The 57671-nt window shown below is 65.3% G+C and carries 46 protein-coding genes (2 of these 46 cut by a window edge); 17 read left to right on the forward strand and 29 right to left on the reverse strand.

Annotated elements, in window-relative coordinates; genetic code table 11:
• Together VN634_03755 and VN634_03760 are read left to right on the forward strand one after the other, a co-directional pair.
• Nucleotides 1–1928 carry the 3' portion of a PEP/pyruvate-binding domain-containing protein gene (locus VN634_03755; GenBank protein HXC49973.1) on the forward strand. 1123 nt of this gene lie to the left of the window's left edge, so only the last 1928 of its 3051 coding nucleotides appear in the window; its start codon lies off the left edge, out of view; its stop codon occupies nt 1926–1928.
• A gap of 14 nt (nt 1929–1942) precedes the next feature.
• Nucleotides 1943–3601, forward strand: a complete 1659-nt coding sequence (locus tag VN634_03760; protein ID HXC49974.1) for a hypothetical protein — start codon at nt 1943–1945, stop codon at nt 3599–3601.
• Nucleotides 3602–3670: 69 nt separating this feature from the next.
• Here the strand turns inward: VN634_03760 and VN634_03765 are convergent, their stop codons facing one another.
• From VN634_03765 to VN634_03775, 3 genes are all read right to left on the reverse strand, one after another.
• Nucleotides 3671–5383 (reverse strand): hypothetical protein, encoded by a 1713-nt coding sequence (locus VN634_03765; protein ID HXC49975.1) that lies wholly within the window; start codon nt 5381–5383, stop codon nt 3671–3673.
• Nucleotides 5384–5671: 288 nt separating this feature from the next.
• Nucleotides 5672–6751: a M15 family metallopeptidase gene (locus VN634_03770; protein HXC49976.1), complete on the reverse strand. Its 1080-nt coding sequence runs from the start codon at nt 6749–6751 to the stop codon at nt 5672–5674.
• Nucleotides 6751–8931 carry a glycoside hydrolase family 3 C-terminal domain-containing protein gene (locus tag VN634_03775; protein HXC49977.1) on the reverse strand — a complete coding sequence of 727 codons (2181 nt, stop codon included), beginning with the start codon at nt 8929–8931 and terminating at the stop codon, nt 6751–6753. The genes VN634_03770 and VN634_03775 overlap by 1 nt, the downstream gene beginning before the upstream one ends.
• A gap of 140 nt (nt 8932–9071) precedes the next feature.
• On the opposite strand from VN634_03775, the gene VN634_03780 reads away from it, so the two are divergent.
• Nucleotides 9072–9536 carry a hypothetical protein gene (locus VN634_03780; protein HXC49978.1) on the forward strand — a complete coding sequence of 155 codons (465 nt, stop codon included), beginning with the start codon at nt 9072–9074 and terminating at the stop codon, nt 9534–9536.
• On the opposite strand, the gene VN634_03785 is transcribed toward VN634_03780, so the two are convergent.
• Nucleotides 9502–10218: an alpha/beta fold hydrolase gene (locus VN634_03785; protein HXC49979.1), complete on the reverse strand. Its 717-nt coding sequence runs from the start codon at nt 10216–10218 to the stop codon at nt 9502–9504. The genes VN634_03780 and VN634_03785 overlap by 35 nt on opposite strands.
• Before the next feature lie 294 nt (nt 10219–10512).
• On the opposite strand from VN634_03785, the gene VN634_03790 reads away from it, so the two are divergent.
• On the forward strand, nt 10513–11307 hold the full coding sequence (locus tag VN634_03790) for a hypothetical protein (GenBank protein HXC49980.1): 795 nt from the start codon (nt 10513–10515) through the stop codon (nt 11305–11307).
• Nucleotides 11308–11335: 28 nt separating this feature from the next.
• On the opposite strand, the gene VN634_03795 is transcribed toward VN634_03790, so the two are convergent.
• On the reverse strand, nt 11336–12073 hold the full coding sequence (locus tag VN634_03795) for a 2OG-Fe(II) oxygenase (protein HXC49981.1): 738 nt from the start codon (nt 12071–12073) through the stop codon (nt 11336–11338).
• Nucleotides 12070–13206 (reverse strand): methylated-DNA--[protein]-cysteine S-methyltransferase, encoded by a 1137-nt coding sequence (locus tag VN634_03800; protein HXC49982.1) that lies wholly within the window; start codon nt 13204–13206, stop codon nt 12070–12072. The genes VN634_03795 and VN634_03800 overlap by 4 nt, the downstream gene beginning before the upstream one ends.
• A gap of 179 nt (nt 13207–13385) precedes the next feature.
• Here VN634_03800 and VN634_03805 point away from each other — a divergent pair, with 179 nt between their 5' ends.
• The gene (locus VN634_03805) at nt 13386–14045 is read left to right on the forward strand and encodes a thrombospondin type 3 repeat-containing protein (GenBank protein ID HXC49983.1); all 660 of its coding nucleotides are present in this window, start codon (nt 13386–13388) and stop codon (nt 14043–14045) included.
• A 131-nt stretch (nt 14046–14176) separates the two neighbouring features.
• Here VN634_03805 and VN634_03810 read toward each other — a convergent pair whose 3' ends face one another.
• On the reverse strand, nt 14177–14569 hold the full coding sequence (locus tag VN634_03810) for a hypothetical protein (protein HXC49984.1): 393 nt from the start codon (nt 14567–14569) through the stop codon (nt 14177–14179).
• Between the two features lie 502 nt (nt 14570–15071).
• Between VN634_03810 and VN634_03815 the strand changes: the two genes are divergently transcribed.
• On the forward strand, nt 15072–15461 hold the full coding sequence (locus VN634_03815; GenBank protein HXC49985.1) for a hypothetical protein: 390 nt from the start codon (nt 15072–15074) through the stop codon (nt 15459–15461).
• Here the strand turns inward: VN634_03815 and VN634_03820 are convergent.
• Nucleotides 15440–17110, reverse strand: coding sequence for a glycosyltransferase family 39 protein (locus tag VN634_03820; protein ID HXC49986.1), 1671 nt, complete (start codon nt 17108–17110; stop codon nt 15440–15442). The two genes, VN634_03815 and VN634_03820, sit on opposite strands and share 22 nt — an antisense overlap.
• Nucleotides 17111–17399: 289 nt before the next feature.
• On the opposite strand from VN634_03820, the gene VN634_03825 reads away from it, so the two are divergent.
• The 5 genes from VN634_03825 (at nt 17400) to VN634_03845 (ending at nt 23913) form a co-directional block, all read left to right on the forward strand.
• Nucleotides 17400–18548, forward strand: coding sequence for a hypothetical protein (locus tag VN634_03825; protein ID HXC49987.1), 1149 nt, complete (start codon nt 17400–17402; stop codon nt 18546–18548).
• A 104-nt stretch (nt 18549–18652) separates the two neighbouring features.
• On the forward strand, nt 18653–20170 hold the full coding sequence (locus VN634_03830) for a hypothetical protein (protein ID HXC49988.1): 1518 nt from the start codon (nt 18653–18655) through the stop codon (nt 20168–20170).
• Between the two features lie 167 nt (nt 20171–20337).
• Nucleotides 20338–21780 carry an MBOAT family O-acyltransferase gene (locus tag VN634_03835; GenBank protein HXC49989.1) on the forward strand — a complete coding sequence of 481 codons (1443 nt, stop codon included), beginning with the start codon at nt 20338–20340 and terminating at the stop codon, nt 21778–21780.
• A gap of 31 nt (nt 21781–21811) precedes the next feature.
• A complete protein-coding gene (locus VN634_03840; GenBank protein ID HXC49990.1) occupies nt 21812–22819 on the forward strand; it encodes a hypothetical protein in 1008 nt (335 codons plus the stop codon).
• Between the two features lie 167 nt (nt 22820–22986).
• Nucleotides 22987–23913, forward strand: coding sequence for a hypothetical protein (locus VN634_03845; GenBank protein HXC49991.1), 927 nt, complete (start codon nt 22987–22989; stop codon nt 23911–23913).
• A gap of 1301 nt (nt 23914–25214) precedes the next feature.
• Here the strand turns inward: VN634_03845 and VN634_03850 are convergent.
• From VN634_03850 to VN634_03880, 7 genes are all read right to left on the reverse strand, one after another.
• Entirely contained in the window at nt 25215–26972 is a 1758-nt protein-coding gene (locus VN634_03850; GenBank protein HXC49992.1) for a pentapeptide repeat-containing protein, read from the reverse strand.
• On the reverse strand, nt 26969–28339 hold the full coding sequence (locus tag VN634_03855) for a class II fumarate hydratase (GenBank protein ID HXC49993.1): 1371 nt from the start codon (nt 28337–28339) through the stop codon (nt 26969–26971). Before VN634_03855 ends, VN634_03850 begins: the two co-directional genes overlap by 4 nt.
• A gap of 60 nt (nt 28340–28399) precedes the next feature.
• Nucleotides 28400–28774: a hypothetical protein gene (locus VN634_03860; protein ID HXC49994.1), complete on the reverse strand. Its 375-nt coding sequence runs from the start codon at nt 28772–28774 to the stop codon at nt 28400–28402.
• A gap of 392 nt (nt 28775–29166) precedes the next feature.
• On the reverse strand, nt 29167–30486 hold the full coding sequence (locus VN634_03865) for an NAD(P)/FAD-dependent oxidoreductase (protein HXC49995.1): 1320 nt from the start codon (nt 30484–30486) through the stop codon (nt 29167–29169).
• Nucleotides 30487–30520: 34 nt separating this feature from the next.
• On the reverse strand, nt 30521–31144 hold the full coding sequence (locus tag VN634_03870) for a hypothetical protein (protein HXC49996.1): 624 nt from the start codon (nt 31142–31144) through the stop codon (nt 30521–30523).
• A 108-nt stretch (nt 31145–31252) separates the two neighbouring features.
• On the reverse strand, nt 31253–32209 hold the full coding sequence (locus VN634_03875) for a hypothetical protein (GenBank protein HXC49997.1): 957 nt from the start codon (nt 32207–32209) through the stop codon (nt 31253–31255).
• Between the two features lie 95 nt (nt 32210–32304).
• Nucleotides 32305–34677, reverse strand: a complete 2373-nt coding sequence (locus VN634_03880) for a transglycosylase domain-containing protein (GenBank protein HXC49998.1) — start codon at nt 34675–34677, stop codon at nt 32305–32307.
• A 417-nt stretch (nt 34678–35094) separates the two neighbouring features.
• Between VN634_03880 and VN634_03885 the strand changes: the two genes are divergently transcribed.
• Entirely contained in the window at nt 35095–36093 is a 999-nt protein-coding gene (locus VN634_03885) for a hypothetical protein (protein HXC49999.1), read from the forward strand.
• On the opposite strand, the gene VN634_03890 is transcribed toward VN634_03885, so the two are convergent.
• Complete coding sequence (locus VN634_03890; protein HXC50000.1) at nt 36090–36650, reverse strand: DUF2306 domain-containing protein; 561 nt, start codon at nt 36648–36650, stop codon at nt 36090–36092. The two genes, VN634_03885 and VN634_03890, sit on opposite strands and share 4 nt — an antisense overlap.
• Nucleotides 36651–36759: 109 nt before the next feature.
• On the opposite strand from VN634_03890, the gene VN634_03895 reads away from it, so the two are divergent.
• Nucleotides 36760–37335 carry a PadR family transcriptional regulator gene (locus VN634_03895; protein HXC50001.1) on the forward strand — a complete coding sequence of 192 codons (576 nt, stop codon included), beginning with the start codon at nt 36760–36762 and terminating at the stop codon, nt 37333–37335.
• 2 nt (nt 37336–37337) lie between these two features.
• On the opposite strand, the gene VN634_03900 is transcribed toward VN634_03895, so the two are convergent.
• The 4 genes from VN634_03900 to VN634_03915 form a co-directional block, all read right to left on the reverse strand.
• Nucleotides 37338–38858, reverse strand: coding sequence for a PQQ-dependent sugar dehydrogenase (locus VN634_03900; GenBank protein HXC50002.1), 1521 nt, complete (start codon nt 38856–38858; stop codon nt 37338–37340).
• Nucleotides 38859–38901: 43 nt separating this feature from the next.
• Nucleotides 38902–39150: a hypothetical protein gene (locus VN634_03905; protein ID HXC50003.1), complete on the reverse strand. Its 249-nt coding sequence runs from the start codon at nt 39148–39150 to the stop codon at nt 38902–38904.
• Nucleotides 39151–39298: 148 nt separating this feature from the next.
• On the reverse strand, nt 39299–39784 hold the full coding sequence (locus VN634_03910; GenBank protein HXC50004.1) for a nitroreductase family deazaflavin-dependent oxidoreductase: 486 nt from the start codon (nt 39782–39784) through the stop codon (nt 39299–39301).
• A gap of 76 nt (nt 39785–39860) precedes the next feature.
• The gene (locus VN634_03915; GenBank protein ID HXC50005.1) at nt 39861–40262 is read right to left on the reverse strand and encodes a hypothetical protein; all 402 of its coding nucleotides are present in this window, start codon (nt 40260–40262) and stop codon (nt 39861–39863) included.
• A gap of 212 nt (nt 40263–40474) precedes the next feature.
• Here VN634_03915 and VN634_03920 point away from each other — a divergent pair, with 212 nt between their 5' ends.
• Nucleotides 40475–41554, forward strand: a complete 1080-nt coding sequence (locus VN634_03920; GenBank protein HXC50006.1) for a PA0069 family radical SAM protein — start codon at nt 40475–40477, stop codon at nt 41552–41554.
• A 548-nt stretch (nt 41555–42102) separates the two neighbouring features.
• On the forward strand, nt 42103–42420 hold the full coding sequence (locus VN634_03925) for a LuxR C-terminal-related transcriptional regulator (protein HXC50007.1): 318 nt from the start codon (nt 42103–42105) through the stop codon (nt 42418–42420).
• Nucleotides 42421–42550: 130 nt separating this feature from the next.
• Here the strand turns inward: VN634_03925 and VN634_03930 are convergent, their stop codons facing one another.
• Nucleotides 42551–43156, reverse strand: a complete 606-nt coding sequence (locus tag VN634_03930) for a hypothetical protein (GenBank protein ID HXC50008.1) — start codon at nt 43154–43156, stop codon at nt 42551–42553.
• Nucleotides 43157–43523: 367 nt separating this feature from the next.
• On the opposite strand from VN634_03930, the gene VN634_03935 reads away from it, so the two are divergent.
• Nucleotides 43524–44786, forward strand: coding sequence for a L,D-transpeptidase family protein (locus VN634_03935; GenBank protein ID HXC50009.1), 1263 nt, complete (start codon nt 43524–43526; stop codon nt 44784–44786).
• A 16-nt stretch (nt 44787–44802) separates the two neighbouring features.
• On the opposite strand, the gene VN634_03940 is transcribed toward VN634_03935, so the two are convergent.
• The 7 genes from VN634_03940 to VN634_03970 form a co-directional block, all read right to left on the reverse strand.
• On the reverse strand, nt 44803–45837 hold the full coding sequence (locus VN634_03940; GenBank protein ID HXC50010.1) for a M23 family metallopeptidase: 1035 nt from the start codon (nt 45835–45837) through the stop codon (nt 44803–44805).
• Nucleotides 45838–45977: 140 nt separating this feature from the next.
• Entirely contained in the window at nt 45978–47213 is a 1236-nt protein-coding gene (locus VN634_03945; GenBank protein HXC50011.1) for a DEAD/DEAH box helicase, read from the reverse strand.
• A gap of 203 nt (nt 47214–47416) precedes the next feature.
• Entirely contained in the window at nt 47417–50167 is a 2751-nt protein-coding gene (locus VN634_03950) for a PBP1A family penicillin-binding protein (protein HXC50012.1), read from the reverse strand.
• A gap of 126 nt (nt 50168–50293) precedes the next feature.
• Nucleotides 50294–51352 carry a radical SAM protein gene (locus VN634_03955; GenBank protein HXC50013.1) on the reverse strand — a complete coding sequence of 353 codons (1059 nt, stop codon included), beginning with the start codon at nt 51350–51352 and terminating at the stop codon, nt 50294–50296.
• Nucleotides 51349–52968, reverse strand: a complete 1620-nt coding sequence (locus VN634_03960) for an ABC-F family ATP-binding cassette domain-containing protein (GenBank protein HXC50014.1) — start codon at nt 52966–52968, stop codon at nt 51349–51351. The genes VN634_03955 and VN634_03960 overlap by 4 nt, the downstream gene beginning before the upstream one ends.
• A gap of 93 nt (nt 52969–53061) precedes the next feature.
• Nucleotides 53062–53748 (reverse strand): hemerythrin domain-containing protein, encoded by a 687-nt coding sequence (locus tag VN634_03965; protein ID HXC50015.1) that lies wholly within the window; start codon nt 53746–53748, stop codon nt 53062–53064.
• Nucleotides 53706–54986 (reverse strand): hypothetical protein, encoded by a 1281-nt coding sequence (locus VN634_03970; protein HXC50016.1) that lies wholly within the window; start codon nt 54984–54986, stop codon nt 53706–53708. The genes VN634_03965 and VN634_03970 overlap by 43 nt, the downstream gene beginning before the upstream one ends.
• A 206-nt stretch (nt 54987–55192) precedes the next feature.
• Between VN634_03970 and VN634_03975 the strand changes: the two genes are divergently transcribed.
• The gene (locus VN634_03975; GenBank protein HXC50017.1) at nt 55193–57151 is read left to right on the forward strand and encodes a hypothetical protein; all 1959 of its coding nucleotides are present in this window, start codon (nt 55193–55195) and stop codon (nt 57149–57151) included.
• On the opposite strand, the gene VN634_03980 is transcribed toward VN634_03975, so the two are convergent.
• A protein-coding gene (locus VN634_03980) for a PAS domain S-box protein (protein ID HXC50018.1) crosses the window boundary here: on the reverse strand, nt 57148–57671 show its 3' end. The gene runs 1045 nt beyond the window's last position; only the last 524 of its 1569 coding nucleotides appear in the window; its start codon lies off the right edge, out of view — the gene reads right to left on this strand; it ends in the stop codon at nt 57148–57150. The two genes, VN634_03975 and VN634_03980, sit on opposite strands and share 4 nt — an antisense overlap.

Genomic DNA, 57671 nt, shown 5'->3' on the forward strand with positions numbered 1-57671 from the left:
ACGGCGCCGGCCTGCTCGTGGAGCGCGAGCACGAGTCCGCCCAGAAGACACTTGCGGACCTGATGGCGAACGACCATCCGTCGCGCGAAGAATTCGCACAGGGCGTGCGCCAGACCGGGCGCATCGTCGAATGGGCGCAGGCCAACGCGACGCTGCCGTATGCCGAGGTCTGGGCGCAGTGGACGCTGCTGATGCCGCAGGTTGCGGGAATCGGCGACGACATCCTGCGCGGCTCGCCGCTGTTGCTGTTCGCGAAGGTCTACGGGCAGCTCGACGACTACGCTGCCGGCGCCGGCGCCAAGCGCCACGAGGTCTTCGGCAGCGAGATCACCGGGGATGTGCGCGTGCTCAATCCGGGTCTCGCCGTCGGCAAGCTGCGCGTCGCGCCGAAGGACGACGCCTATGCACGCAACGAAATCGTCGCGCTTGCCGAGACGCCGGCCGATCTCGAGCCGGCTGCCGGCATCCTGACTGCCGGCGAAGGCAACGTGCTTTCGCACGTGCAGCTGCTGGCGCGCTCGCTCGGGATTCCCAACACGGTGCTCGGTCCGGACGCCTTCGAACGCGCCAAGCCCCACGACGGTCATCTGGTGTTCTACGCGGCGACTCCCGGAGGACGCGCGATCCTCAAGGAAATGTCGGACATGACCACGGCCGAGAAGGGCGCGTGGGCCGAATACACCGGCAACGACAAGCGAACCGGCGAGGGGTTCGGGGCAGGCGCGCCGAAGCTGCACATCGACACCGACAAGATCGATCTTTCGAAAAAGCTGCCGATCGACCTCGCCGAGATCCGCCGCAGCGATTCGGGCAAGATCTGTGGGCCGAAGGGCGCCTTTCTCGGCGAGCTCAAGCACCTGTTCCCCGACAAGGTCGCGCGCGGCATCGTGGTTCCGTTCGGAGCGTACCGCGACCATTACGACCACGCGCTGGTGTCGATCCCTCCGTCGCAGCGGGCCGCGAACGTGGCGACGGCCGGCGAGCATCTGTCGGCGTACGTCGAGCGCACGTTCAAGGAATTCTTCGATACCATGATCCCGTCGGTCAAGGATCCGCACCAGCTCTCGCAGTGGATCGCGCCGCGTCTCGAAGTGATCCGCTATTCGATCGAGCAGTCGCCGCTGTCGCCCGAGCTTCGCGCGGCGATCAAGGACGGGCTCGACAAGAACGGCCTGCTTCGCGGCCCGGGAAACAACGACACCACCGGCTGCTTCGTGCGAAGCGACACCAACGTCGAGGATCTCGACAGCTTCAACGGCGCAGGGCTCAACCTGACGATCTTCAACATGGGCTCGCTCGACGACATCTACAGCGGGCTTCGCGAGGTGTGGGCGTCGCCGTTCGAGCTGCGTTCGTTCTCGTGGCGCCAGACGCTGATCGACCAGCCGCTGTGGGTGCTGCCGTCGGTCGTGATCCTCCAGTCGGTGCCGTCCGACAAGTCCGGTGTGCTCGTGACGTGCGACATCGAGAACGGCGACCGCACGAAGATGGTCATCGCGACGTCCGAAGGCGTCGGCGGCGCGGTCGACGGCACCTCGGCCGAAACCCTGCGCTGGTCGCCGACGAAGGTCGACGTGCTGACGCTCTACAAGTCCGCATGGAAGAATGCGCTGCTTCCGAACGGCGGCACCCGGATCGTTCCGTCGAGCGGCAAGGACGAGGTGCTCTCGCCAAAAGAAGTCGAAGAGATCGTCGCTGCCGGAAAAGCCATCGACCAGAAGCTCGAGCCGGCAAGGGATTCCCAGGGCCGCCCGCGTCCGTGGGACATCGAGTTCGGATTCTCGCAGGGAAAGCTCTGGCTGTTCCAGTCGCGCCCGTTCATCGGTAATGAAAGCGTCAAGAACGTTCCGGCCCTCGCGGTGCTCGACGGCGGGGCCGTGACGGCCTCGGCGAAAGACCGTCTTTCGCTGTCCGACGTTCCGAGATGACCTGGAGATCGACGATGACTGTCCGTACTTCCGGTGTTCCCCGCATGCTTCGTATCGTTCGCTGCGGCCTCCTGCTGGCGTCGTGCTGCGGCATGCTCTTTCTTCCTGTCGGCGCGCGCGCGGCCCTCGATGCCGGTGAGACGGCGTGGGACGGAAGCCAGCCGCCGCAGGGCGTGTATTTCCACTGGTACGAGCCGTCGTTCTACACCGGCTTCGCACCGCGCACGCAGGATCCTTCGCGGCTTCACATCGAGCTCGGGCGCGGCAACCAGGTGCGCGTGACGGTCGTCCTCGGCGACGCCGAGCTCGACAACTATCTCGGCGACCTCGACGCGCGGCACAAGACCTACCAGGAGCTGATCGACCGCAAGATCATGGTGCTGACGACCAACCGCGAGTACGAGCGCTTCGTCAAGGGCCTCGAGGATCAGGGTGTGGCAGCGGCCGCGCGCGGCGGAGACGCGAGTCGAAAGAAGGCGATCGACGTGATGAGCGCGCTCAACCCCGAGCGTGTGTTCCGCGTGCATCTTCCGGTCGCGACGCTCGCGGCAGCGTGGCATTCCGTGCTGACGTCGCTCGACGAGAGCTCGGACGTCGCAAAGCTCGACGCGGCCAACGCGGTGCTGCCCGGTCGCGTGAACCTGACGGCGCTGACTCCGGAGATCTCGGCGGCGCTTTCGCGAGCCTCTGCTGCAGCACGCTCCGGCGGAGCGGATTCGTCCGCATTCCGCTCCGAAGTCGAAGCGTTCATCACCGCTGCGACTGCCGGGCACTATCGCGCGACGGGCGGGGCCGTCGACGCCGTGGAGTTCACGACGATCTATCCGGCCGGAACGGTCGAAGGCACGACCAGCTACAAGGGCGAGAAGCTTCCGGACTTCGGTGTCACGGGAATCTGGCCGCTGATGCGCCGCGACCAGGGCAGGGGACAGACGGGCATGGTCGACTACCTGTCGACGAATCCGGGATACGGGTTCATTCCGCTGCTTGCCTACCAGCATGCCGGCGGCATCACGTACAACGCGTTCCACAACGCGGGCGTGCGCTGCCAGCTCGACTCGACACCGTTCCTTCCGCCGGCGTGGCGGAAGGCGACGAGCGAGCGCGACGGCAAGGCGATGCAGAACCTGTGGGTGGTCGGCCGCGGGCCGACGTCGCACGGCTGCACGCGGCTTCCCTCGGGACACATGAGCGAGCTGCGCCAGATCGTCCCGAGCGAGTCCGACACGCTGACCAGGGTTCCGACGTTCCGCGACCTTCCGCAGTGCTACGACGTGTTCGACATCGACGCCGACGGCAAACCGGAGGCGATGGGCGTGCAGTTCTACCTTGCGTACCGCAGCAACGAGCACACGCCGGTCAAGACGTGGATCTCGAACAAGCGCGAGCCGTTCTACAAGTGGCTCTACGGCAACAACATCGAGATCGGGCCGGTCGGAAAGTCGCAGCTGCGCAGCGTTCCGGTCTGCCGCTTTGCCGGGCGCAAGGCCCAGGAGGCGAAGCTGCTCAGCGATGTGCCGCTGCACGAAGCGTCGTACGTTCCCGAAGCGATCCAGTTCTACACGATCAAGCCGGTGTCGTTCGAAAGCGGCGCGGGCTTCAACTTCAACCGCGAGCTGCGCAAGGTCGGAGCCGGCCACACGACCGACCGCAAGATGCTGCTGCTGAACTGACTGGTATCGCCCGCGGAGGCGATTCGGGGACAGACACCGATTTACGGAAATCGGTGTCTGTCCCCGATTTTATTTGTGGCGGACCGACAGTGGCGCCGACTTCGTCACTCCGAGATAGCTTCCCAAGATCGTGACACTCGACGGCTTCTTGGTCGCCTTCGTAGTGACCGTGAATGAATTGGTGGTCGCTCCTGCTGCAACGACGACTGCCGGCGGTACCGTCGCGAGCGACGTGTTCGAGCTTGCGAGCGAAATCGATGCGCCGCCGGAGGGCGCCGCTGCGGTCAGCGTGACGGTTCCCGTGACCGAGCCGCCGCCGATCACGGACGTCGGTGACAGTGCAAGCGAAGAGAGTGCCGCGGCCGGCGGAGGCGGGACGGGATTGATCGTAAGCGTCACCGATTTGCTCACCGAGTTGTAGGTGGCGGAGATGCTTCCGGTCGTGCTGGTCGAAACTGCCGACGTGGCAATCGGGAACGACGCCGCCACGCTGCCGGCCGCGACGAGCACGCTGCCCGGTATTGCCAGGTTGGGGCTCGCGGTGAACAGCGCAACGCTCGCGCCGCCGGCCGGAGCCACCGCCGTCAGCGTGACCGTTCCGGTCGAAGAGTTTCCGCCGACCACCGGATTCGGGCTGGCGGCGATCGTGCTCAGCGCTGCCGGGCCGGTCGGCGGATTCCAGCCGCGCTCGATCACGTCGAAGTCGCTTGCCGACAGCAGCGAGAACGCAGGATTGAGGATGTCGCTGTTCCAGCGCGTGTCGAACGTGCCGGTCACGTACATGTCGGTGCCGTTGTCGGCGACGATCAGGCCGTACTTCTGCATGGCCCGGAAGATCCGGCGCAGGTTCGGATCGGCTGTGCGAAGCGCGGGATCGCTGCCGCCGACGCTGGTCTTCAGGCGCAGACGCGCGCCCATCGGCAGCGCGCCGCTGGTCGTGCCGGCGCGGTGCGAAGCCGGGTATACGTAGCCGTTGGTCGCGCGCACGGTGACGCGGAACGCGTGACGGATCTCGGCGCTGAGGTCGGGATGGAACGCTTCGTCGTAGCGCACGAGCCCCGGGAAGATCGCGAGCCCCGCCGCGTCGGCCGACGTCCAGCCATCGGGGCGACGGTCGCTCGTGTTCATGTCGAAGAATGCGCCGGAGCCCGCGTACCATTTCGACTGCGTGGCGTTGTAGTAGACGTTGTAGAGCTCGTAGAGATGGCGGTTGACGCAGTCGATCATCAGCAGGTGGCGGTCGCTCGAGCTGCGCTGGTCGACGTTGGCCGGCGAGCCGCCTTCGACCCAGTGCGCCTGCGTGATCGCCTGCGCCGGGATCGGATAGAACGGCACGCCCTGGCCGGTTGTCATGTCGACCCCGTCGCTCTCGTCCCAGTACTGGAACGTGACGGCCTGCGGCGCCTGCGTGTCGCTGACGATCGCGTACGGCATGCCGTAGATCGCCGTGCTTCCGGGCGAGACTTCTCCACCGAAGTCGGGATGGAGCTTCCTGGTCCCGCCGTTGTTGATGAACGCGATGAACGCCGCCGAGCTCGCATCGACCGGAGCCGCACTGATGTCGAGGTTCCACCAGTTGTCGGCCGGGAAGACCGGTTGCGGCGGCGGCGCGCCCTGGACCGGCAGCGAGACCGGGCACTGCGCGAACGCAGTCGCGGCCGCGGTCACGACCAGCGTCGCGGCCATGGCCAGACGGCGCAGCGCGGCCGGCAGCGTGATTACAACAGGGCGAACCCCGGCGTCGCGAGCGCAGCGCGCGCGCCGGGAAACAGAAATAGCCATCGTGGTGTCCCTCCCAGGCACCGCGAATAAACAAGAAACATGCCGGAGCTGCGTTTTGCGACGAGCGCTGACTTGCGTCCGGCTCGCAGGCCTCGCGCGAGCACCGAACAGCGCTGGGAATGCTGTTTGCGCATCGTCGCGTGCGACGGCGCGCCGGCTGATGACGCGCTCGCGCATCGCCGATGGCTGTCCGTTCGATCGTGCATGGTCGCACGGGTGCGGCCAACCGTCGCAGCAGTGCGATGTTCTGTGCGTGAGGGAAGTGCGCGTAAAGCGCGTGAAACTGAATCAGCGCTCCCGCAAGTCCTTCGAATCGAGCGGCACGTCGAGAACCGGCCAATCCTTCCAGCCCGCATAGTCGAAGTGCCACCACTCGTTTTCGTAGACTGTAAAACCTTCGGCCTCCATCAGTGTGCGAAGAAGGTCACGGGCCTTTCTCTCGGCAGCAGTGCCGCCTGCGTATGCGGGATGTGCGCGCTCGCTGAAGTCGTCGTAAGCGCTCGGCATGGGCACTTCACGGCCACTCGCGAGGTCGAACAGCGTAAGGTCGACGGCGCAGCCGCGATTGTGCCGCGAACCCGCGAGCGGATCGGCAAGATACGCGCGGTGCATCGGATAGCGGTCCCAGAACATCCGCGTAACCGACCACGGACGATACGCATCGAGGACGAGCAGTCCGTACCCGGCGTCATGCGCGCGCCGGTCGGCGCGGCGCAGCGCTTCGGCTGCCGGCTTCTGCATCATCGCACGGGCGACGGCGTAAACGGGCTTTCCGGTGAAGTTGTTCGCCGTCGCGTAGCGGATGTCGAAATGAAGATCGGGATCGACCGACGCGAGCTCGACGAGCTCGGACGTACGGCTTCCGCCGAGACCGGCGGGCATGGCAGGAGGATCGGTTTTCACGACGGCAGGTTTTCCTTGAGCGCCCATGAATACGACGAGGATGCGAACCGGCTCGGGGCCGAGATTGACCGCGTTGTGTGCGACGTTCATCGATTCCATCAGGCTGTCGCCTGCCTTGAGCACGCGCCGGCCGGTGGTCGCATATTCGACCTCGAGCGTTCCCGAAAGGATGTGGCCGAACGTCGGCACGCCGTGACGATGCCAGCCGGTCGACTGTCCCGGCTCGAGCACGATCGTCTGGGCGACCACCTGCGGCAGCGGGCTCGACGGATACCGGATCGCTTCGTCGGTGATGGTGCGGCCGGTGTCGAGAAGGGGCGAGATACCGGGCTCGCCGAGCGAGCGCGTATCGGCGAGCGCAGCGGTTCGGGGCGCTTCCTCCGAACCAGGTTGTCCGTGCTGCAGCGTGCACGACGATGCGGCCGCGACCGCAGCGGCCAGCAGCGCGGCGAGCCGCGAGCGCATCACTCCGGCACCTCGAGCTCGATCGCGTGCGCATCGCCGGCATGCTGCGCAACGACGATTCGTCCAGGGTCACCGGCCGGCGCGCGCACGGTGCTTCGCGCACCGGCGTCGAGCCGTACCTTGCGAAACGCAAACAGTCTGCGACGCGACAGGCCGTCGATGCGAAAGAAGAACACGACGGTCGAGCCGCTGGTGCTGCCGGTGTTCGCGACCTGCACGACGATCTCGGGCGGCGCGTGCGATTGGCGGCCCCCGGATTCGACGGCCGCGGATTCGATCGAAAAACGCGAATAGGAGAGTCCGAAACCGAACGGGAAGCGCGCGGCATGTCCGTCGCGATCGAGAAGCCACTGGCCGTGCCAGCCGTCATAACGGATCTCGCTCGCATCCGGATCGAAGTGCGGAAGATGGGATTCGTCGGTCGGGACCGCGAACGGCAGCCGGCCGCACGGGTTGACGGCACCGGTCAGCACATCGGCGATCGCATGTCCGCCTTCCATGCCCGGGTACCAGACCTGAAGTGCCGCGGCGACGTTCTCGATCCACGGCTCGACGAGGACGGCGCTGCCGCCCATCACGAGCACGATCGTGCGCGGCTGTAGCGCGGCGATACGGAGGATCAGCTCTTCGTCTTCGCTTCGAAGACGCAGCGAGTCGCGGTCGCCGCCGGGAGCCATCGCGAGCTTCTGCTGGCCCGCTTCGCCAAGCTTGGTCCACGCGCTTTCGTCGGGCGGAGGCGGCATCAGCGCGGCGAGCTCGGAAGAGAATCCGCCGGTGAACTCGCCTTCGTCGTCGCAGGTGAAACCGACGACCACTATGGCGAGGTCCGCGACGTCGGCTCCCGCCGCATCGCCGGTCCATTCGACGTGCGGGAGCGCTGCGCGCAGCCCGGCGAGCGGCGTGACCACCGAAGGCGGATGCACGTTGCTCGATCCGCCGTCGCCGAGGTTCGCGACGTCGGCGAGGCGGCCGAAGACAGCGATGCGCCGGAGCGATGCGGCACGCAGCGGAAGCACCGGCTCGGCGTCGACGCTCTCGTTGCGCAGCAGCACGATGGCCTCAGCGGCAACCCGGCGCGCGAGCGCGCGATGCGCGTCGCCGGCGAGAAGCGCCGGATCCGGCGCCGCGTCCGGCGTCGCGGCGTCGAAGCGCAGCACGGTGCGCACGATCCGGATGGCGGCCGCGTCGACGTCCTCGATGCGAAGCCGCCCGTCGGCGAGCGCCGCGGGAAGCGCGCGCACACGCTGCTGGCGAAACGGCATCTCGATGTCGAGGCCTGCGCCAACGCTGCCGATCGGGTCGCGAAGACCGTAGATGAAGTCGCTGACGACGAAGCCCGCAAACTTCCAGCGCTCGCGCAGCGTGGCGGCGATCAGCGCCGGGCTGTCGCCGCACCACTGGCCGTTCAGCGCGTTGTACGCGGTCATCACGGAGGCCACGCCTTCGCCGACGATGCGCCGGAAGTGCGCGAGGTACACGTCGTCGAGCACGTCGGCGTCGGCAATCACGTTCACCTTGAAGCGCGCGTTCTCGATCGAGTTGCACGCAAAGTGTTTCACGCAAGCCATCGCGTGACGCTGCACTCCGCGCACCAGCGCGGCGCCCATTTCGCCGAGATGGCAGGGATCTTCGCCGTAAGTCTCCTGCGCGCGGCCCCAGCGCGGATGCCGCAGCAGGTTGACGCAGACTCCGCCGTAGAACGTGGCGCCGTGGATGCGCGCTTCGATTCCGATGGCCTCTCCGACTCGCTCCTCGAGCTCGACGTCGAACGTGGCGCCGCGCGCCATCGTGACCGGGAAACACGTCGAACGGCCGACGACGATCCCGCGCGGACCGTCCGTGAAGACCAGGCCGGGGAATCCGAGGCGCGCTACTTCGGCCGCCGGGAACGGATGCAGGTAGTAGCCGCCGCCGGCCATGTCGATGATGCCCGGCCAGAAATCGGTGTCGCCGTCGAGGCAGCCGAGCTTTTCGCCGGTGGTCATCTGCCCGACGAGCCGGCGCGCCTCGATGTCGGGATCGGCGCCGCCACGCACGCGCGCTTTGGCTTCGGCATAGGCGTTCGCCGGTTCGCCAGCGGCCGACGCACGCTCCGCGTCGGCGTCTGGCGATTCAGTGCGGGCGGATGCCGAATCAGCGGCGGCGGATGCCGAATCGGAAGATGATTTGTCGATCGTCACGGGCTGTGTTCCGCTGGCGTCTGCGCGATCCTCGTGTGCGCCGCCGGCGAGGTGCCGGCGATAGCGCCAACGACGGTTCGGTACAAAGGGGCACGACGATGACCGATTCCTCGCCCGCGGACATGCCTTACGCTTCTCGCATGCCTCCGAACGATGCCTTCCGCGACGGCAGCGGCCGCCTTCCGGATCCGTCGCTGGTCACCTACACGCATGCGATCTACGCGCTTCATGCGCTGTCGGTGCTGATCGGAATTTCGGGGCCCGCCACCATCATCGGCAGTTTCGTGTTCGGGCTTCCGTCGATCCTTGCGGTCGTCATGAACTATGCGCGCCAGCCGGAAGTGGAGGGCACGTGGCTGCAGTACCATTTCCGCTGGCAGATCCGCACGTTCTGGTACGCGCTGCTGTGGATGATCATTGCCGGGACGATCTCGCTTCCGCTCATCCTCCTGTTCGGGCTCGGGTTCGTCACGTTCTTTCTGGCTGCGGTGGTCGTCGGTGCGTGGGTGATCTATCGCGTGCTGCGCGGATGGCTCGCGCTGAGGAGCGGCCGCATCCCGGGCGGTACCGCTACGAACCTGCGAGTCGAAGGATCGTTTTCGTAAGCAGATCCGGCTGCGAGAAGTAGGCCGAATGTCCGGCCGCCAGCGATTCCACGCGCTCGACCTCCGTTTCGCCGAGAAGCCGGTCCTGCAGTGCGGGGGAAACCGCACGATCGTCGGTAAGCCGGATATACGCCCTCGGTACGCGGCCGTACCGGTCGTCGGTCAGACGCAGGCGTGAAAGCGCAGGCCGCACGGGCTCGCGCACGAGCAGGCTCGACGCAAGCGCGACATCGTCGTCCGTGCAGTCGGCGTAGAGTGCCTCGCGATACGCGCTCGGTTTCAGCCAGTCCCACATCGCGAGCCGGCTCACGACGACGTTGGCCGGCATCATCGAGTCGTGATCGGGGACGTAGTCCAGCACGCGCTTTCCCGACGCGAGCAGGAACGACGCAAGATAGATCGTGCGCTCGATCCGCTCGGGCGCGCGTTCGGCGAGCGCCGACGCGACGATTCCGTAACGGCTGTGCACGACGACGGTAGTCTTTGCGCCGGCCGGAAGCGCGCGCTCGCACGCGCGCACCATCGCGCCGAGGCCGACCAGCGGCGCTGGCGCCGGTGCGCGTCCGCGTCCGGGCAGGTCGATGGCAATCGCGCGATGGCCTTCGGACTCGAGTCGGGGAACGATCTTGTGCCAGCACCATGCGCCGTGCCAGCTTCCGTGAAGAAGCAGAAATGTTGCCATCGGGATCCTCCGTTCGTTTCTGCGAAGGATGCCGCACGTTGCTGCGGAGCGCTCTCCGTTTCCTGCCGCGGAATTGACCTTTGCCGCTGGTGTTTTTTGTCGGAAGCCAAGGCAGGGTGCGCCATGGGCGAAACGTGATAAATTACACATCGCGAGCTTGTTCACATTTATCGCCGTGGAACCTTGTGTTGCCTCGGGCAAACCGGCACAGGAGCAAGGACAGGAGTTGAGGAAAGGGAAGCAATTTTTCCACCCCTCGATGCCTGGACAGTTTAGCCAAAAAGGGGTTTGAGAATGTTTCACCGCTCGATCCGTGCATCGTTCACCATGCTGGCCGCCACCTGCCTCATTTCCGGCTGTATGCCGATGGGACCGACAGAGCCGCCAGCACCGAACTACGTTCCCAAGTTCGATTTCGTTCCACCAAGTCAGGCCGCGACCGGCTCCGCCAAGGTCGCGTTCGCGGTGGTGGACCCGCAGTTCCCGGCAACCGCTGAAAGCGGGTTCGGCCACTCGCGCCCGCCAGTGCTCGCCAAATTCCAGAAGTCGATGGGCGAGGATTTCCAGGAAGTCCTCAATGCGCACGGTTTTACGACTCGGGGCCCGTTCGTGACGTTCGACGAGATGACGTTCCCGGACAAGCAGGATACCGATCTGATCATCGACGCGGAGATCGACCTGTCGTTCGACGATCTGGGAACGGCACAGGCGTGCAGCATTTTTGTGTTTCCGGCGTCCTGCAGCAGCAGCGGCTCGGTTCAGGTCGGAGCGCGAATGAATCTGATTGTTTCCGAGAGCCTGACTCACGAGAAGATGTGGACCAAGCGCATCGAGCTCGACGGTCGACAGGTGAGCTGGCGCGGAACGACGCGACGACCGATGCTGCAGTCACCCAACGGTTTCGTCGAGCCGCCCAAGCCGGCGTTCTCCGCAAACTTTTCGGATCCGGGTTTTACAAACGCCGTCGGTCCGCTTCTCGAGAACTATTACGGAACCATCATGGACTCCGCCTGGAAATACCTGAATCCGGACGAGATGGCGTCCATCAAGGCGAAGTCGAAAGTCATCCGGACGAGGAAGGTCTACTAGCAGGCGCTCCCGGCGGACGGCGAGATGCTCAGCGCGCGTCGTGAAAGATGATGCCCGCGGTCAGCCGTCCGCCGCTGCGCACCACGCTGACGCCGTGGCGAAGCACCGCAGTGGAAAGGCCGCGCGCTCCCTGCACCGGACGATCGCGCACCGCGAACACGACGGCATCGCCCTGATCCAGAGGAACGACCATCGGCCGCGACTGCATGCGGGCGCGCTGCTCGGTCATGACGAACTCGCCGCCGGTAAAATCGATCTCCGGCTTCGACAGCAGGATCGTGACCTGCAGCGGAAACACCTCGTCACCGTAAAGATCCTGGTGCAGGCGGTTGTAGTCGCCTGCGCCGTATCGCAGCAGCAGCGGAGTCGGCCTTGCCTGCCCGGCCGCATGACAGCGGGCGACGTAGTCCCGATGGTCGTCAGGAAACGGAGCGCGGCCTCTGGCCGCGCTCCATGCGGTCGCGATCGCAGCAAGCCGCGCGTACAGCAGCTCGCGAAGACCGGCCACGAGCTCCGGAAGCGGATACGCGAAGTACTGGTACTCGCCGCGTCCGTAGCCGTGCCGCTCCATGACGACGCGACTGCGGAACAACTCGCTTGCCCGATACATGTCCGCGAGGTGCGCGGTCTCTTCGACGTCGAGCAATCGCCGCAGAATCGAGTGTCCTTGCGAGTCGAGGTCGGCGGCGACGCTCGCCCACGGCACCGCCGCAACTCGCGCGGCGAGCGATTCGCTCGCGGGAGCACGGCCGGATGCGGCCTTCACGATTCGGCTCGAGACTCGCGCTCGAGCAGTCGGCGCTTGCGCTCGACGCCCCAGCGATAGCCCGACAACGAACCGTCGAGCCGGACCACGCGATGACACGGAATGGCCACTGCGATTGAGTTCGCTGCGCACGCCTGTGCGACGGCGCGCGCGGCTTTCGGTGCGCCGATCGCGCGCGCGATCTCGGCATACGTCGCCGTCGATCCGGCTGGAATCCCGCGCAGCGCCTGCCAGACGCGCTGCTGGAAGACGGTCCCGCGGATATCCAGGGGCAGCTCGTCGGATTGGCGCGGCAGGTCGTGCAGTCCATGCGAACCCTCGCCCGGCGATCGCGCGCACCAGCTCGAAGGCCGCGGATGCTCGACGTGGCCGACCACCGTGGCCACGAGCCGCTCGAAGTCCGCATCGGCGCCGATGATCGTCGCTTTTGGAAAACGCCGCTCGAGATCGTGCGCCAGCTCTTCCGGATCGTCGCCGAGGAGTATCGCGCACACGCCGATGCTCGTTGCCGCCACGAGAATCGCACCAAGAGAACACTGCCCGATCGCGAACCGGATCTCGGTGCGGTCGCCGCCGGCGCGAAAGCGGGTCGGCGTCATGCCGAGAAGCTCGTCCGAGCGTTCGTAGAATCGGCCGTTCGAGTTGTAACCCGATTCGTAGATGGCATCGGTTACCGTCGGTGAAGTGCGCAGCTCGCGTCGAACGCGCGCGGCGCGATGCGCGCTCGCGTACGCTTTCGGCGTAATTCCCGTAACCGACTTGAAGAGCCGGTGTACGTGCGACTCGCTCATCGACGCGCGGCGTGCAAGCTCTTCGAGCGACGGTGCGTGGTCTTCGCATTCGATCATGCGGCAGAGCTCGGCAACGAGGGCAGCGTTGCGCTCGGCGAGCGGCGGATCGCACGGCCGGCATCGCCTGCAGGGCCGAAAGCCCGCGGCCTCGGCCTCCGCAGTGCTTCGGTGAAACGCGACGTTGCCGGGTCGCGGCGGCCGCGCGCCGCATGACGGACGGCAATACACGCCGGTGGTTCGCACCGAGTAATAAAAGCGGCCGTCGGACGCGGCATCGCGCGCGAGCACGGCGGCCCAACGCGGATCCGACTCGACGGCGGTAGCTGTTTCGCTGGCGTTCATGGCGCGAATCTACTGCTCGAGCGCGACCGGAACACTCCGAATGCTGCTCCCGAATCCGAAAGCTTCGCGGACTGTCTCTGACGGGTCCCCGGCCAATTGACAGGTCCGGCAGCGGGGAGTTTAGGTTGGGTCCTGGACCGTTCCCAGGCGGGTCTCCAGGCGGGTCTCAAGGAGGCGCCATGTCATTACGCAATTCTCGTCCGGCTGGTCTTCTGGTGATGGCAGTTCTGCTCGTGGCCGGCCTGTCGCAGGCCGACGAAGCCACCGTACCGAGGCGAAAGATGCTGCGCGCCGAGGTCGCACGTCTTCGCGGCGAAGTCGCGCGACTGTCGACGGCCGTCGAGTTCCTGCAGCGCGGCTCGGATCAGTCTGCGCCGGGTGGAGTGATCTATCCGGGCCATTCTCTCTGCGAAGATCCCTGCGCAACCGATTCGGACGGCGACGGGATTGGAGACTGCACGGATTCATGTCCATGCGATCCCGATACCGCCGACTCCGACGGCGACGGCTGGGCGGACTGCGCCGATCCTTGTCCCGACGATCTCCAGAACGCCTGCCTCGATCCGTGCAACAACGATTCGGATGGAGACGGCGCGGGTGACTGCATCGATCCGTGTCCATGGGACCCGGCTGCCGCCGTCGACAGCGATGGAGACGGCACCGCCGATTGCCAGGACCCGTGTCCCAACGACATTGCGAATGCGTGCACGGACTGGTGTCAGACCGATCAGGACGGTGACGGTATTCCCGACTGCAAGGACGATTGCCCGTGGGCGGTTCCGGTTCCGGGCGAAACCTATCCCGACCACTGCTGGCCGGTGCCTGTGGCCGCGCCCTGACGAGCGGGCACGAACCGCCGATCGCAAAAGAAAAGGGCCGCCCGAGGGCGGCCCTTTTTTCGTGGCAGCGCTTTTCGTCCAGACGCGACGGGCGTCACGAGCTGGAAGCGCAAGCGAACGGAACCGTGCGATCAGAGGCGCTCGGTGTCGAATCCCGCCGCGGCCATCGCGCGATCGAGCGATGCGCGGAATGCGTTGCTGGTCTCGGGGAATCCGCACGCACCGTTCGATCCAGGTGAAACACAGGCTTCGCCTTCGGTCGCTGCGGGAGCAGTGCCGCTCGGCGCGCCCGGCTCAGTCGTGAGTGCCGCCGGGCTCGGAGTGGAAGGCATCACAGACGGCATCGCCTGGCGGAGAGCCGGGTGCTGCAGGGCGAGCAGGCCGCGAAGAATCGCGACGTCGTTCGGATTCGGCGGAGTGACGCGATCGTTGGAGTCGGCGGCCTGAGCGGCGCCGGCGAAAAGTACGGTGGCGAGAGCCAGTGTGGAGACGAAGCCGAGCTTGCGAGTTGTAAAAGTTGTCATTGACGTTCCTCCCAGTCCTTTTTTCTTTCGAGCGTTATGAGCTGCGTCCCTTGCGGAATCGGTCCCTCTGCTCAGCCTCAAAGTTACTCACCTGAACTTTTAGTTCCAGAGTTTTTAGATCAATAAGTGCACGCTTCGACAAATATATTTTTAGCTTGCTATAAAACAGAAAAACGCCGTAACTAGCGGAAGTGGCTGTGAATTCTACTTATTTGCAGCAAAACACAGCGAAAATCGCTGTGCACGTACGCGGGTCGCCGACACAAAAACATCGTGCATGTTTGCAAGGTGGACCAGGGCGCCGACCGCAACGCGTCATCGGCTGCCGGTCATCGGCAGCGTGATGACGGGGAGAGGGGACGCGATGGTCGCGGATTCGGTCGACGCATCGGCCGGAAATGCGGCCATCGAGGGCTGGCGCGCCAGGCAGTAAACTTCGGCTGTTGCGTAAGGGCCGATCCTCGCGGAAACAGGTCATGGAAACCGGACCCCTGGAGATGCCGTGAAATCGAGAAGTCGTCCCGATCCTTCCGTCCTGATCAGCCTGTTCACGTGCCTCGTCACCTGTACGGCGTTCGCGTCGCCGGCAGCGCGAGCGTTCGCGGCAGTGCGGGTTGCTGCGGACGCCCCGACGACCGGTATAGCGGAGGGCAACCTCCAGCTTGCCGGCCGGAGGGCAGCCAAAGAGGGAAAGGCGCCCGAGCGCGGCAGCAGCGCCAGCCTGTATGGCGGGACCAGCGCCGATCGGTACGGCGGCAACAGCGCCGACCGCGGCGGCATCGCCGGCGAGCGCGACAGCCGTGTGTATCGCAAGCCCGCCAGGCATGACGAGGACAACGCCCCCAGGCGAAAGGTCGAAGACGACCAGGATCAGGACAAGGAAGAAGAGTAGCCGAGCGACGCGGCCCGCGTCGTCGCTTCGGGAGTCGTGCCTGGAGACGCTGCCGGGCCAGGAGGGGCGGGAACGAGGCTCGCGCTGCCGTCGATCCTCAGCCAGAGCCGGTAGCCGCCGGGCAGGCCGGGGCCGGCACGAAACAATCCGCCGCCCGCCCGTTCATGACCCGCCTCGAACTCGCGCGCGTACGGACCGCGCACGAGCACGGCGCCGACGCGCACCCCGGCCTGCTCGGTCCCGGCGAGCTCCGGCCACTGTCCGGAAAAGCGCACCGACGGCAGGTCCGAATACCAGGCAACGTTCCAGCTCGCATCGCTCGCAACGACTGCGCCGGCCGGCACGAGCTGTCGCAGCGACGCGAACGGTTCCGGTGGTGGAAATGACCGTGATGCGGGCAGCGGCGGAAGCGTGAACGCCATGGCAGCGAACGCGAAGGCCGCGATCGCCGGCTCCGCCGTTCGTGCACGAGATGAAATACGGCGCAGCAACGTGATTGCGGCTCCGACCGCAAGCACGATCAGCAGCGGCGTGAACGACGCATAGAAACGCAGCTCGTTGTGCATCAGGGACAGCAGCAGTGCGCGAGCGGCGAGTGCTCCCGCTGCAAAGAGCCACGCCGTCGCGGCGGCCCGCGAGCGCGATACGATAGGAAGCGCTGCGGCCGCCAGCGCAGCGCAGGTTGCAAAGCGGCCGCCGAACATCTCGCCGGCGTGCTCGCCGATCCACGTCGCCCCCGTTACGAGCTTGGCGGACAACGCCGGAAGATTTTCCAGCGCGACCTGCCATGCGCTCAGCGTCTGCGGCGCCATGTAGACATCGCCGGGCACGATTCCGCCGAGAAGATTGCGATCGACTGAAGTCGAACCCAGCAGCGTGCCGATCGTGAGCAGATTGCGAACGAGCCATGGTCCGGCCGCGAGAACGAATCCCGCCGTGCACCAGAGCATACTGGGTGAACGCTGGTCTTCGCGGCGCACCACGAGAAGCACGGCAGCCACTGGCGCGAGCGCAAGCAGGTCGTAGCGCTGCAGGAATGCGAGCCCGAGAAGAATCCCGAGCAGGCTCGCGCTGCGACTTCGTGCGGATTCGGTGGATGCGACCAGCGCAAGAGCGGCGAGCACGATGAAAAGGCCGCTGCCGGTTTCAAGCAGACCCGAGCGGCTTAGCCGCAGCTGCTCGGCTTCGGCCGCGACCGCGAGAGCCGCCAGCACGCCGGCGCTGATGCCGAACAGACGCCCGGCCAGCAGGAAGACCGCGACGACTGTCGCGACCAGAAGCGCGCCGCCGGCGACGAGGATGCCGCGATCGTCCGGTCCGACGACGGCGAACGCCGCCGCTTCCTCGACGGCGATCAGCGGGAAGCGCGTGGTGTCGGGCCACGGCGGCTCAGTGGCGACCCCATGCGCGGAAAGAAAGTGCAGCACGTACGGAAACGTCTGCTGCATCGTGAACCCCTGGCCGCGGTACAGCTGCCGGGCCATCTGCGCATAGTCGAACGAGTCGACGTCGAATGCGGGAGAGGAGAGGCCGCCGTGCGCGAGCCAGCTCCACGCGGCAAAGACTGCGACGGCGACCGCCAGAAGCGCTCTCCGCGTGTCGTCCGATGCCGGCCGGATGACCTGCCGAGAAGCCGAGTCTGGAACCATCGGCGTTTTTGTACGAGGCACCCTGCCGCGTGGCAATCGCAGCGTCGCTGACGCCGCACGCGAGCCTCCACGATGTGCAAGGAAAATCGCGGCAGCGCCGCGTTAGTGCGTGTCGAACCTGAAGAAACTACCTTGTAACGAGGGTCTGCCTCCGATAAGAAAACCGGACGGATTTCGATGATTCCCCGCAGGCGTCTGCCGGGATCGCTCGCAGAATCGGCCGCAAGATCGCCCGAGAACCAAAGCTCAATCTCCGTCCACTCCAAGGCATGGCATTACCGATCCGTTCATGAACCGGAGCCGCAAAAACTGGGTGCTTCCCGCTGCTACGGCCGGTTTCGGGCTGCTGATCGCGCTCGTGCTGGTGGAAACCATCCCGCGGCTCGTCCCGGGGCTGATGCCGAAAAAGCTCCAGGCCGTCCAGCGCATCTACGACGCCCGCAATACGTGGGAAGACATGATGCAGGGCGACAAGGACGTCGGCTTCGTGCTGAAGCCGGGCCTCGAGCTGACCTTTCCGTCCGAGAGCGGCAACATCGACATCCGCACGACCGACGTCGGCGTCGGAGGCCTCGGGCAGCGCGACATCGGAACGCAGCCCCCCTATGACGCCATCGCCCTGGGCGACTCGTTTACGTTCTGTGACGATTCGACGGTCGCCAATTGCTGGGTGCGTCTGCTTGCCAGCCGAACCGGCCTTTCGATCGCCGACCTCGGCGTCAACGGCTACTCGAACATGGCCGAAGCGCGCGTGCTCGACAAAGTCGGCAAGACGCTTCGTCCAAAGCTCATCCTGGTCGGGTTTTTCCCAAACGACTTCAAGGACAACGTTCACTTCAACAACTGGTCGAAAAGCGGGACCGACGATTACTGGACGTGGATGCGCCGCCAGCGCCGCAGCGATTCGTCGGACTGGCTCGCCGGCAACTCCATCCTGTACCGGCTCATCGATGCCGCGCGGCGTTACGGCGCGCGCGATACGTTCGAGTACAAGGAAGGAAATCTCAACTTCGTTTTCCGTGACGACGACTGGTGGCAGGGCGTCGTGGAACAGGCTGGCGTGACCAACACTTACGAAATCACCCAGGAAGCGCTGTCGGGCATGGCGGCTGCAGCAAAGCAGCTCGACGCCAGGCTCGTCGTGCTGCTGTTCCCGTTCAAGGAACAGGTGTACTGGGATGTAGCCCGGAAATACCAGGCGCGCGGCGACGCCATCGACGAAGCGAAGATCGACGCGCCGCTGCGGCGCATCGGTGAATATCTGGGCCGCCAGCAGATCGACTATTGCGATCTGACCGGCGACCTGCGCAGTCATGCGCATGAAGAACAGCTTTATCTGAAGACAAGCGCGCACTGGACTGCGGCGGGAAACCGGGTGGCCGCCGATTCCATCGTCCGCTGCCTCGAGCGCAAGGCGATCGTGACGGCTCGTTCATGACACGGCGGGACTTTCGGGAAACAGCGGGGGAGCATCGAATGGGAACGACATTGACGGAAAATCGAAATTGTTTGCGCGGCCTTCGAGCTGCGGCACCGCGTGGCGTGGCACTTGGCGCCGCGATCATCGGCCTCGCGGCGACGCAGGCCGCGGCCGCGCCGTCCAACATCGTGATGCGCCAGCTCACGAACATCACGACCGGGACAATCGAGAGCCCGAAGCTGCAGCTCCAGGACGGCCGCGACATCGCGTTTGCTTCCAACGGTGACGTGCTCGGGCCCGGTACCCAGACGGCGAACCGTCAGATTTACCTGTGGCACGAAAACGAGTTCACCGGCGCCGGGACGATTACGAAGCTGACGAACGGCGTCGGCTGCGACAGCTACGATCCCGCGCGACCGACCGACACGATTCCAACCGACCGGCCGAAGCTCATCGCGTTCGTCTCCACCTGCAATTTCGACCCGACGGTCGGCAACGTCGACGGCAATCCGGAAATTTTCTTCTACGGCCTCGAGAGTCAGCACATCTGGCAGATCACCAAAACCGTCGCGCCGGTCGTCAATGCCGATCCTTTCACGAGCGACAGCGGGCGATGCCTCGTCTTCACGTCGAACGCGGACCTCGACAACAACAACCCGTCGAATCCGCACTACGATTCCAACCGTCCCGGGCCGGGTCATACGAACCCCGACTCGAGCAACGAAGTCTTCCTGTACGGCCTGCTCGACGGAACGTTCGAGTTTCCGTTCAATGGAACCTTCACGCAGCTCAGCAACGGCCCGAGCGGCACGACGAGCAACAAGCCGGTCGTTGGCGGCTACATTTTCAGCCGCCAGTGCCAGACGGCCGCTTTCCAGTCCGATTACGACCAGAGCGGCACCGGCCTGACCGGCCAGATCGTGTTCGTCTACAACGCCCCGGACTCCAGCATCGAAGTGATGAACTCCGAGGAGATCGCCGCGCACGGACTTCCGTCGGGCATGTACCAGAACCCGGCGATCTCCGAGGCAAGCCCGTTCGCCCGCGGGCCGAACCTCGTCTTCGAGAGCAGCGCCGACGTGTGGAACAACGGCTCGACCGGAAACGAGGTCTACAACTTCCGCCTGTTCCATCCGCGCGTCTCGCAGTACACGAACGTCGGCTCTCCGTTCGAGGCGAAGTTTCCGCAGGTCTCCGATGGCGGCGGTGTCGTCACGTTCCAGTCCAACGGCGAGCTGCTGACGCAGAAGCGCGAGGCGAAGGACGGCAGCATGCCTCCGTTCAATGCCGACGGGAACTACGAGATCTTCCGCCTCAAGGGCCGCAAGACGATCACGCAGATCACGCGCACGACCGGCTGCACCAACTCGTCGAGCACGCTCATGGACGATGGCAACCGCGTCGGGTTCGTGTCGGACTGCGACATCGTTCCGGGCGAGAACGCGGGCCATCGCACCCAGGTCTTCCTGTACGCCCGCGAGCGCGGCGACGCGGGCATCCTGACCTCGGGCAACTGCACGCAGGCCAACGGCTGCTGCTACGTGACGCACGACGGCTCGACCTGCTACTCGGACCTGACCAGCGCCAAGCCGGACATCTCGCGGCCGAACTGCCTGGACCGCGACAGCTGTATCGACTGATCCGCCGGGGACGATCGAGCTTCGGCCGGCCGGCTTCGCCGCTGCCCGGCCGGAGCCTCCGGCGAATGCTCGCGGGCGGGCGGCCTGCTACTGTGTCCGCCGCGCCTCCGTTACCGATCCGATGAAACTCTCGAGACTTAAGGCCGTCGGCCGCACGTCGGGGCAGCGTGCTCTTTAACTCGCTTCATTTCGCGATCTTCTTTCCGATCGTCGTCGCGCTGTATTTCGCGCTCGCGCACGAGAAGCGCTGGATGCTGCTGCTGGCGGCCAGCCTCTACTTCTACATGGCGTGGAATCCCGCCTACGTGGTGCTGCTGCTGACCGCGACTGCGATCAACTTCTGGGCAGGAGCCCGCATCGGAGCGTCGAGCGATCCGCGCGCGCGCAAGCTGTATCTCGTCACCGGAGTCTCGACGAGCCTGGCGATCCTGTTCTTCTACAAGTACTTCAATCTCTTCAACGAGACGTTGCGCAGCGGGTTCACGTGGGCGGGGCTGCCGTATCCAGTGTCGTCGCTCCACTTCCTGCTTCCGGTCGGAATCTCGTTCTACACGTTCCATACGCTGACCTACACGATCGACGTCTACCGCGGGATCCAGAAGCCGGAGAACCGTTTCGGGATCTTCGCACTGTTCGTCTCGTTCTTCCCGCAGCTCGTCGCCGGGCCGATCGCGCGCTCGTCGATGCTGATGCCGCAGTTCGACGAGAGGCACGACTTCGACTACCGGCTGGCGGCCAGCGGCCTCAAGCTGATGGCGTGGGGCTTCTTCAAGAAGCTCGTCATCGCCGATCACCTGACGGCCTACGTCGACCAGGTCTACGGCGCGCCGCAGGACTTCAGCGGGCCGGTTCTGGTCATGGCCACGGTGTTCTTCGCGTTCCAGATCTATTGCGATTTTTCCGGGTACACCGATATCGCGATCGGGTCGGCGCGCATCATGGGTTTCCGGTTGATGCTCAACTTCAACCATCCGTACGTGTCCAAGAACGTCCGCGAATTCTGGCGGCGCTGGCACATCTCGCTGTCGACGTGGTTTCGCGACTATTTCTACGTCTCGCTCGGCGGAAACCGCGTGCCCGTCCCGCGCTGGTACCTCAACCTGTTCCTGACGTTCCTCGTCAGCGGGCTGTGGCACGGCGCCAGCTGGACGTTCGTCGCGTGGGGTGCGCTGCACGGCCTCTACGTCGTGGTCGGCACGGCCACCGAGCCGCTGCGGCGAAGGATTGCCGAGGCGACGGGCCTTGCCCGCATGCCCCGGCTCCATCACACGCTGCAGCTCCTGATCACGTTCTCGCTGGTCACGCTGGCATGGGTGTTTTTCCGCGCGCGCAGTCTCGGCGAGGCCATGACGGTGCTCGCGCGGCTGCCGGTCGGAATGTCGAGCTTTCACGACCTCTACCTGGACCTCGGTGCGTACAGCTTCTGGGTATCGATCGCGTCGATCGTGGTGCTCGAGGCCGTGCAGTACTGGCAGCGAAACGGCGACGTCGTCGAATGGGTTTCCGAGCGGCCGGTGCTCGTGCGCTGGGGGCTTTACTACGCGCTGATCGTCGCGATCCTCGTCTTCGGGGAGTTCGGCGGCCAGGACTTCGTGTACTTCCAGTTCTGAAACCATGCGCGCGCTGATTCAAAGATGCCTCGTGATGGTTGCGCTCGTGGCCGTGTCGGCCGCGATCGCGCAGATCGTCATTCCTCCCGACTACGACGACTATCTCGCGATCATCGGAACCAAGGTCCACAACCTCGAGACCACGCCTTCGCCGCGCATCGTTTTTGTCGGCGGCTCCAACCTCGCGTTCGGCGTCGACAGTCCGGAAGTCGAGCGAAAGCTCGGCTACCACGTGGTCAACATGGGCATGGGGTTCAACATGGGGCTGCGCTTCATGCTGGATCTGATCGAGCCGCGCATCCGCAAGGGCGACGTCGTGGTGCTGGTGCCCGAGTACAACCTGTTCTTCGGCCTGCTCGACGGCGACGAGCGGCTGCTCGACGTGCTCGAGCTCTACCCCGACGGGTGGCAGTACATTCACTCGCGGCGCCAGATGCTCAATCTCGGCAACAACCTGTTCCGACACGTCAAGTTCAAGGTGAACCGCGTGCTGCAGCAGATCGGGCACAAGAGCGATCCCGAGTGCATTTACTGCCCGCGTGCGTTCAACCAGTACGGAGACATCGTCGCGCATCTCGGAAAGCCGTCGAAGGACGTCACGCGGATGTCGTTTCTGCGCTCGGCGGGCCAGGTCGACGGCGAGGCGATCCACGTCGTCAACGACTTTGCCGCGGCCGTCGAGGCGCGTGGCGCGAGGGTCGTTTTCCTGTTTCCGTGCCTTCCGGAGCCGCACTACGAGCTCAGGCACGCAGCCATCGAACGGCTCGAAAGCGAGCTACACGACAAGCTCAAAGTCGAAATGCCGTCCTCAGCGAAAGACTACGTTTATCCGGTCCAGGACTTCTATGACTGGGTGTACCATCTGAATCGCGAAGGCCGCACGTTGCGTACGGCGCGGATCATCGACGACCTGCGGCCGACGATCGAAGCAGCGCGACGCGAAACCACGGGCGATGCCGCAACGGGCGGGCTTGCTGGATCACGGACGGCCGACGCGAGCTTGTCGGCCGACGGTCAGCTGCGTCAAAAATTGCAGTGAGTTGCGCCGAATCGGCGAGGGCGAGGGGTTGCGAGCTCGTCGCACCGGCGGTCGGATGCGAAAAAAACATTGCGGGCCGGCCCGGCTTCCCTCATAGTTGCGGGGTCTTTCGGGATCGGGTGACCTTCCATCCCGGCCGACCAACGCAGAACTCGGGGGTTCTCCAGATGACATCGCCTTTTTCGCGCATCGCGCTTCGCTCGATCTGTTCCGCAGCGGCTCTGGTTGCACTGACCGCCGCTTACGCGTCGGCCGATCAGGAAATGAAACCGACCGGCAAGGGCTACGGTCAGCCTGAAGTGATCAACAGTAATGGGAAGTCGGGTCTGGCCAAGCCGCCGGGCGCGGGCGGCGGAGCCGGAAACGGCATCAGCTACCACAGCGGTCCCGTCATGCTCGGGACCACGCACATGTACTACATCTGGTACGGCAACTGGTCGGGCAACACCGCGCCGACGATTCTCACTGATCTGGCGAGCAACATGACGTCGCCGTACTTCAACATCAATTCGACCTACTACAACGCCAGCTTCGTGCACGTGAGCAACTCGGTCACGTACAACGGCTCGGTGACCGACAATTACTCGCGCGGCAAATCGCTGTCGGATTCCGCAATCCTCGGCGTCGTCTCCGACAAGATCACGTCGGGTGCCCTTCCGAAGGATCCGAACGGCGTGTACTTCGTGCTGACGTCCGCGGACGTAACGGCGTCCTCGGGCTTCTGTTCGTACTACTGCGGATGGCACGACCACGCGACGGTCGGCGGCACCGACATCAAGTACTCGTTCGTCGGAAATCCGGACCGCTGCATCAACGCCTGTGCTGAGCAGACCGCCGGTCCGAACGGCAACGCCGGCGCGGACGGAATGGCGAGCATCATCGCGCATGAGCTCGAGGAAGCCGTCACCGATCCGGACCTGAATGCGTGGTATGATCAGCGCGGATATGAGAATGCCGACAAGTGTGCGTGGACTTTCGGGACGACGTACACAGTCAACGGCGCCAAGGCCAACATGAAGCTCGGCACGCGTCATTTCCTCATTCAGCGGAACTGGGTGAATGCCACCGGCGGTTATTGCGCGACGGCCTACTAGCGTTTCGTCTCGATTGGTGGGCCGACCGCCGATAAGGGGCCATCTGCTGCGTTGGGATTCCGCTTCGTTCGGTCGACGTACGGGAAGTACGACTCCCTCTCTACGCGGAATCCCGCCTTGCATCTGACCCCTTCTCGACGGCCGGCTCGTGCCACGACGCTCTCGTCGCTTGATTGTTTCTCGTCTTGATTGGTGGGCCGACCGCCGATTAGGGGCCATCTGCTGCGTTGGGATTCCGCTTCGTTCGGTCGACGTACGGGAAGTACGACTCCCTCTCTACGCGGAATCCCGCCTTGCATCTGACCCGTTCTCGACGGCCGGCTCGTGCCGCGACGCTCTCGTCTCTTGATTGTTTCTCGTCTCGATTGGTGAGCCGACTGCCGATAAGGGGCCATCTGCTGCGTTGGGATTCCGCTTCGTTCGGTCGACGTACGGGAAGTACGACTCCCTCTCTACGCGGAATCCCGCCTTGCATCTGGCCCCTTCTCGACGGCCGGCTCGTGCCACGACGCTCTCGTCTCTTGATTGTTTCTCGTCTCGATTGGTGGGCCGGCCGCCGATGACGACGCACTTCGAATCGCGTCTCTCGTCGAGCGACGCGGAATGAATTGGACGAGCGTCCGATCTCGAGGGGAACGCGTATGACGAAGTGCGCCGCAGCGTCACGCTAAACGAAAACCCTCAATCCGAGATGCAATCGAGCCGCGAGAGCGGTCGTGTGACGAGCCGGCCGTCGAGAACGGGTCAGATGCAAGGCGGATTTCGTGTAGTGAGCGAAGACGTACTTCCCGTACGTCGTAGCGAACGAAGCGAAATCCAACGCCGCAGATGACCCGTTATCGACGGTCGGCCCACCAATCGAGAACAAAACGCAGGTGAGGGGACTCGTCGAGGGAACGCATTGCTTGCGCATCGGTGTATCGCGTTGACGGGCTGCAACGCGCGGTGTCAGCATTGAGGAATCAGGTGACTCCGACGAGAGCGGTCGGTCAATCCCCTGTGTTCGGCGTCGCATGGTTGCGGCGTCAATCCAGAACGGAGGATCGATGTATGGCAGATGACAGCAGTACAGGAATTGTCGCCGTCGTGGTGATTTTTGTGATGGTTGTGGTTGGCGGATTTCTTGCGGTGCGCTCCGGAGTGATCGGAGGTGGACCGACGAAGAGCGTCGACGTTCATGTGAACGCTCCGGCGGCACCGGCGCCAGCCCCCAAGGCTCCGTAAAACAGAAACAAGGATGCACGGCACTCGCGGTGCATCCCGATCGGCGCTCGTCGTGCGCGAGCAAGGCTCGCAGGGGCTTAACGTCCCGCAGTCTTCGCCTCGGACCGCACGGCGAGCGCTTCGATGTCCTCTTTCGGAATTTCACCCATCCCTTTGCAGTCGGGTCTGTCGCGAGCGGAGAGCAGCTCGCGCGCGAGCGCGGGGCGATCTCTTGCGGGGCTTCCGAGCGCCTGCGCAACGATTCCCCTGGCGGTCGCCCTGTCGTCGCACGCGAGCTCGACCAGATACGCAACGGTCGCGTTCGAGCTGTCGTTGCTGTCCCCCTTGGCGGCGGTGACTTCGGTGAGCTCGATCGTCGCGCCGTCCATCTTGATGCCGTCCATTGCGGCGCCGCGCAGAATGGCGCCTTTGAGCAGCGCCTTGCGCAGCACGGCGCCGGTCAGGTTTGCCGACGACAGGTCCGCACCGCGCAGGTCGGCGCCTTCGAGATTCGCATTCGCGAGATCGGCACTCCGCAGGGTCGCACCCCGCAGGTGCGCGCCGACGAACGACGCATTCTGCATCTGCGCTTCGCTGAGGTTCGCTCCGCACAGCTTGGTCCCGTCGAAGTGTGCGGCAGTGACGCGCGCCGACTTCAGGTTGGCGCCGTTCATCGTCGCACGCGAGAACGAGCCGTACTGGACCTTGGCCCAAGACAGGTCCGCGCCGTCGAGAATCGCGTCGTCGAACATGGCCTGCTGCATCGATGCCCAACCGAAATTCGCGCCGGCCATGCGGGTGCGCTCGAGCGTGGTGTCGATGCATTCGGGCGGATCCTCGCATCCGCGGCGGGCTTCGCAGTCCTCCGGAAGCACGGCGCTGACGCCTTGAGGGCGCACGGCGCGCAGGTCGAGCTTCGGCAGCACGGCGTTGTACAGGTCGGCATAACGAAAATCGCGACCCTGCAGCGCCTGGTACGGAGTGACTTTCGACAGCACGATCTTCAGGCGGTCGGGCGGACTGTCGCGCAGCTCGTTGACATCCTCGGGCGTGAGCACGTTGGCGGTCAGCACGCGCTCGCGCAGCTCCATGTTCTGCGCGAACCACGAAGCGTTGCCTTCGGTATCCCCGGGGATGACTGCGACGAACAGCGACACGAATGCCGTCACGGCGCATGCCGCCAGCACCAGCGTCGGCACCGACAGTGCGCGCCGCAGCAGCGTTCGCGATCCCGGAACGTCCCCCGTCACGTGCCAGCGCGACCACAGGTGCGGCATCAGCACGAACAGGATCAAAGCCACGTCCGCGAAAAGAGCTGCACGATGCATCCACGTGTTGAGCGGACTGTGAAACGGCAGGAAACGGATCTGGATCCACAGAAGCAGTCCGAGCGGCAGCACGACAGTGGTGACCCACGTGATGAATGCCGAAAGAAGGTGAAGGAACCGCGACGGCGCCTGCGCGGTCAGGTACAGCACGTAATAGAAGTTGGCGACACGCTGGCGGAGCAGCGACTGCGGCTCGGCAGGAAGCGCGGACGCTTCCTGGTCGAAACGATCGAGCTCGTTCGAAAGGATCGAAAGCTGCAGCAGCAGATCCGAGTGCAGCAGCACGACGAGCCACGGCGCGACGCTGTAGAACCCGAACGGTCCGATGATCGGGATCTGCGCGTTGAGAAGCGGCAGCGTGACCATGCTCGACGCCCGCAGCAGCATCTCGTGCGTGGTCGACGCGACGGTGACCGCAACGTAGGCGCCCACGCTGACGAACGTCACGAAGCGCGAGCTGACGGCGGCAGCGGCATCGTTTACCGCGCGCAGGAGTTGCTCGGCGTGCTGCTCTCGTCCGTTGCTCATTTCGGGGAATCCTCGTCCGCGCGCTCGGTCAGGTGGCGGAAGTCGAAAAGGCGTTCCGCCTCGTCTGCCGTGACGAGGTTCTGCTCGATTGCGAGGGCCTTGATGCTGGCGCCGTGTGCGCGCGCCTGCTTTGCCAGCTCGGCAGCGCGCTCGTAACCGATCTTCGGCGCGAGCGCGGTTGCAGCCAGTGGGCTTTTGTCGAGTGTTTCGGCGCTTCGGCGGGCGTCCGCCGCCAGCCCGTCGATGCAGCGCTCCGCAAACAGCGAGCACGACGATGCCATCAGTGCGATCGAATCGAGAAGGTTGGCTGTCATCACGGGTATCATCGCGTTGAGCTCGAACTGGCCGCCCTGGCCGCCGAGAGCGACGACGAGGTCGTTGCCTTCGACCTGCGCGCAGACCTGGATGAGCATCTCGCACATCACGGGGTTCACCTTGCCTGGCATGATCGAAGATCCGGGCTGGAGGTCCGGAATCACCACTTCGCCGAGCATGGCGAGCAGACGAATGTCGCCGGCGATCTTCGCGAGCGCGACGGCTGCGACTCGAAGCGCTCCCGACACGGTGACCATGTCGTCGCGCGCGGCCTGCGCTTCAAAGTGGTTGGACGCTTCTCGCAGCGCGAAGCCGAGCTCCTGCGACAGAAGCGCCGCCACGCGCTTTCCGAAACCGGCCGGCGCATTGAGGCCCGTACCGGTTGCCGTTCCGCCGATGGCCAACTCCTCGAGCGCATGCGATGCGCGATCGATCTCGCCCGCACGTTTCTCGACCTGACGGGCATAGCCGCCGATAACCTGGCCGAGGCGCACCGGAACCGCCTCCATCAGATGCGTCCGTCCCGGTTTGACGATGGCGTCGAATTCTCCGGCTTTGGCCGACAGCGAGGCGTGCAGGCGGCCGAGCGAAGGCAGGAGCTCGCGCCGGATGGCAACGAGTGCCGCGACGTGGGCCGCCGTAGGTATCACGTCGTTGGAGGATTGACCGATGTTGACGTGATCGTTCGGATGCACCGGCGCGTAAACGCCGCGCGACGGGTTGCAGATGTTCGCGATCACTTCGTTCATGTTCATGTTCGTCGACGTGCCCGAGCCCGTCTGGAACACGTCGACCGGAAACTGCGAGTCGAATTCGCCGGCGATGATTCTGGTGCAGGCCGCGACGATGTCGCGGCGGATCGCGTCGTCGAGGCCGGGATGGGCGGTCGCGCAGGCTCGCTTCACCCGCGCGAGCGCCTCGAGGAATATGCGCGGAAACGTTCGTCCGCTGACGGGGAAGTTCGCGACCGCGCGCTGGGTCTGCGCGCCCCACAGTGCGTCCTCCGGCACGCGTACTTCGCCGAGGCTGTCCTTTTCGATCCGCTCGTCCACGTCGTGGAGCTTAGCGGGGCTGACACGGGAAGTGGACCGTTCGGCAGGCGCCGGACGCGGTCAGTCGTGGTAGTCCTGCCAACGCTTCGGCTGCGGCGCCGCGGCGCCGACGTTCGAGATCCGCGCCGCCGGGTAGTCGATCTTCGGAACCAGAGGCGACTTGCGATTGGCTGCGACGGCAACCACCACCGCCGCCAGAGCGGGAATCGCGGCAATCGCGGTCAGCAGGAGCCTCATCGACAGCAGGCTGCGCGCCTCTTCGGTCATCGGCAGCAGCGCGAACAGCGTGAGCTCGAAGATCATCGATCCGAGACAGAGCAGGATCAGGCCGACCCATGGCGGGCGCGCGACCGAGCTCAGCAGGAACGACGCTATGGTGGATCGTTTCGGCGCGGTTTCATTCGGAGCGGAGTCTTCCTGCTTCGGGGTCTGCATCTGGTTTTCCATCCGATTCCAGGCGGCCGGTCGTACCCGGCGGGGCGATGGAATCGCACGAAGCACGGGCTGTGTCGATGCGGAAGGGGCGAGGCTGCGGGAATTTGCTGGCTCGTTCGCGCAGCCGCCGATCAGCAGTCGCAGATCGTGCGCGCGGCGCACGGCGCGCAGCTCGAGGAGACTGCGCCGACGACGCAAGTCGCGAAGGTTGCGAGGATTTCCCGGCGCGACCGGAGAGTGTTTCCGGATCATACCTGTCTTCCTTGCGCTGCGAACCCGTTGGTTCGAAGCCCGGGTGCCGTACGTCGGCTTGTCGCGACCTTAGCGACTCGATGACAGGCAGTCGAGGGCCTTCCGCTTCGCTTCCGAAAAATCGCGCCGCGGTATCGCGTCTAAAACGAGTCGAGGACCTGGCGTGCAGCGCGGATCCCGGTGTCGAGCGCGCCGTGCACGGTTCCGCGGTAACCGGACGTGTCGGTCGCTTCGCCGGCGAAGAACAGTGTGCTTCCAACCGGCGTCGCAAGCAGCGGTGCCGCGTCGAGCGCTCCGGCGGGAATCCACGAATAGGCCCCGCGCGACCACGGGTCGGCGCTCCAGTCGACGACGGCAGCCGCTTCGACCGCGGATGCCACGTCGTCGTGCGGCAGCGCGAGCGCATGCGACAGCGTATCGATGCCGGCATCGATCATCTCCTGCTGCGACTTGCCGGAGAGCCTGTCGGCCGATGCGCCGCCGGCCCAGCCGACGAGTATCGGCTTGTGCTCGTCACCGATCCGCCACCAGGTCGGTACATGCCCGGCGGGCGTCTGCAGGAAACGCGCGCGCACGAGCCTTTTCGAAAGCTCTTTCTCGATGCCTGCGATTTCGTCGAGAGGCATGCGGAAACGCAGGAACAGTTTGACGACGTTGCCCATCGCAAGCTTGCGCGCGGCAGTTCGAACCGCGGGAATGGCCGGTTCGAAGACAATTGCCCCTTCGCCGCTGCCCTGCAGGAATCCGAGCGGGACCGTGACGATCGCGCGGCAGGCGCGCACCAGGCCGGCAGCCGGTTCGACGTCGAGGACGACCGACCCCTGTTGCCATGCGATGCGCGTGACGGCGGTGCCCAGCATCAGCTTCGCGTCGTCGTTCCCGAGACTTCGCCCGAGGTGACGCACCAGCGCATCGTAGCCCTCGCGGACCGACGCGTTGCCGTCGTCACCGAGCTCGCGCGAGGCGCGCGTCTCCTGCGACAGCGCAAGCGCACTCACGCGGTCGACGTCAGCGGCCATGTAACCTTCGACGTAGCGGCGAAGCCGCCGCGCTTCGGCTTCGCTCCACTCGCCGCTGGAGAGCAGCTCGCCGATGCGCCGGCCGATCGGAACATCGCGGGCATCGGGATTGGCCAGCTCCTCGAAGACTTTCTCCCACGACTGCGGCTGCGAGATCGCTTTTCCATCCTGCACCATCAGCGGTTCGAACGGACGCTCGTCGAGATGCAGCCCGGCTTCGCGGATGTAGTCGACCAGGCCGGGATGCCGTCCATGGACGAACTCGGCGCCGAGCTCGATCGGCGAGGCGGCAAAATCGTAACGGGTATCGATGCGTCCGCCGATGCGCGAGCGCGCTTCGAGGACGACGACGGGAACGCCTTCGCGCAGCAGAAGATCGGCGGCGGCAAGGCCGGCAATGCCCGCGCCGATGACGGCAACCGGCGGTTTCGCGGAGCTCATCGGCCGATCAGGCTGCGCCGGAGACAGGGCTTCGTTACTCGGCGGCGCCTGAGACCGACGGGTCGGAGAATTTCGCGGCGAACGCGGCCTTGTCGTCGAGCGAGAAGGAATCCGCCGGAATGAAGCTTTCGAAGCACGTGTCGTTGTCGGTGCGCGCAAGCTGCACGACCACGCCGCCGTTGACCGGAAGAATGATGCCGCCGATGACCATCGTTATCGTGTGAAGCTTGGTACGGTCCTCGTCGCTGCCGGTGAAATCGAGAACGCGGATGTCGCCGTTGGCGCCGACGTCGTCGCTGTATCGCCAGGTGGTGTCGCGCTTGTTCCAGCACGTCATGCCGCGGCACTCGGAGCCGGCCGGGATGTCGGCGGCTACGACCAGATGCTCCTCGTCCCACGCGCAGAGCTGGTAGGAGGCGGCGGAGTCGACGAATTCATCGGCGGTTGCGGCTGCGGCCCGCGACGCGCGCCACTCGAAGTGGCCGTATGCGTCGATCGACAGCGAAGTCTGGCCGACGGGGAGGCACTGGCCCTGCTCGCGAGGCGTCGGCGGACAGCCGGCCGAGGCCGATGCCGGCATGAGAGCGGCGGCGAGCGCTGCAGCGGCGAGCGTGGCGGTCAGAAGGGACGGGGAGCCTGCGCGGCGCGGAGATTTCATACGTCCTGTATGGCACAACCGCCGGTCAGAGAAAGACAAGAGCGCAGAGCGCCAGGCGCGCCCGCACGCCCGTCGGGGTGTCAGTTGCTGCGTGTCGTGTGCGAGGCCTCACCCCGGCCATGCGAAATGGCTGAACTTGTAGAAGCGGATCCTCTGGCGGTTCTGCTTGTCGGTGCAGTCGCAGACATCGCCGCCGCTGAACGTGCAGCCGTCGCAGAAGCGCCGGTTGGTCGCCGGCGGGGGCGACGTGACGATCCACATGACCCCGGAGGGGTCCTGGTAGAAACCGAAACCGCCCGACTCGCCGGGCTGGCCGCTCATGCTGAAATTGGCGAGCGCGTTGTCGGGACCGAGGCGCGTCTGGCTCGCATTCCAGACACGAATGCGGTTGGGCGTGCTCGATAGCAGAAGGCACGCCTTATACCAGCGCCCGTTCTTGTAATAGAAGTCGCAGTCCTGCACGCCTTCTTCGCCGTCGATGTTGTTGGCGGTCGTGTAGTCGGTGTAGGTGCCGCAGGTTCCGTCCGTCGGCGTGCACTGCCGTTCGTAGTACTGGTCGAACGAGTAGTAACGCGTCTTGATGGTGGTGTTGAAATCGGTCGGGGTCGTGAAGATTCCACCGGCGAAGCCGACAGAGTGATCGAAGAATCCCTGGTAGGAGACAGTGCCCGCACCGTTGAACCGATAAAGGCGCGTGTACATGTTGACGCCTTCGCTCGTAAAGCCGGTGTACGCCCAGCCGTTGTCGAGCATGATCCCGCTCGGATGCTCGTACTCCGAGCTGTACTGGAACTGCTTGATGCGGTTGCCGGCCGCATCGTGCACGTAGAGATAGGCCGTGTTGTTGCCGTTGGTCTCCATGCACGTCGAGTAGAACCGGCTGCCGTCGAACTTGACGCCCTGCCCGTGGCAGCCTTTGTCGCTGGAGCCGAGGACCGCCGTGCCCACGCTTTTCAGGAAGTAGTCGACATTCTCGGCCGGATAGAACTGGGCCGACGAAGTTGACGCGAGGCTGCAGAAGGCGGCGGTGACGAGACAGGCGGCAGTAACGCGGGACGGGTTCATGGGGAACCTCCTTGATCTGCTCATGTTAGCGCACAAGCAGCACGATCGTCCTTACGGAACCGTTACGGACGGGACTTTTCGCGGCTCCGGTGCGTTCAGTGATGCCGGAACAACGAGCCGAAGAACTTTCCGACCTTGCTGAACACGTTCGTACGGGGCCGCTCTTCTTCGCGCCGGGCGACGGCGACCGGAGGCGTGCTGTGCCAGCCGCCCCAGTTCCGCGTCGATGCGACAGCCGAGCCGTCGCCGCCATGGAGCGGGCAATAGTCGTTCGGCTCGGTCCCGGCGAGGAACGGCAGCGCGACGCGCTTCCCGCACGACGAGGTCGCAAGCCCGCCCGATTCCGGATCGACGCGCTCGATCACGATCCCCGGCGGCATGTCGAAGTCGCGTGCGCCTGCTGCCGCCGAGTGCTGCATGATCTGAACCCACGGCGGCAGTGCGGCCTGGGCGCCGGTAAGACCGATGCTCTGCGGCGCATCGAATCCGACCCACACGCCGCAAACGAGATCGGGAGTGTAGCCTACGAAGTACGCGTCCTTGTAGTCCTGCGTGGTCCCGGTCTTTCCGGCTGCGGGAAGGTCGAGGCCGAGATGTCCCGCGCTCGCGCCGGTTCCCGACTTGAGCACGGTCTTGAGAGCGCCGGTCATCACGTAGGCGACGTCGGCAGGGATGACGCGACTCTCGACACTCTCATGTCGGTAGATCTCGTGGCCTGCGGCGTCGGCCACCGATTCGATCGAATACGCCGGAGACCTCATGCCGCCGCTCGCGAAAGCCTGATAGGCCGACGTCAGGTCGACGAGCGTCGTCTCTTCGGCTCCGATCGCGATCGGCAGCACCGGCTCGAGATGCTGCGGAATCCCGAGCTCGTGCGCCGTGCGAACGATCAGCTCGGGGCCGAGCCGGCTGCCGACGTACGCCGCCGGGATGTTCAGCGATTCGGACAGTGCATCGATCGCAGTTACCTGCTGCTCGTAAGTCTTCTCGTAGTTTTCCGGCGACCAGCCGCCGAAGCTCATCGGCCGGTCCGGAAGAAGCGACGACAGCGTCAGCGGCGGCGTAAGCGGCGAACGATCCGGATCCATCGCCGCCACGTACATCAGCGGCTTGAAGGCCGAGCCCGGCTGGCGCAGCGCATCGGCGGCGCGGTTGAACTGGCTCTCGGAGTAGTTGCGCCCGCCGACCATTGCGCGGATTGCGCCGGTGTGCGCGTCGAGCGCAACCGCCGCCGTCTCGAGCTTGGAGGTCTTGCCGGTTCGCCGGAGCCCGCGGTAGTTCTTCTCGAGGCGCTCGAGATTGCTGGTGAGGGCCCGCACGGTCTCGGCCTGGATCTCCGCATCGAGCGTCGTGTAGACCTTGAGGCCGGCGAGATCTCCGCTGACTCCCGCGCCGGTCCGCAATGCGGTGATCACGTAATCGGTGAAGTTCGGCGCACGCCGAAGCCCGGGCGGCTTCGTGAGCCGGATCGGAGTCGCGACCGCCTCGGCCCAGGCGTCGTCGTCGATGACGCCCTCGCGCTTCATGATGCCGAGCACGACGTCGCGTCGCTGCTTCGAGGCTTCCGCGTGACGTCGCGGATCGTAAAGCGTCGGCGCCTGCACCATTCCGATCAGCGTCGCGGCCTCGGCCGGGGTGACGCGGCTCAGGTCCTTGTTGAAGAAATATCGCGCGGCCTGCGGCATGCCGTGGATCGGCGCGCCGCCGTAGGCGCCCATCGAGACGTCGTTGATGTAGCGCTCGAGGATCTGGTCCTTGGTCAGGCGGAACTCGAGCACGAGCGCCACGGCGAGCTCGCGGAACTTGCGGTCGAGCGTGCGCTCGCGGCGCTCGAGGAACGTGCGTGCGAGCTGCTGGGTCAGCGTGCTGGCGCCCTGCGCAAAGCGATGCGCGCGCAGGTCTTCGACGGCCGCGACGATGATGCGTACCGGGTTGATGCCGGGGTGCCAGTAGAAATACCGGTCCTCGGTCGCGAGCAGGCCTTCGATCAGGTACGGCTTCTGGTCGGCGAGCCGGATCTCGACGCGTTCGGCCGGCGCACCGGGAATCAGGCGTCCGATGACCTCGGGTTCGACCGCGGCGTCTTCGATCGGATCGCCGCCGGGAGTGCTGACGCCGGCGATGGTTCCGTGCTCGACGCGGACGTTGACGAGGGCGGGACTGTGGCGCTCGGCCCCACGCTCGAACCCGCGCAGGTAGATCTCAAGCCCCGCCGCGGTCGTCCGGTACTGGCCCGGCGCCTCGGGCACCGAAACCGCCGAATAGCTGAGCGAGGTCAGCCGGCCCACGAGCCGGCTGCGCTCGAGGTCGTCACCGGTGCGGATGCGGTGGGGCGCCGAGAAGATCGACGAGCTCATGGCCGCCCGGCGCTCCTCGAGAAGCGTCGAGATCTCGCCGTACAGTGCCGCGACCGAAACGCCGATGGCGACCAGCACCAGGCACAGCGCGGCGACAAGGATCCTGCGCACGGGGATGCGCGACCGCCGTCGTTTTCGTTTTGCCGGAGGAGCTTTCCTGCCGGCCTTTCGCTGCACTGCTGCCACTTCGGTTTCCGCTCGAGCTCTCGACACTAGCAGAGCCGGGGACATCACGAGCAAAAATGAAGTAACAGATCAATGCAGGCCTCTGCAGACCCTGGCCGCTCGCCCGTCACGGGACCTAGCGACGCGAGCCCTCTCGCACCGGATGGACGGTTCGGCCGAAGTTACCGGGACCACACCCGGTCCGCGATTTTTGTCCGATCTCCTTGACGGAGATTCGCCTGCCAAGTACCACCGCAAATGTTGGACGGGGTCACTTGTGACTTTGGTCCGGTTCGCGGGGCTCATCGAAAAACTTGGGGGCCAAGGTCCTTCGCTCTGTCGAAGGACAGGAGGTTCTTGTAGATGAAGTCCTTCGAAATGTGGCCGCGGTCTCTCGCGGCCGTAGCCGCTCTCCTGCTGCTCTCGATGCCGTCGACAGGCCAGGCGCAGCTCGTTTCCAAATCCTCCGGCCAGGTCTGGATTTCCAGCGCCAGCGCGTCGGTGACGCCGCCAGATCCCTCCTCCTGTTCTCCCGGACAGGCGTGCCTGGTGGAGATCCTTGCGATCAACATCAGCGGTCACAACTTTGGCACCGTCAAAGGCGACGTGAATCTCGGCGACACGTCCCTGGTGGGAGCCGGTGCGACGATCTCGTGGTCCGACACGAGCATCGGCATCCTGCTTCCGGTCGGATTCACGCGCTTGATGGGAAACCATCTGCTCGAAGTCGTCAGCAACCAGGGCCTGAGCAACTCCGGCACGCCGTACCGGGGCGCGTTCGACCTTGCGATCGGCACCACGCTGATCGGTCCGCAAGGCGCCACCGGTCCGACCGGACCGACCGGACCGAAAGGCAACAACGGCGCCAATGGCCTGAACGGAGCGCCCGGTCAGAACGGCACGAACGGTGCGAACGGCCACGACGGCGTTCCGGGACCTCCGGGATCGAGCGGACCGCCGGGACAGCAGGGCAAGGACGGCCGATCGGCGCACGGTGCTTCGATCAAGTGCGACAAGGTGACGATCGGTACCACGCCGACTGTCATCGCCCAGTCGGCGGCGACCACCGGAGGCGACAAGTACCTCGTCGATGCCAAAGTGAACGTGGCTTATGCGAACGGGCAGGGCGCGGTCAATTGCAGCGTCGATGCGTTCGAAAACGGAACGTCGAAGAATGTCGACACCGGCGACGCCCAGCTCTTCAGCAACCAGCAGAACTCGGCCAAAGGTCCGATTGCGCTCGGCGGCGACTATACGCCGGCGAGCAGCTCGTCGTCGGTCGTCTTCAAGCTGTCGTGTTCGGCGAGCACGTCGCGCGTCGTGCATCACTGCGTGCTGACTACGCAAGGCGTGTTCAACTAGAGCGATGGAAACGAGTCCGGCCCGGAAGCGCGAGCTTCCCGGGCCGGACCCGCCCGTCGCGTGCGCAGACCGGAGAGATATCCCTTCGAACGGCTCGTACGGTGTCCGCGCGCGCGCTCGACGGCCCGCGAAATGAAAACGCTGCCGACGATCGTCGGCAGTAACCACGGCCACGGTGAAGTCAGGCCGGCGTCGCCGTACGCCTGATACCAGTGCACCACCAGGAGTGCGGTCGTCATTGCGATGTATGACCCGCCTTGTCCGATGATGTGCGCGATGAGCCAGCCGTCCCACCGGCGCTTCGCCGCCAGATATCCATAGAACGCGAATGCGTACGAAAAGATCGCGATCGGTGCGAACCACCAGATCCGGCGCCAGTCGAGAACCGACATTGCGAGCGCGCTGAGGCAGACCGCCAGGACCGTCCAGTGGTAAGCCTCTCCCGCGCGCGTATGCCGACCCGGCCGCTTGCGAGCGAACATGGCGAGCGGCCCAAGAAAGAGCGCAACGGTGCCGAGCAGGATGTGAAGGCCTCGAAGTGCTTGGAATGGCGTCATCGGCTGCTATCCTCCTCGCGGGACTTCGATTAGACCCCTCTAATAGACCTAGCAAATTAGACTGTCGCAACAGGTATGCGGCGGTTTGTGCCTCGCCGGAGGGATTCCGATGCCGCAAAAAAGCCTGCTGAACCCAACGGCCGCTTCGCTGCTCGGATTTCTCCACCACGGAGAACGCACCGGGTGGGAACTCGCCGAGGTCGTCGAACAATCGATTGGACAGTTCTGGAATCTGACGCGCAGTCAGGTCTACCGCGAGCTGCGCACGCTCGAGGAGCTCGGCTATGTGGATGCGGGCCAGGAGGGTGCGCGTGCACGCAGGCCGTACGCCATCAATGAATCGGGTCGTCGAGCATTCTCCGAGTGGATATCACGCGAGCCGGCGCCCGAGCTGATCCGTTTTCCACTGCTTCTGACGATGTTCTTCGGTGACAGTCTTCCGCGCGAGCGGCTCGATCGTTTTCTCCGGGCGCACCGCGTGCGACACGAAAGTCGACTCGAAGAATACCGCAACCTCGCGGATGGTTTCGGCGCGAGCCAGGACTTCGTCGCGTTGACGGCACGCTTCGGGCTTTTCTACGAAGAAGCCGTGATGCGCTGGTTCGACTCCCTCCCGTCGTTTGCGGGTGACGCCGGCCCGCGCGCCGACAAGCAAAAAAAGAAGCGGAGCGCAACGAAGACTTAGGTTTACCGAGGCGCAATGCGGCCGATGCGCGTAGCGAAACCGTACGTCACATAGAGCTCGCCGTCGTTGCCTTCGACGATCGACGTGATGCTGTCGAGCGAGCCTTTGCTCACCGGAATCTGCGACAGTGGTATCGCGACCGGATCCGAGGCCTGGCCGTTGCAGTAGCGAAGCGCTCCCAGCTCGGCGCCGCTGAAATCCGCGAACAGATACACGCCTCGCAGTGCAGGAATGGCACTGCCACGATAGACGCGACCGCCCACGATCGACGAATAGTCCGCGAACGGATCATCGCTGCCGGAACGCCGGTCGATCGAAAGGATCGGCGGCGTGTGCGGCGACGGACCGCCGAGCGGTTTGTTGCCGCAGGTTCCCTGCACGGCTCCCTCGAAGGCAGGCCAGCCGAAGTTGAGCCCGGCCGCGTTGCGGTCGGCCGCCGAAATCTCTTCGAACGAATTCTGGCCGACATCTCCGATGTAGAGATCGCCGTTCGCCGCGTCGAAGCCGAATCGAAAGGGGTTGCGAAGACCGTAGTCGTAAACACGAGCGTCGACCGTGAACGGATTGCCGGGTGCGGCAAACGGCGCCGCCGCATCGACGTCGAGTCGCAGGATCTTTCCGAACAACTTGGTCGTGTCCTGCACTGCTCCGGGTTTGGCGCTCTCGCACCCGCCGCCACCGTCTCCCGTACCGGCATACAAATAGCCGTCGGGGCCGAACAGGATCGTTCCGCCATTGTGGTTATCGGCGGATGCCGGCAGCACGACGATGTCGCGAACCTTCGCGGGCGAAGCGAGGTCGGGATCGAACGTGCTTCGGCTCCATTCGACGATCGCATCGGCGTTGATCGGCGCGTACGTGCCGTTGGCGCCGTCGCCGGGCGTAGCCATCGTGAAGAACCGTCCGTTGTGTGCGTAGTCGGGATGGAAGGCTACGGAAAGAAGCCCGCGCTCGCCGAGGTTGCTTCCGATCGACGCGGTGATGTCGAGGAATGCAGGCTCGAGGATCTCGCCGTTGCGGACGATGCGGATGCGCCCGGACTGCTCGACCAGATACCAGTCCGACGAGTCGGGCGGCTGTGCTGCAAACGTGGCGAACCCTGCGGCCGTGGCGTGCACGGCGACGATCTCGAGTGGCGGGATCTGCGGAGTTTCGGCGGAACAGACGGTTGTGGTGGTCGTGGACGTCGTTGCCGTCCCGCATGCCGGACACTCGAGCACCACCGGTTGACCGACAGCCGACTTCAGGTCGATCAACGCATCGGCCGAGTTGACCGAACCGGAATCGTCGACGTCGCAGATGCAGGCAAGGCAGGTTCGACTGCCGACGGCGCTGGCGAGTATGAAGAGCGCGTCCGACGTTACCGGAGTCTGGTTTCCACTTGCCGGCACGCCGCACTCGGGCTCGCTCGCTGCAAGCGCTGCGGCACGGATGGGCAGCAGCATTGCGATCGCAATCAGGCGGGTTACGGCAAGCGCTCGCATCGCCACCCGACAGTAACGCTCGTGAAGCGCGGCCGACAAGACCTCGCCATGCCGCGCATCCGGGTACGCGCCGGTGCGGAAGCTATTCCTTCTTCTTCAGCTGACCGCGGTTGGCTTCGATGAACGCGCGAATCTCGTCCGCACGCGACAGCAGCGTTTCCCACTGCTCGACATAGAGGGTGACTGGAAAACGGCCCATTCCGTAGACCGACAGGCCGCCTTTCTCGGATACCTTCATCGAGAAGCTTCCGGGCCGGGTGGCGCGCTGCTTGAGCGTTTCATTCTCCGCTCGCAATCTCGCGAGCTCCGCTTCGACGTTTTCCTCGGACATAGGGGATCCTCCGTTTTATGTGCCGAGTGTGAGGGCGACACTCCGAGAGATCCAGCGCAGCGAAGTTATAAAGTTTGGTGACGATCCTCTGGATGCATCTCACTCACCCGATCCTCCGGATCCATCTCACCGATCCTCTGGTTCCTTCTCACCGATCCTCCGGATCGAGTATGAGGATCGGAATGTCGCGGGTGGTGCGACCCTGGTAGGCCGCATAGTCGGCATTCATCGCGCAAAGCGCCGGCCAGTAACGGGCTTTCTCATCCGCCGTGCCGCGATGCGCACGCATCTTGAGTTTCTCGGGTCCGATCTCGACTTCGACGTTGGGGTTGGCGGACGCGTTGGCTATCCATTGAGGGTCCGTTGACATTCCTGCCTGCGAACCGACCACGACGAGCCTTTCGCCATCGCGCATGTACACGAGCGGGACGGTCCGTGGCTGGCCGGTCTTGCGGCCGATCGTCGTCAAAAGGAGCATCGGCTCGCCGTGAGTCCACTTGCCGGCGACGCGTCCGCCGCTGACGCGATAGACGAACGTGTTGAGCGCGGCCATCAGGCGAATGAAGAGCTTCGCGACGTGCTCCTGTCTGCGGCTGAACGGTTTAAGCGAGGATTTCTGTGTGGAAGTGCTCATGGTTTCCCTCCGGCGGACGCTGCCTGAATGGTTCTATCAGGAGTTGGACCACCGGAGGGAACGCTCGCGCGGGGATTCAGTAGTGGACGCCGCGATCGAAGCCGCGCAGGTGATCGAATGTGCGTCCGATGCGATCGATGATGAACTCGTGCGGCAACATCAGCCGGCTGCAGATCCGGTCGTCCGAAGTCGTCCCGTCGCTCATGTACGTGCGCGTGACCTGGCATCGCCCGTCGTGGAACACCTCGCGATCGGTGACCACCGGCGTGTAGTGCTCTTCGCGGTAGTATGTCGTCGGTTGTTCCTCGCGATAGGTGCGCGGCTCCTGCTGGTAATAGTCGGGTTCGACGCGCTCCTCGTAGACGTGCGTCTCTGTGCGCGCTGGAGCTTCTTCGACCCACCGCCATTCGGCGAGCGCCGGCGTCGCGGCAGCGGCCACCATTGCGACCGTCGAAATCAGGATCTTCGTGGGATTCATCGAGTCTCCTCCTTCCGAGTCGGAGTTCATCCGCTCTCGCCGGCGTAGACAGCGTCGCGAAGCGGGATGTTCAGTCTGCAAGAATCTTCTAGCGAGCATGGGTGGTTGCGAATCGATGCGGGGCCATCTGGACCGTCGTCGGGAGCCCGCGAACGCGGCGGATCGCCTTTTTCGGCTGGACGGCGCACCATTTTCGTCATATTTTCGCTCCTATGAATGCGAACGCAGTGAAAGGGCGGGGCGCGTTGTCCAATCGTACAGGCCGCTTCGAGTCGGTTTCCGAGGAAGCGTTCGATGACGGCTGGACAGCGGGCATCGAGGACCGTCCGTCGCCGGCGACGCGCATCCTCCCGGACAAGTCGCGAGGCATCATCGCAACCAACGATTCGCCCGACGTTCCATTCGGATCGTCAATCAATCCGTATCGCGGCTGCGAGCACGGCTGCGTTTACTGTTTCGCGCGACCGTCGCATGCGTATCTCGGCATGTCGCCGGGCCTCGACTTCGAGACCCGCATCTTTGCGAAGCACGATGCGCCGGCGCTTCTGCGAAAACATCTGTCCCGTCCGTCGTATCGGCCGCAGGTAATCGCGCTCGGCGCCAACACCGATGCGTATCAGCCGGCGGAGGGCAGGCTTCGCATCACGCGCTCGGTGCTCGAAGTCCTCGCAGAGTTCGCAAACCCCGTTGCGCTGCTGTCGAAGTCCGCGCTCGTCGTACGCGACATCGACATTCTTGCACCGATGGCTTCACAGCGGCTTGCGCAGGTGAGCATCTCTCTGACGACGCTCGATCCGGAGCTGGCGCGTGTGATGGAGCCGCGCGCGAGCACGCCGGCAAGGCGGCTGCAGGCGATCCGCAAACTCTCACAAGCGGGCATCCCCGTCGCCGTGCTGGCTGCACCGATGATTCCGGGCCTCAACGACTGGGAGCTCGAACGGCTGCTCGAAGCCGCCGCCGAAGCTGGTGCGAGCACGGCGTCCTACGTCCTTGTACGGCTGCCCCTGGAGATCGGTGAGCTGTTCACCGAATGGCTGCACGAGCATTTCCCGGATCGCGCGGCGCACGTTCTCGAGCTGATCCGGCAGACCCGCGGCGGAAAGCTCTACCGAAGCGAATTCGGAGTCCGGATGCGCGGTACGGGGCCGTATGCAGACATGCTCGAAAAGCGCTTCGACCTCGCCAGCCGGCGGCTCGGACTGGACGAGCGTGCGTTTCGACTCGATACCACGCGGTTTCGCGTTCCGAGCTCGCACCAGGCTTCCGCCCAGCTTCCGTTGTTCGGCGGCTGACGGCGCGCGACCCACCGTGGCACCCTGCTGGATCGTTCCCGAGAGAGCGCCGGGTCGATCTCGATAGAGGAGGGTCCGGAAACCGTGCTGCGGGCGGAGGCGGCCGACTCGGGACCAGAATCGCTTGCAGCAGCCTCTTCTTCGCCTGGTCGTCGTCGTGTCGGGCGCAGAAACTGGCGCGCGCAAAAGCGAGACTACGCGACCGAGGCGGCAGGCCGAGCGACGAATCGAAAAACCTCGACCAGATAACGGACTTCCATGGTCCTCCCTCGCTCACGCGGCGCGCCCGAAGCGACAGGACGGCCGCGAGAATCGTGCAGCGGTAATACGTGCATTCGCATCATGTCTTGCAGCACTGCAAGGTTCAGTGCGTAAAGCACGGGCGTGCTCCAGAGCACAGCCGGACGGGCTTTCACCCGAAAACCCCCGCTCGTTGTGGGGTTTTTCGCATTCGGCCGTCCGCGTGGCGAGATTGGTACGCAACTTGCCATAGAGACGCTGCCTGCGACGGACGCACAAAAGCACCGCTCGCAAAATGGAGGTCCAACGTGAATCCCGAAACAACGTCTATTTACGAAAGTGGTGTACGCAGTGGAACAGTCGGCGGAATGGTTCGTCCGCCGATGCGGCCGATCAGTGAAAGCTCGCACAAGTTCGATCCGGAGAGGCCGCGGCCGTCGCTGACGCTTCGCGAAAAGTCGGTTCTGCGCCTTGTGTGCGATGGCCTGACCAATCAGGAGATCGCGACCAACCTGACGGTCTCGCGCGAGACCATCAAGTCCGAGCTCAAGAGGATTTTCCGCAAGATCGGCGTCGCCAATCGCACGCAGGCGGCCGTGCTGCTCGTGAAGCAGGGCTGGATCTGATCCGTTCTCAAGCGTGATTTTGTCGCTTCCGGCGGCGCCGAACGTAGGCGCCGCCGGAGGACAATGAGAAAACCAGGACGCGGGATCAGGAGAAAAAGACTTTCCGCCGCCGTCCGTCCCCTTCAAGCGTTCAGTTGTTCGAGCCCGGCCACTTCTCCGGCAGACCGGCGAGCCTGTCATCCTTGTGCGGCACGCACTGCAGCTCGGAGCCCGCGTAGGATGCCGTCAGCGTTCCTTCGTCCTCGGCGTACGACTTAAGGCTCGTCACGCTCTCGTCTCGTGGAACCGCAACCAGGACTTCGTCGGCCTTTGCAGCCTTGCTGCAGTCCGGATCGGCGAGGCCGAAACGGATGTGGTACGCGCGGCCGTCGCCGTTGCTGGCGCGGTCGCTGCGCAGCGCGATCGTCGACGCGTCACCTCCGTTGTCGCAGTCCACGGCATCCTCGAGCTTGGCTCCGTTGCCGGCTACCCGAGGCGCCTCGTCCTGGCGCACGTCGTTGATCGTCACGTCGCACGCCGCTCCGCGGTTGTTCAGTGCGGAGATATGGATCTCGCGGAACTCTTCGCTCGGTGGCCACAGCACGGCGTCGGCGGTTCCATCGAGCTTCGTGTGGACGCCATCCGCGGCCGGAATGGCCATCGTCACGCAGCTGTTCGAGCAGCTCTCGCTTCGTGCAGCAGATGCGGCGCCGAGCGCAGCAACAGTTGCCGCGATCGCAAAGAGTCGTATCGGCATACGTTCCTTCATAAACGGACCTCCACTCCTCCCTCCGGATGGATAAAATCGCGTGCGGCGCTTCCGCGCCGCACGCAATCGCTTCTCTCGTCTGTGGTAGCCCGCAGGCTCCTGACGTCAAGGCGTAAGCGCGCTATTGAATGTGCACGGTGGGGCAGGTGAGGTTCGAGCCATATCGAACCAGCCGAATCGCTCGACCAGTCGGGGAACGCGATTCGATTGCGCGGGCGAACCGCGGTCCGGCCGGGGACGCCGCAGGGGGCGAGAACGATCGGACGTGCGCCCTGCACAACGTCCCATCTCGCACTTCCATCGATTCCCCGTCACACTCGGTCATCCCAGCGCGGCGCCGCCGAACATCAGCCTCATGAAAATCGTACGCATCTTCTTGTGTGCCGCAGTGCTCGGCGCGACCTTCTTTGTTGACGCTCCCGTTCGCGCCCAATCCGATGCGCTGTGGGCCGCCGAAGAGCCGGACCAGGCCGCTGCCGCTCCGATCTCCTACGACCCGCTCAACCAGCCGCGTCTGCTCGAAGACATGCTCGAGCGCTATCGCGAAATCGCGCGCCGCGGCGGCTGGAAGAAAGTCCCCACCGATCTCGTGATGGGCCCGGGGTATTCCTACGACTGCATGCGCATTGCGGCCCTCGAACGCCGGCTGGTCGCCGAAGGCTATCTCGAACATCAAAGCGCTCCTCCTCCTCCGCCGCCGCTACCGCCGGGACAACGCCCCGTGCCTCCCGGCAAGCAACCGCCGCCGCGCCCGCAGGTGATGGGAATGGCCGGACCGTGCCGTTACGGTCCGGAGCTGACGGCAGCCGTGCGTGCCTATCAGCACGACCGCAAGGTGCTTGGCTTCGGCCAGGTCGGCAAGCTGACGATGGCTCAGCTCAACCGGCCCGTCGGCGAGATCATCAACGTCCTCGAGCACGACATTGCGCGATGGAGAAGCGTATCGCTCGACCGTTCGGGTTCGTTCATCCTCGTCAACATTCCGTACTTCGAGCTCGGCGTTTTCGAGAACGACCGCGAGGTGCTGCGGATGCCGGTCGTCGTCGGGCAGCCGACGTGGCAGACGCCGCAATTCAGCGACGAGCTCGAATACATCATTCTCAATCCGGACTGGGGGATTCCCGAGAAGATCGCGAAGCAGGAGTACTGGCCTTCCGGACGCCGCAATCCCGAATGGCTTCGTCGCCAGGGAATCGTGGCGAGCGGAGAGAGTCTCCGCCAGAAGCCGGGGCCGAACAATCCGCTCGGACGAATCAAGTTCGTCATGCCCAACGAATACGACGTCTACCTGCACGACACTCCCGCAAAGGGAGCGTTCAACGCGGCGGTGCGCGCGCTGAGTCATGGATGCGTGCGTCTCGGCCGTCCGATGGACCTTGCGCACTACCTGCTGGGCGATCAGCCGCAGTGGAATCCGCGCCGCCTCGACGCAGCGATCGGCACCGGCGAGACGCAGCACATCAACCTTACGCACCACATGCCCGTGCACATCATTTACTCGACATCGCGAGTCAACGAGCAGGGCCGCCTCGAGCTGCGGCCGGACGTGTACGGGAAGAACGCTGCGGCCGAGCGCGCGCGGCCGCCGAGCGACGAAAGCCTCGAAGCCTGGCCGTAGTGGTTGCCTCGCCGGTCTAGCGCGCGACCGGTTCGTTGATCATCGCCTCGAAGCTTGCGACATCGCGTCGCAGCGCGGCGATCTGATCGGCGGTCAGCGATCGCCGCACGGTGCCGTGATAGTCGAGCGGATCGAGCGTCTTCGTGTCGCGGTCCAGCTGATAGTGCAGGTGCGGAGCGGTGGTGTGCCCGGTGTTCCCCGTCAGCGCGATCACCTGGCCCGCGCTGACGCGCTGACCCTCGGTCACCTTGTTCTCGGAAAGATGCAGGAACTTGGCGAGCACGCCGTCGTCGTAACGGACCTCGACGCAGTTGCCGTTCGCGCCCCAGTTCCAGTTCGTGCGCGTGACCGTGCCGGCACGCGGCGCATGCACTTCGGTCCCGAGCGGCGTCTTGAAATCCATTCCCTTGTGCGTCGGCCGGTCCTTCAGAAGGCTGGTGATCTGCTCGTAATCCTCGAGCGGTCCGCCCTGAAGACGAAGCGGCGCCTCGGTTCCGTCCAGGTGCCAGTAGCTCGGGAAATGGTCGCCCGGCGCCTGCCAGCGATACGCCGCCACGTTGCGACCGAGCTTGCTCGACTGGAGGCTGGCGGCGGCGATCTCCGGCAGCCCATCCGTTCCCTTGCGCCACGCGACCACGATCGAGTCGGTTTTCTGCAGATCCCGCCGGAGATCGAGGTCCCACACGAAGAGGCGGGTATAGACGCTGGCCAGCGCATCCCCGTCCTCACCGGCGTTGAGCTGGAACGTACGCGCCAGCGACCCCTCGACGCGGCCCCGCACGACCGTCCAGCCGACGCTCCGGGAGGCAATCGTCATCGGCTGGGCGGAGGCGGGTTGCGAGCCTGTGGCCGGATTGGCGTCGGGTGCCGCGACCGCTGCCGCGGGCACATCGCCCGGAGCGCCAGCGGTCTCGGCAGGGGCGCTGACGGCAGGGACGGCTTTGGTCTCGTCGGAGGAGCGGTGACGCACCAGAATCACGACGTTGACGGCCAGCGAGAGTGCGAGCAGCGCGTAGAGAAGGGAAGGAGTTCGAACGGGAAGATTCATCATGGGCAGAGCCTCTCTGCACAGGATGCCGTCTGATGGGCCGGCGGGGAAATCTTGCGAGCGTCCGAATGGAGAAAAAGGCACAGGGCGGCCGGGCCGGGGAGGGCCGGCGGCCCTGTGGCCGTGGACTTCGCGGTAGCGGTCTAGGCCGCGGAGGACGACGACGAGGACGAAGAAGACGACGACCGCCGCCGCCGGCGACGCCTCGGCGCGGCCTGCCCGCCGGGCGTGCGCGCGTGATGCCGCGGCGCTTCGCTTGCGGCCGCTCTCGTCGTGAACCCTTCGACGTCACTGCGAGGCAGCGTCAGGCCGAGCGCGCGCTCGATGTCGCGCATGCGCTCTTCCTCGTCGGGAGAGACGAACGTGATCACGTCACCGGTTGCGCCGGCACGCGCCGTACGACCGGCGCGGTGAATGTAGTCTTCCGAAGAATGCGGCACATCGAAGTTGATCACGTGCGAGATGCCGCTCACGTCGAGGCCGCGCGCGGCGACATCGGTCGCGATCAGCACCGGGAAGCGCCCGCTGCGAAATCCTTCGAGCGCGGCGATACGGTCCTCCTGGCTGCGATCGGAGTGAATGCTCGTCGCGCGCGCACCACCGCGCGTGACCGCACGCGCAAGACGATCCGCGTCGATTTTGCGACGCACGAAGACCAGGACCGAGTCCATGCCCTCGCGACGCAGCAGCGTCGACAGCAGCGGCGCCTTTTTCTCCTGGGCAACGGTGCACACGCTCTGCACGATCGCGAGCGCCGGGCCTTGCCGGTCGACGGTCACGGTGACCGGATCGCGCAGGATCTCTCCGGCGAGCTTGCGGATGACCGGAGACATCGTCGCAGAGAACAGCAGCGTCTGGCGCGGATTGGGAAGCACGGCGAGGATGCGCTGGATGTCGGGAAGAAATCCCATGTCGAGCATGCGGTCGGCCTCGTCGAGCACCACGAACTCGACGGCGCCGAGATCGACGTAATTGAATCGCATGTGATCGAGTAGGCGTCCCGGAGTGGCCACGACCATCGCGGCTCCGGCACGAAGCGCGCGTTCCTGCGGCCCCATGTCGACTCCACCGACGACGGCGGCGGCACTCAGGCCAAGGTGATAGCCGAGCGCCTGCGCCTGTTCGTCGATCTGCAGCGCGAGCTCCCGCGTAGGAGACAGGATGAGGGCGCGGCAGCGCCCGGCCTCTCCGGCATGAAGGAGCTGCAGCAGCGGCAGCATGAATGCGGCGGTCTTTCCGGTGCCGGTCGCGGCGCAGGCAATCAGATCCTGTCCCGCGAGCACGACGGGAATGGCCTGCTCCTGGATCGGAGTCGGCTCGGTGTAGCCCATGTCGGCGACGGCATCGACGAGGGCGGGCAGAAGGTTGAGATCGTTCATCGTTGTTTTCATCGTATTCCAGGCCGGACGACCCTGATTTTCGCTCCGCGGAGGCTCGCGCAATGCGGCCTCGCTCGAAGGGTCAGGTCCAATGCTTCGGGGATTTGCCCTGAGGGCGTGAAGAGGCGCCGTGTCGGCCCGCCAGTTATCGCGGATTCGACGGAAGAATTCCACCTGTCGGCGCGTGGGGCCCGCCGGTCGGCTCAACGCATCGGCATTGCGCTCGCGCTGCCGCTGGAATCGGCGGCATCGCTTCGAAACGATCCGCTCCACGTCCCCGTATCCGGCGACCAGCTCAGAACGAAGGTGCCGCCGGTCGTTCGCCGCGTCCCGTGCTCGCGGAAGCGCAGCGCGATCTCGCGGCCGCGAACCTCGCCGTCGAGAACGATGGCCGTGCGACCGGTGCCGGCGAGCGCCCTGCCGTTCTCCGTCCATTTCTGCCCGCGACCGACGATCCGGTCGCCTTCCTGGTCGAGCAGCACGCGGTAGCCGAGACGAAGTCCGCGAAACGCGGCGAGCGAAGTGTTGTCGATGCGGGTCCACAGGCTCCACCAGCCGCTGAGGTCGCCGGATGCATGACGAACGTTCTCGCCGCGGCCTGGCTCGCCGTCGCTGAAACCCTCGTTGAGTTTCTCGCCGCGATCCGGGCGATGGTCGCTGTGCGCGAGCTCGACGCGCTCGCCGTCGGCTCTTCCGGTCGCGGCTGGAGTTGGTCCTGCGCGATCGTATGGCACAGCGGCGGCGCGTTCGCCTCTGGCGAATTGCGTCCAGACATTCGCGACGCGCGCGAAGATTCCCTGGTCCCGTCGATCTCCGCCGGGCAGCGAAACGTAGAACGCATCCTGCGGCGGCGACTCGCGACCCGGACAGTACGCGGCCGGTTCGCGTCCCGTCATGTACAGCTCGTGCTGCGCGGTTCGCGATGGATCGCATCCGCGGCGCACGAGCAGCCCGCTCGCCGGATCGGTCAGGTATTCGCGCACGCCGGACGGCGGCTCCTGCCGGGCCGGGATCGGCCGGTTCTGGTAGATGCGATCCATCAGCCGCGCGAATACCGGCGCCGCCAGCCGGCCCGCGGTCGCTTCGTCGACGATCGGTCTCGGCTGATCGAAGCCGATCCATATGCCGGCAACGATCTCGGGCGTATAGCCGATGAACCACGCATCGGTGACGTCGTTCGTCGTCCCCGTTTTGCCGGCGACGGGAAGCGCGACATTCTTTGGCATCGCGCCGCGGCCGGTGCCGCGGCGCACGGCGTCCGAGAGCACGTCGCTGATAAGGAACGCGACAGCCGGGTCGATCAGTCGTCGGCGCACGACGTGCGACGTCCAGACGTCTTCGCCGGCGGAGTCTTCGACGTGCTCGATCAGGCGCGGCCGCACCAGCATGCCGCCAGTCGGAAAAGCGCTGTACGCGGCGGTCAGCATCTCGGGAGAAACGGTAACCGAGCCGAGCGCGATCGCCGGGCCCGCAGCAACGTCCTCGAAGCCGGCGCGCCTGGCGAGCGATGCGATGTCGTCGAACCCGACGGCCTGCGCGAGCCGTACGGTCGCCAGGTTGTTCGACTCGACGAGCGCATCGCGAACGCTGAGCGAGCCTGCCGACCGGCCGGCCACGTTGTGCGGCTTCCAGGTTTTTCCGCCTGGCAGCGCGACCGTCAGCGGCGCATCCGTGAGCCGCTGCGAAAGCGCGAAGCCTTTGTCGAGCGCGACGGAATAGACGAACGGCTTGATCGCGCTGCCCGGCTGCCTCTGTCCGTGCGCTGCGCGATCGAAGCGCGATTGCGAAAAATCGCGGCCTCCGACCCACGCCAGCACGTTGCCGGTGTTTGCGTCCAGCACGACCACGGCACCCTGAAGATACGGCGTCTGGTCGCCGTTCGGCCTGCCGCCAGCCTTGTAGGCCGGTCCGTCGAACTCTCCGTAGCGGCCCGATTCGATGCTGCGAAGCTGCGCGTTCAGCTCCTCTTCGGCCGCGCGCTGCACGCGCGAATCGATGGTCGTGAAGATGCGCCGCGGTCCCGAATAAAGGTCCTCGCCGAGCTCGGCTTCGAGGGTTCGACGGATCTGCTCGACGGCATACGGGGCAAGGCCCGCTTCGAGCACCGCCTGGTGCGGCCGCGCCGACACCGACAACGGCGCGCGCAGCGCAAGCTCGAGATGCTCGCGCGTGATCCTGCCCTGCTCCTGCATCAAATGGAGAACCAGGTCGCGACGGCGGCGCGCGGCTTTGGGATGCCGGCGCGGATCGTAGAAACCCGGCGAGCGTGCGAGCGCAGCCAGCATGGCGGCCTGCTCGAGCGTGAGCCGTGTCGCGTCGACGCCGAAGTACTCGCGTGACGCCGTGCCGATCCCGCGCACGGCGTTGCCGAGATAAACGTGATTGAGGAACAGCTCGAGGATTTCGTTTTTCGAATATGTGTTCTCGATGGCGCGCGCTACGCGGATCTCCAGCAGCTTGCGACGAAGCGTGCGGCGCTCGACCGGAAGCCGGTTGGGAAACACGCTGCGCGCGAGTTGCATCGAGATCGTGCTGAAGCCCTGGCGGATGCTGCCGCTTCGCAGGTTTGCGACGATCGCGCCGCCGACGCGCCGCAGGTCGACCCCGTGATGCTCGAAGAAGCGCTTGTCCTCGATCGCAAGGAACGCGCCCGCCACGTACTCCGGACAATCCGCGAGCCGCACGAGGCGGGCGTGCGACGGCGCAAGGTCGGCGAACACTTCGCCGCGGACATCGACGAGCACCGGCGCTCCGCCGGGCTGCAGCGAAGCAAGGCCCGCGACATCGGGGCAGCCCCCGAAGCCGCACGTCTGCCAGCCGATTGCAGCAACGACGAAAACGAGCAGTGCCGTTGCGGCCGCGGCAATCGCCAGCATGCGAAGCATGGAGGAGCCGAGCAGCGACTCGCGAAAGCTGCGGCCCCTGTTCGCACCGTCGTACGGGAAATCCGGCATCGACGAGCGTCAGTGTGAGCCGACATCGCGCGCGCTGTCGATGCCTGCCGGCGAGCAGGTCAAAGTTTCGCGCCGTCGGGGCGCAACCCACGCAGGGGATGCGCTACGAAGGCTGCGGTAAAACGCTTATGCGAAGCGCAGGAAGTGGCGCCTCGCGAAGTGCGCGAGCACCGGTGGATGCAGCGAGTGAAGGAAATTCTGCTCGACCATGCATGGCGAGTAGCACGCAACGCAGGGATGGTCGTGCAGCGCGCGCCATGCCGCGGCTACGCCGCCGGTTGCCGCGTTGCCCCCGACGATGCGCTGAAACGTCATCGTGCACGGAAAGACCGCGCCATCCGCATCGATGCTGATGTAGGCGCGCCCCGCATGGCACGTCGGGCCGTCGCGGCGGCGCGGATCTTCGGGCGGGATCTGGTCGGCCTCGAGGCGATCGCGCCCGTAGTCGCCCCAGCTGGCTGCATAGCGATACGTCTGCGGAGAGAACAGAAGACGCGGATTGGTGCGCGCGACCTCCGCGAGCCGCCCGCACAGCCGCCCGATCGCTTCGTCGTCGTCCTTGACCTTCGCGGCATCGTTCCACAGGTCCGGCGCGCCCGAGCGCATGATGTTGATCGTAAGACAGAGGTCGTGTCGTTCGGTGAATGCGAGAAGCTCGTCGAGATGAGGCGCTGTCACCGCCGACAACACGGCGTTCAGCTTGACCGGCAGATGGTGAACACGCGCGGCTTCGATGGCGGATTCGACAGCGGCAAAGACGCCCTTGCCGCGCACATCGTCGTTGGCCGGGCCCGGCGCATCGAGGCTGAGGACCAGCGTATCGACCTCGCGCAGCGAATCGATGCGGTGCGGGACCAGCAGCCCGTTCGACGTAACGACCGTGCTCATGCCGTGCGAGCGTGCGCTCGCGATGAGCTCGGCGAGATCGGCACGCAGCAGCGGCTCTCCGCCGAGAAACGTCAGCCGTCGGCAACCGAGACCGGCGAGCTCGCCGATGATGCCCGTCCACTGCGCGGTGGTAAGCTCGGGAGTACGGCGCAGCGGCGAGCTGCAGTAGATGCAGCGCAGGTTGCAGCGCTGGGTCACAAAGAGATTGGCGCCGACCAGAGCCGGCCGGCCGCGTAGGCGCGCGCCGATCACCTGCATTGCCGCAAGCGCGGCACGCGGGGCCTTTGCGACGGTCATCGTAGCCCCGGCGCCTCGTGACCGCTCGCCGCCACGTACTCGCGGTAGCCGCCGTTGTAGACGACCGGACCATCCGGTCCGAGCTCGAGAATGCGTGTGGACAGGTCGGCAAGAAAGCGCCGGTCGTGCGAGACGAACAGCATCGTGCCTTCGTAGCCGGCCAGTGCGCGCACGAGCATGTCTTTGGTTGCCATGTCGAGGTGGTTGGTCGGCTCGTCGAGCACGAGGAAATTCGGCCGGTCGTAGAGAATGCGCGCGAGCACGAGGCGCGCCTTTTCTCCGCCAGACAGGATCCGGCACGGTTTGGCGATATCGTCGCCGGGGAATCCGAAGCATCCGGCGAGCGTGCGCAGCGTAGCGCCGTTGGCCAGCGGGAACGACTCTTCGAGAGTCTGGAGCACGCTCGAGTCGGGCCTTAACACTTCCATCGCGTGCTGCGCGAAGTAGCCGAGGCGGACGTTGGCGCCGAGCTTTACGCTTCCTGCATCCGGCGCGCTCTCGCCGGCCACTAGCCGCAGCAGCGTGGATTTGCCGGCGCCGTTTACGCCCATGACGGCCCATCGCTCGCCGCGGCGAATCGTCAGGTCGAGCCCGTCGTAGATGATTCTCGTGCCGTAGCGCTTGCCGAGCCCTTCGATGCGAACCACGTCGTCGCCCGAGCGCGGGTAGGGCGGGAAATCGAAGCTCTGCGCCACGCGCTTCTTCGGCGGCTCGACCTTTTCGATCTTGTCGAGCTGCTTGACGCGCGACTGGACCTGCGAAGCCTTGGCCGCCTGCGCCTTGAAGCGCTCGATGAAGCGCATCTCCTTGGCGAGCTTGGCCTGCTGGCGCGCGTACGCGGCCTCGGCCTGAAGCTCGGCCTGGGCCCGCTGGCTCTCGTAGAAATCGTAGTTGCCCGAGTACGAGGTCAGCTCGCCCTCGTCGATCTCGAGGATGCGGCCCACCACGCGGTTCAGGAATTCGCGATCGTGCGAGGTCATCAGGAGCGCGCCGTCGAAGCGTTCGAGGAAGTGCTCGAGCCAGATGAGAGACTCGATGTCGAGATGGTTCGACGGTTCGTCGAGCAAGAGCGCGCTCGGCTCCATCAGCAGCACGCGAGCGAGGCCGACGCGCATCTTCCAGCCGCCCGAGAGGTGCCCGACGTCGCCGTCCATGACGTCGTCGGAGAAGCCGAGGCCTGCGAGGACTTCGCGCGCGCGTGCCTCGAGCTCGTAGCCGCCGAGGTCTTCGAAGCGCGACTGCACTTCGCCGTAGCGCGCGATGATGCGGTCCATGTCGCCGGCGCGCGCCGGATCGGACATGGCCTCTTCGAGCTGCCGGAGCTCAGCGGCGACGTCCGAGACGGCGCCGGCGCCCGCCATCACCTCGGTGACCACCGAGCGACCCGACATCTCGCCGACGTCCTGGCTGAAGTGGCCGATCGTGACGCCGCGGTCGATCGAGATCTGCCCGTCGTCGGGCGCCTCTTCGCGGGTGATCATGCGGAACACCGTCGATTTGCCGGCGCCGTTGGGCCCGACGAGACCGACCTTTTCGCCGCGATGAATCGCGGCGCCGGTCTCCATGAACAGGATCTGGCGGCCGTACTGCTTGGTGATCTGGTCGAGGCGGATCATGGGAATCGGTCCGTCTAGCGCGAATGCGGTGAACACTCCATGCGCCGGACGGCCGGTTCCGATGCCGCGGTCAGTGCCGCCTCGTTGCGGCGCTTACTTCTTGCGCGCTTTGGCCGACTTGGCGCCCGAAGTCTTGCCGGTCTTTGCCGTCTTGGCCCGCGATCGCCCGGCGGCCGGCCTGGCGGTGCGTTTCTTCGATGCGGCTCCGCGCGCGGCTACCGATTGCGGACGCGACTTTCCGATTCCGGCTGTCACGCGACTCGCCGCCGCCGCCAGCATCTTGCCGGCGGCCGGAAGCCAGCCTTCGTTCTGCGCTTCGAGCTCGCGCTTGCGCTCGAGCATCTGTGTGCCGAGCTCGAGGAGCTCGCTGGCCTCCATCGCGCGGCGCGCCCGCGAAAACATTTCGGTCTCTTCTTCGCGCGCGTGATGCTCGACGACTTCCTTGAGCACCTTCGCCTTTGCAGAGAAAACCTCCGACTCCACGTCGCTGGCTTTGATCTCGGTCAGCACGAAGTCGGCAACGTGGTGCTCCTCGAGCGCTTCCTGATAGAGCTTGGCGTCTTCCTTTCTCGTCACTGCAGCTTTGTACGCCGGATAGAAGATCTCCTCCTCGATGGTGGTATGGATCTTGATCTCCTGCTCGATTCGAGCGAGCAGCTCCTCGCGCGTATCGCTTGCGCGCTCGGTGGTCTTCTCGAGCTTGTCGAGGAGCGCGCGCACTTTCCTGTGATCGTCTTTCAGTAACGCAATTGCGTCAGTCCGGTTTTTTTGTGTGGGCATGGGGGTCTCCGTTTGCCTGGGCCAAGGCCGTCAGAATTCGGCGTGGTGTCTGGTGAAGCAGGAGCATGGACGCGAAACGCGAACAGAAACAGGTCGGTTTGGCGCGCCTGCACCGGCAGAGCGCGATTTGTGCGCGATTCAGTGCACGTGCGGGTGTCTCGTCGAACTCGCGCGACGATCCGCCCGTTGCCATTCGAGGTTGGTACGGGGTCGATTCCGCGTAGTGTGGCCTCGTGAGCGAAGAAGATCTGCAGCCCGAACGGGCAATGACCGATGAGAGTCTCGCGGTCGAACGTTCGAAGACGGATGTCGCCTTTGCCGAGAAAGCCGCCATCGAGCGTACCGCGGACGCGCTCGTCGAACGTGCGCGCAAGCAAGCCGATGAAGTTCTGACCACCGCCCGCGCCGAGGCCGACGAGAAGCTCCAGCATTCGCGCACGTCCGATGAGGCCGTCCTCGCGGACGAGCGCGCGAAAGAAGATCAGGTTCTCGAGAACATGCGACACATGGCCGACCTCGTCCTTCGCAGGGAGCGGGAAGTCCATGCGCGTGTCCTCGCCCGTCTGATTCCGCTGGAGCGGAACAAGACCGACCAGCACCTTCTGCTCGAGCGCGCACGCGCCGACACCGAGCTTGCCAATCGCGACGATTTTCTCGGAATGGTGAGCCACGATCTTCGCGACCTGCTGGCCGGAATCGTCCTGAGCTCGGCCTGGATCGAGGAAAAAATCGGCACCGCGGAGCACGACAGGGACACCCGTGTCGCGGTCGAGCGCATTCAGCGATCCGCCGCGCGCATGGAACGGCTCATCGGAGATCTGGTCGACATTGCAGGTATCGACGCCGGAAAGCTGGCCATCGTCGCGACGCAAGGCAGCGCGTCGGATGTCGTCTTCGACGCGATCCGGACCTGGGAGCCTCAGGCGCTCGCAAAAGGGGTTACGCTCGAAGCATCCGTGCCAGGCCCGGTTTCGGCCGCGTTCGACCACGAGCGGATCCTTCAGGTTCTCGGAAACCTCATTACGAACGCGATCAAGTTCAGCCCCCACGGGGCCAGCGTGGTGGTGGGCGTAAACGACGAGGGCGGAGAAGTCCGCTTCTCGGTCCGCGATTCCGGAGTCGGCATCGACCAGGACAAGCTCGAAGCCATCTTCGAGCGCTTCTGGCAGGTCGGCAAAAACGATCGCCGCGGGCTTGGACTCGGCCTGTACATTTCCCAGTGTCTGGTCGAGGCCCATGGCGGAAGGATCTGGGTAGAGAGCGAGCCCGGCGCGGGCAGCACGTTCTTCTTCACTGTCGCAGGCGCCAGCCCGTCGCCGGCGAGCCGATAGCGGCTTGTCTCGGCAGGCAATACCCGCGTAACGTCACCGGACCTGCCAGCGGCGGTTCGCCCATGGCTCGTCGAAAAACGGAATGCGCGACCGCGCTGCGACAGGATAACGAAATGAACGCCGCCATGACCCGCGTCGCATTGCTGATGTTCGTCAGCGTGTTCTCTGTTGCCGAGCCCGCAGCGGCGGCGATCAGCGCGGTCTGGGCGAACGAAGGGGGCGACAAGGTCACGCAGGGTGAGCTGCGCGTCGGCGCGCCGAACGGGCGCCCGGTCCTCAGCCGCGCATGGGACGGCACGACGATCTCGATCTTCGGCGCGCGCAACGAAGTCGTAAGCTTCAATCTCGTGCTCGAGGCCGCCACGCAGGCGGCGACAGGCGTGCACGTCTCGTTCGACACGCTCACCGGGCCGGGCGGCGCGGTCATTCATTCCGCCGCGGTCAGCGGCAACGGCGTCTTCGAGTGGGTCGGCCGGCCGATCGAGCTCTTCTACGTCCGCTACCTGCAGATCAAGGGGCTTACCCGCAACGCGTACGAGAACTACTACGACGAGCGTCACGTGCCCGAGCGCCTGCGCCGGCCGTGGACGGGCGCCGGCGTAGCGGCGCCCGGCTCGACGTGGCAAAGCCGTCCCGACCACGATGCGTTCTATCCGGATATTGCCGTGCCGATGGAGCTGGTTCCGACATTCGATATCGCCGCGGGACACAACCAGAGCGTGTGGGCCGACATCTACATTCCGAAGAGCGCGCTGCCCGGCGTGTATACCGGGCAGGTCACGGTGGAGGAGACCGGCGGCTCACGCACGATTCCGGTCGCGCTGACGGTCCTCGGCTTCTCGCTGCCCGACGACCCGAGCGCGAAGACGATGCTCTACTACTCGGCCGGGAACGTGAACGAGCGCTATCTCGGCCAGACGTGGATCGAAGGCGCCGCCGAAGCGCGCGCGAAGCTCATCCAGGATCGGCATTTCCTCATCGCGCACCGTCACAAGATCTCGATGATCGGCGACTCCACCGGCATCGCCGGCGACGCGACCACCGAGGACCGGCCCGGCTCGAGCTTCATCGCACGGCTGCAGGGGGGCTTCTTCAGCGCGGCCAATGGCTACGACGGCCCCGGCGCCAACGTCGGCAACGGCGTGTACTCCATCCAGACCTACGGGATCCCGCGTTCGTGGATGCACAGGCGAGACCTGTGGCAGCACGCCGACAACTGGGTCAGCTGGTTCGACGCCAATGCACCGGCAACCGACTACTTCCTCTATCTGATCGACGAGACCCGTCACTATCCGCGCGTCGAACGCTGGTCGCGATGGCTCAAGAGTGACCTCGGTCCCGGCCAGGCGCTTCCGTCGATGGCAACCATCCCGCTTCCGAAAGCTGTCGAGCGCGCGCCGAGTCTCGACGTCGTCGCGTCCGCGGCGGGCCTCGGAATCACCGAGCAGTGGGATGCTCCGGCCGCCGATTATTCGCACGACCCGACGCGGCGCTTCTTTCTCTACAACGGCAGCCGGCCTGCAGCCGGGACGTTCGTCACCGACGACGACGGCGTAGCTCCGCGCGTCAACGCGTGGATCCAGTACAAGGAAGCCGCCAATCGCTGGTTCTACTGGGAGTCGACCTACTACAACGACTTCCAGGGCGAATCCGGCAAGATGAACCTGTTCGAGAGCGCGCACACGTTCGGCGCCGCTTCCGGCAGCGATGCGGTGCAGGGCCAGACCGGGCGCAGCTATTCGAACGGTGACGGCGTGCTGTTCTATCCGGGGACGGACACTCTGTTCCCCGCCGATTCGTACGGCGTCGACGGGCCGTTCGCGAGCCTGCGCATGAAGCAGTGGCGTCGCGGGCTCCAGGACTACGAGTATCTGACGCTTGCCGCGCAGGTCGATCCGGTCGCAGTCGCCAACATCGTCGTGTCGGCCATTCCAAAAGTGGTCTGGGAAGTCGGCGTCGATAATCCGAGGGATCCCACTTACGTACACTCGGACATCAGCTGGTCGACCGATCCCGACGACTGGGAGGCCGCACGCGCCGAGCTCGCCGGGATCATTTCGACGAGTCCCTAGAGACTGCTGCCGGGAAGCGCAGCTCGTGCGGTCTGCGCCGACGAGGGCATGTCGCCGGGTCGAGCCGTCATGCGCGGCAGTCGAACCACGAACTCGCTGCCCTTGCCCTTGCCCTCGCTGTGCGCCTCGACGCGCCCGCCGTGCATCTCGACGAGACGCTTGACGATCGTAAGGCCGATGCCGAGGCCGGATTGCGACTTCGCGAGCGACCCGTCGACCTGGGTGAACAACTCGAAGACCTGCGCCAGCATCGGCGCCGGAATGCCGATGCCGTTATCCTGCACGCGAATGACGGCCTCCTCCGCAGAAGCCTCCACGACGAGCCGCACGAGGCCGCCGCGCGGCGTATACCTGGCGGCGTTGTTGAGCAGGTTCGCGATCACCTGCGACATCCGCGTGAAGTCCGCGTCCAGCACGATCGTGTCGTCGGGCAGCTCTACGACCAGCCGGTGGCCGGCTTCCTCGATCAGCGGGCGGCTGGTCTCGAGCGCGCTTCGCACCACGTCCGACAGCTCGATCG

It is taken from the genome of Candidatus Limnocylindrales bacterium (assembly GCA_035571835.1).
In the GTDB taxonomy this organism is placed as follows: Bacteria; Desulfobacterota; Binatia; order UBA1149; family CAITLU01; genus DATNBU01.

What these genes read in the sequence shown, in the direction of transcription:
- VN634_03955 (HXC50013.1), bottom strand. Translation starts at nt 51,352, where the DNA reads ATGACCGTCGCAAAGGCCCCGCGTGCCGCGCTTGCGGCAATGCAGGTG.
- VN634_03790 (HXC49980.1), top strand. Translation starts at nt 10,513, where the DNA reads ATGTTTCACCGCTCGATCCGTGCATCGTTCACCATGCTGGCCGCCACC.
- VN634_03785 (HXC49979.1), bottom strand. Translation starts at nt 10,218, where the DNA reads ATGGCAACATTTCTGCTTCTTCACGGAAGCTGGCACGGCGCATGGTGC.
- VN634_03885 (HXC49999.1), top strand. Translation starts at nt 35,095, where the DNA reads ATGAAGTCCTTCGAAATGTGGCCGCGGTCTCTCGCGGCCGTAGCCGCT.
- VN634_03920 (HXC50006.1), top strand. Translation starts at nt 40,475, where the DNA reads ATGAATGCGAACGCAGTGAAAGGGCGGGGCGCGTTGTCCAATCGTACA.
- VN634_03875 (HXC49997.1), bottom strand. Translation starts at nt 32,209, where the DNA reads ATGAACCCGTCCCGCGTTACTGCCGCCTGTCTCGTCACCGCCGCCTTC.
- VN634_03970 (HXC50016.1), bottom strand. Translation starts at nt 54,986, where the DNA reads ATGGGCCTCGACCAGACACTGGGAAATGTACAGGCCGAGTCCAAGCCC.
- VN634_03820 (HXC49986.1), bottom strand. Translation starts at nt 17,110, where the DNA reads ATGGTTCCAGACTCGGCTTCTCGGCAGGTCATCCGGCCGGCATCGGAC.
- VN634_03760 (HXC49974.1), top strand. Translation starts at nt 1,943, where the DNA reads ATGACTGTCCGTACTTCCGGTGTTCCCCGCATGCTTCGTATCGTTCGC.
- VN634_03960 (HXC50014.1), bottom strand. Translation starts at nt 52,968, where the DNA reads ATGATCCGCCTCGACCAGATCACCAAGCAGTACGGCCGCCAGATCCTG.
- VN634_03935 (HXC50009.1), top strand. Translation starts at nt 43,524, where the DNA reads ATGAAAATCGTACGCATCTTCTTGTGTGCCGCAGTGCTCGGCGCGACC.
- VN634_03945 (HXC50011.1), bottom strand. Translation starts at nt 47,213, where the DNA reads ATGAACGATCTCAACCTTCTGCCCGCCCTCGTCGATGCCGTCGCCGAC.
- VN634_03890 (HXC50000.1), bottom strand. Translation starts at nt 36,650, where the DNA reads ATGACGCCATTCCAAGCACTTCGAGGCCTTCACATCCTGCTCGGCACC.
- VN634_03910 (HXC50004.1), bottom strand. Translation starts at nt 39,784, where the DNA reads ATGAGCACTTCCACACAGAAATCCTCGCTTAAACCGTTCAGCCGCAGA.
- VN634_03930 (HXC50008.1), bottom strand. Translation starts at nt 43,156, where the DNA reads ATGCCGATACGACTCTTTGCGATCGCGGCAACTGTTGCTGCGCTCGGC.
- VN634_03905 (HXC50003.1), bottom strand. Translation starts at nt 39,150, where the DNA reads ATGTCCGAGGAAAACGTCGAAGCGGAGCTCGCGAGATTGCGAGCGGAG.
- VN634_03915 (HXC50005.1), bottom strand. Translation starts at nt 40,262, where the DNA reads ATGAATCCCACGAAGATCCTGATTTCGACGGTCGCAATGGTGGCCGCT.
- VN634_03845 (HXC49991.1), top strand. Translation starts at nt 22,987, where the DNA reads ATGACATCGCCTTTTTCGCGCATCGCGCTTCGCTCGATCTGTTCCGCA.
- VN634_03975 (HXC50017.1), top strand. Translation starts at nt 55,193, where the DNA reads ATGAACGCCGCCATGACCCGCGTCGCATTGCTGATGTTCGTCAGCGTG.
- VN634_03965 (HXC50015.1), bottom strand. Translation starts at nt 53,748, where the DNA reads ATGCCCACACAAAAAAACCGGACTGACGCAATTGCGTTACTGAAAGAC.
- VN634_03800 (HXC49982.1), bottom strand. Translation starts at nt 13,206, where the DNA reads ATGAACGCCAGCGAAACAGCTACCGCCGTCGAGTCGGATCCGCGTTGG.
- VN634_03825 (HXC49987.1), top strand. Translation starts at nt 17,400, where the DNA reads ATGAACCGGAGCCGCAAAAACTGGGTGCTTCCCGCTGCTACGGCCGGT.
- VN634_03770 (HXC49976.1), bottom strand. Translation starts at nt 6,751, where the DNA reads ATGCGCTCGCGGCTCGCCGCGCTGCTGGCCGCTGCGGTCGCGGCCGCA.
- VN634_03865 (HXC49995.1), bottom strand. Translation starts at nt 30,486, where the DNA reads ATGAGCTCCGCGAAACCGCCGGTTGCCGTCATCGGCGCGGGCATTGCC.
- VN634_03860 (HXC49994.1), bottom strand. Translation starts at nt 28,774, where the DNA reads ATGCAGACCCCGAAGCAGGAAGACTCCGCTCCGAATGAAACCGCGCCG.
- VN634_03805 (HXC49983.1), top strand. Translation starts at nt 13,386, where the DNA reads ATGTCATTACGCAATTCTCGTCCGGCTGGTCTTCTGGTGATGGCAGTT.
- VN634_03940 (HXC50010.1), bottom strand. Translation starts at nt 45,837, where the DNA reads ATGATGAATCTTCCCGTTCGAACTCCTTCCCTTCTCTACGCGCTGCTC.
- VN634_03895 (HXC50001.1), top strand. Translation starts at nt 36,760, where the DNA reads ATGCCGCAAAAAAGCCTGCTGAACCCAACGGCCGCTTCGCTGCTCGGA.
- VN634_03765 (HXC49975.1), bottom strand. Translation starts at nt 5,383, where the DNA reads ATGGCTATTTCTGTTTCCCGGCGCGCGCGCTGCGCTCGCGACGCCGGG.
- VN634_03850 (HXC49992.1), bottom strand. Translation starts at nt 26,972, where the DNA reads ATGAGCAACGGACGAGAGCAGCACGCCGAGCAACTCCTGCGCGCGGTA.
- VN634_03870 (HXC49996.1), bottom strand. Translation starts at nt 31,144, where the DNA reads ATGAAATCTCCGCGCCGCGCAGGCTCCCCGTCCCTTCTGACCGCCACG.
- VN634_03810 (HXC49984.1), bottom strand. Translation starts at nt 14,569, where the DNA reads ATGACAACTTTTACAACTCGCAAGCTCGGCTTCGTCTCCACACTGGCT.
- VN634_03950 (HXC50012.1), bottom strand. Translation starts at nt 50,167, where the DNA reads ATGCCGGATTTCCCGTACGACGGTGCGAACAGGGGCCGCAGCTTTCGC.
- VN634_03780 (HXC49978.1), top strand. Translation starts at nt 9,072, where the DNA reads ATGCCTCCGAACGATGCCTTCCGCGACGGCAGCGGCCGCCTTCCGGAT.